Annotated in this window: 56 protein-coding genes and 3 riboswitches (2 of these 59 only partly in view); of the genes, 14 read left to right on the top strand and 42 right to left on the bottom strand. The window is 38.3% G+C overall.

Annotated elements, in window-relative coordinates; translation table 11 throughout:
* The 24 genes from C1726_RS15370 to C1726_RS15250 all read right to left on the bottom strand — a co-directional run.
* Window positions 1-709 carry the 5' portion of a Na+/H+ antiporter NhaC family protein gene (locus C1726_RS15370; RefSeq protein ID WP_102273972.1) on the bottom strand. The gene continues 872 nt to the left of window position 1, outside the view, so 709 of the gene's 1,581 nt are visible here — the first part of the coding sequence; it begins with the start codon at window positions 707-709; the stop codon falls past the left edge of the window.
* Between the two features lie 145 nt (window positions 710-854).
* Window positions 855-1,061: riboswitch (Lysine riboswitch) on the bottom strand.
* A 138-nt stretch (window positions 1,062-1,199) separates the two neighbouring features.
* Window positions 1,200-2,285: an HD-GYP domain-containing protein gene (locus tag C1726_RS15360; RefSeq protein WP_102273970.1), complete on the bottom strand. Its 1,086-nt coding sequence runs from the start codon at window positions 2,283-2,285 to the stop codon at window positions 1,200-1,202.
* Window positions 2,286-2,485: 200 nt separating this feature from the next.
* Window positions 2,486-2,788: a YunC family protein gene (locus C1726_RS15355; RefSeq protein WP_102273969.1), complete on the bottom strand. Its 303-nt coding sequence runs from the start codon at window positions 2,786-2,788 to the stop codon at window positions 2,486-2,488.
* 65 nt (window positions 2,789-2,853) lie between these two features.
* A complete protein-coding gene (locus C1726_RS15350; protein ID WP_102273968.1) occupies window positions 2,854-3,693 on the bottom strand; it encodes a DUF72 domain-containing protein in 840 nt (279 codons plus the stop codon).
* A 79-nt stretch (window positions 3,694-3,772) separates the two neighbouring features.
* Complete coding sequence (sufB, locus tag C1726_RS15345) at window positions 3,773-5,170, bottom strand: Fe-S cluster assembly protein SufB (RefSeq protein WP_102273967.1); 1,398 nt, start codon at window positions 5,168-5,170, stop codon at window positions 3,773-3,775.
* A gap of 95 nt (window positions 5,171-5,265) precedes the next feature.
* Window positions 5,266-5,697 (bottom strand): Fe-S cluster assembly sulfur transfer protein SufU, encoded by a 432-nt coding sequence (gene sufU, locus C1726_RS15340; protein ID WP_102273966.1) that lies wholly within the window; start codon window positions 5,695-5,697, stop codon window positions 5,266-5,268.
* Window positions 5,687-6,916 carry a cysteine desulfurase gene (locus tag C1726_RS15335; RefSeq protein WP_102273965.1) on the bottom strand — a complete coding sequence of 410 codons (1,230 nt, stop codon included), beginning with the start codon at window positions 6,914-6,916 and terminating at the stop codon, window positions 5,687-5,689. Before C1726_RS15335 ends, sufU begins: the two co-directional genes overlap by 11 nt.
* Entirely contained in the window at window positions 6,916-8,226 is a 1,311-nt protein-coding gene (gene sufD, locus C1726_RS15330; protein ID WP_102273964.1) for a Fe-S cluster assembly protein SufD, read from the bottom strand. The genes C1726_RS15335 and sufD overlap by 1 nt, the downstream gene beginning before the upstream one ends.
* 18 nt (window positions 8,227-8,244) lie before the next feature.
* On the bottom strand, window positions 8,245-9,030 hold the full coding sequence (gene sufC, locus C1726_RS15325; protein WP_102273963.1) for a Fe-S cluster assembly ATPase SufC: 786 nt from the start codon (window positions 9,028-9,030) through the stop codon (window positions 8,245-8,247).
* Between the two features lie 392 nt (window positions 9,031-9,422).
* A complete protein-coding gene (locus C1726_RS15320; RefSeq protein WP_057767812.1) occupies window positions 9,423-9,629 on the bottom strand; it encodes a hypothetical protein in 207 nt (68 codons plus the stop codon).
* A gap of 194 nt (window positions 9,630-9,823) precedes the next feature.
* Complete coding sequence (locus C1726_RS15315) at window positions 9,824-10,666, bottom strand: MetQ/NlpA family ABC transporter substrate-binding protein (RefSeq protein ID WP_102273962.1); 843 nt, start codon at window positions 10,664-10,666, stop codon at window positions 9,824-9,826.
* Between the two features lie 13 nt (window positions 10,667-10,679).
* Window positions 10,680-11,348: a methionine ABC transporter permease gene (locus C1726_RS15310; protein WP_102273961.1), complete on the bottom strand. Its 669-nt coding sequence runs from the start codon at window positions 11,346-11,348 to the stop codon at window positions 10,680-10,682.
* The gene (locus C1726_RS15305; protein ID WP_102275823.1) at window positions 11,341-12,366 is read right to left on the bottom strand and encodes a methionine ABC transporter ATP-binding protein; all 1,026 of its coding nucleotides are present in this window, start codon (window positions 12,364-12,366) and stop codon (window positions 11,341-11,343) included. Before C1726_RS15305 ends, C1726_RS15310 begins: the two co-directional genes overlap by 8 nt.
* A gap of 126 nt (window positions 12,367-12,492) precedes the next feature.
* Window positions 12,493-12,600, bottom strand: a riboswitch (SAM riboswitch).
* Window positions 12,601-12,750: 150 nt separating this feature from the next.
* Window positions 12,751-14,067 carry an O-acetylhomoserine aminocarboxypropyltransferase/cysteine synthase family protein gene (locus tag C1726_RS15300; protein WP_102273960.1) on the bottom strand — a complete coding sequence of 439 codons (1,317 nt, stop codon included), beginning with the start codon at window positions 14,065-14,067 and terminating at the stop codon, window positions 12,751-12,753.
* Window positions 14,068-14,208: 141 nt separating this feature from the next.
* Window positions 14,209-14,311: riboswitch (SAM riboswitch) on the bottom strand.
* A gap of 88 nt (window positions 14,312-14,399) precedes the next feature.
* Window positions 14,400-14,738 carry a hypothetical protein gene (locus tag C1726_RS15295; RefSeq protein WP_102273959.1) on the bottom strand — a complete coding sequence of 113 codons (339 nt, stop codon included), beginning with the start codon at window positions 14,736-14,738 and terminating at the stop codon, window positions 14,400-14,402.
* 150 nt (window positions 14,739-14,888) lie between these two features.
* A complete protein-coding gene (locus tag C1726_RS15290; RefSeq protein ID WP_102273958.1) occupies window positions 14,889-16,160 on the bottom strand; it encodes an MFS transporter in 1,272 nt (423 codons plus the stop codon).
* A gap of 128 nt (window positions 16,161-16,288) precedes the next feature.
* Window positions 16,289-16,600, bottom strand: coding sequence for a thioredoxin family protein (locus C1726_RS15285; RefSeq protein WP_102273957.1), 312 nt, complete (start codon window positions 16,598-16,600; stop codon window positions 16,289-16,291).
* A 6-nt stretch (window positions 16,601-16,606) separates the two neighbouring features.
* Window positions 16,607-16,963, bottom strand: a complete 357-nt coding sequence (locus C1726_RS15280) for a toprim domain-containing protein (RefSeq protein ID WP_102273956.1) — start codon at window positions 16,961-16,963, stop codon at window positions 16,607-16,609.
* 228 nt (window positions 16,964-17,191) lie between these two features.
* The gene (locus tag C1726_RS15275; protein WP_102273955.1) at window positions 17,192-17,440 is read right to left on the bottom strand and encodes a YusG family protein; all 249 of its coding nucleotides are present in this window, start codon (window positions 17,438-17,440) and stop codon (window positions 17,192-17,194) included.
* 95 nt (window positions 17,441-17,535) lie between these two features.
* Entirely contained in the window at window positions 17,536-17,919 is a 384-nt protein-coding gene (gene gcvH, locus C1726_RS15270) for a glycine cleavage system protein GcvH (protein ID WP_102273954.1), read from the bottom strand.
* Between the two features lie 69 nt (window positions 17,920-17,988).
* A complete protein-coding gene (locus C1726_RS15265) occupies window positions 17,989-18,348 on the bottom strand; it encodes an arsenate reductase family protein (protein WP_102273953.1) in 360 nt (119 codons plus the stop codon).
* Window positions 18,349-18,644: 296 nt separating this feature from the next.
* Window positions 18,645-20,429, bottom strand: coding sequence for an acyl-CoA dehydrogenase family protein (locus tag C1726_RS15260; RefSeq protein ID WP_102273952.1), 1,785 nt, complete (start codon window positions 20,427-20,429; stop codon window positions 18,645-18,647).
* 175 nt (window positions 20,430-20,604) lie between these two features.
* Window positions 20,605-21,780 carry an acetyl-CoA C-acetyltransferase gene (locus C1726_RS15255; protein ID WP_102273951.1) on the bottom strand — a complete coding sequence of 392 codons (1,176 nt, stop codon included), beginning with the start codon at window positions 21,778-21,780 and terminating at the stop codon, window positions 20,605-20,607.
* Window positions 21,781-21,836: 56 nt separating this feature from the next.
* Complete coding sequence (locus C1726_RS15250; protein ID WP_102275822.1) at window positions 21,837-24,218, bottom strand: 3-hydroxyacyl-CoA dehydrogenase/enoyl-CoA hydratase family protein; 2,382 nt, start codon at window positions 24,216-24,218, stop codon at window positions 21,837-21,839.
* 215 nt (window positions 24,219-24,433) lie between these two features.
* Here C1726_RS15250 and C1726_RS15245 point away from each other — a divergent pair, with 215 nt between their 5' ends.
* On the top strand, window positions 24,434-24,568 hold the full coding sequence (locus C1726_RS15245) for a YuzL family protein (protein WP_102273950.1): 135 nt from the start codon (window positions 24,434-24,436) through the stop codon (window positions 24,566-24,568).
* Window positions 24,569-24,630: 62 nt separating this feature from the next.
* On the opposite strand, the gene C1726_RS15240 is transcribed toward C1726_RS15245, so the two are convergent.
* From C1726_RS15240 to C1726_RS15220, 5 genes are all read right to left on the bottom strand, one after another.
* Window positions 24,631-24,876: a YusU family protein gene (locus C1726_RS15240; RefSeq protein WP_102273949.1), complete on the bottom strand. Its 246-nt coding sequence runs from the start codon at window positions 24,874-24,876 to the stop codon at window positions 24,631-24,633.
* Complete coding sequence (locus C1726_RS15235) at window positions 24,869-25,675, bottom strand: IucA/IucC family C-terminal-domain containing protein (protein ID WP_102273948.1); 807 nt, start codon at window positions 25,673-25,675, stop codon at window positions 24,869-24,871. The genes C1726_RS15240 and C1726_RS15235 overlap by 8 nt, the downstream gene beginning before the upstream one ends.
* Window positions 25,668-26,498, bottom strand: coding sequence for an ABC transporter ATP-binding protein (locus C1726_RS15230; protein ID WP_102273947.1), 831 nt, complete (start codon window positions 26,496-26,498; stop codon window positions 25,668-25,670). The genes C1726_RS15235 and C1726_RS15230 overlap by 8 nt, the downstream gene beginning before the upstream one ends.
* 75 nt (window positions 26,499-26,573) lie before the next feature.
* Window positions 26,574-27,629, bottom strand: a complete 1,056-nt coding sequence (locus C1726_RS15225; protein WP_102273946.1) for a FecCD family ABC transporter permease — start codon at window positions 27,627-27,629, stop codon at window positions 26,574-26,576.
* Entirely contained in the window at window positions 27,629-28,630 is a 1,002-nt protein-coding gene (locus tag C1726_RS15220) for a FecCD family ABC transporter permease (protein ID WP_102273945.1), read from the bottom strand. Before C1726_RS15220 ends, C1726_RS15225 begins: the two co-directional genes overlap by 1 nt.
* 187 nt (window positions 28,631-28,817) lie before the next feature.
* Between C1726_RS15220 and C1726_RS15215 the strand changes: the two genes are divergently transcribed.
* The 4 genes from C1726_RS15215 to C1726_RS15200 all read left to right on the top strand — a co-directional run bounded on the left by C1726_RS15215 (window position 28,818) and on the right by C1726_RS15200 (window position 33,569).
* Entirely contained in the window at window positions 28,818-29,783 is a 966-nt protein-coding gene (locus C1726_RS15215; RefSeq protein ID WP_102273944.1) for an ABC transporter substrate-binding protein, read from the top strand.
* A 127-nt stretch (window positions 29,784-29,910) separates the two neighbouring features.
* Window positions 29,911-31,404 carry a spore germination protein gene (locus tag C1726_RS15210; protein ID WP_102273943.1) on the top strand — a complete coding sequence of 498 codons (1,494 nt, stop codon included), beginning with the start codon at window positions 29,911-29,913 and terminating at the stop codon, window positions 31,402-31,404.
* Window positions 31,405-31,419: 15 nt separating this feature from the next.
* Window positions 31,420-32,508 carry a GerAB/ArcD/ProY family transporter gene (locus C1726_RS15205; RefSeq protein ID WP_235822785.1) on the top strand — a complete coding sequence of 363 codons (1,089 nt, stop codon included), beginning with the start codon at window positions 31,420-31,422 and terminating at the stop codon, window positions 32,506-32,508.
* Window positions 32,509-32,534: 26 nt separating this feature from the next.
* A complete protein-coding gene (locus tag C1726_RS15200; RefSeq protein ID WP_180968213.1) occupies window positions 32,535-33,569 on the top strand; it encodes a Ger(x)C family spore germination protein in 1,035 nt (344 codons plus the stop codon).
* A gap of 104 nt (window positions 33,570-33,673) precedes the next feature.
* On the opposite strand, the gene C1726_RS15195 is transcribed toward C1726_RS15200, so the two are convergent.
* The 3 genes from C1726_RS15195 to C1726_RS15185 all read right to left on the bottom strand — a co-directional run bounded on the left by C1726_RS15195 (window position 33,674) and on the right by C1726_RS15185 (window position 36,721).
* Window positions 33,674-34,849, bottom strand: a complete 1,176-nt coding sequence (locus tag C1726_RS15195; RefSeq protein ID WP_102273940.1) for an FtsW/RodA/SpoVE family cell cycle protein — start codon at window positions 34,847-34,849, stop codon at window positions 33,674-33,676.
* A gap of 240 nt (window positions 34,850-35,089) precedes the next feature.
* Window positions 35,090-35,854 carry a DUF4931 domain-containing protein gene (locus C1726_RS15190; RefSeq protein ID WP_102273939.1) on the bottom strand — a complete coding sequence of 255 codons (765 nt, stop codon included), beginning with the start codon at window positions 35,852-35,854 and terminating at the stop codon, window positions 35,090-35,092.
* A 117-nt stretch (window positions 35,855-35,971) separates the two neighbouring features.
* Entirely contained in the window at window positions 35,972-36,721 is a 750-nt protein-coding gene (locus C1726_RS15185; protein WP_102273938.1) for a FixH family protein, read from the bottom strand.
* Between the two features lie 220 nt (window positions 36,722-36,941).
* Here C1726_RS15185 and C1726_RS15180 point away from each other — a divergent pair, with 220 nt between their 5' ends.
* From C1726_RS15180 to C1726_RS15160, 5 genes are all read left to right on the top strand, one after another.
* Window positions 36,942-37,877, top strand: coding sequence for a helix-turn-helix transcriptional regulator (locus C1726_RS15180; RefSeq protein WP_235822864.1), 936 nt, complete (start codon window positions 36,942-36,944; stop codon window positions 37,875-37,877).
* A complete protein-coding gene (locus tag C1726_RS15175) occupies window positions 37,874-38,740 on the top strand; it encodes a substrate-binding domain-containing protein (RefSeq protein ID WP_102273937.1) in 867 nt (288 codons plus the stop codon). Before C1726_RS15180 ends, C1726_RS15175 begins: the two co-directional genes overlap by 4 nt.
* A gap of 79 nt (window positions 38,741-38,819) precedes the next feature.
* Window positions 38,820-39,518: an ABC transporter permease gene (locus C1726_RS15170; protein ID WP_102273936.1), complete on the top strand. Its 699-nt coding sequence runs from the start codon at window positions 38,820-38,822 to the stop codon at window positions 39,516-39,518.
* Window positions 39,515-40,249 (top strand): ABC transporter ATP-binding protein, encoded by a 735-nt coding sequence (locus C1726_RS15165; RefSeq protein ID WP_102273935.1) that lies wholly within the window; start codon window positions 39,515-39,517, stop codon window positions 40,247-40,249. The genes C1726_RS15170 and C1726_RS15165 overlap by 4 nt, the downstream gene beginning before the upstream one ends.
* Window positions 40,250-40,307: 58 nt before the next feature.
* Window positions 40,308-40,511 (top strand): hypothetical protein, encoded by a 204-nt coding sequence (locus C1726_RS15160; protein ID WP_102273934.1) that lies wholly within the window; start codon window positions 40,308-40,310, stop codon window positions 40,509-40,511.
* Window positions 40,512-40,550: 39 nt separating this feature from the next.
* Here the strand turns inward: C1726_RS15160 and C1726_RS15155 are convergent, their stop codons facing one another.
* From C1726_RS15155 to C1726_RS15145, 3 genes are all read right to left on the bottom strand, one after another.
* Window positions 40,551-41,285 (bottom strand): amino acid ABC transporter ATP-binding protein, encoded by a 735-nt coding sequence (locus C1726_RS15155; RefSeq protein ID WP_102273933.1) that lies wholly within the window; start codon window positions 41,283-41,285, stop codon window positions 40,551-40,553.
* 203 nt (window positions 41,286-41,488) lie between these two features.
* Window positions 41,489-42,187 carry an amino acid ABC transporter permease gene (locus tag C1726_RS15150; protein WP_102273932.1) on the bottom strand — a complete coding sequence of 233 codons (699 nt, stop codon included), beginning with the start codon at window positions 42,185-42,187 and terminating at the stop codon, window positions 41,489-41,491.
* Entirely contained in the window at window positions 42,174-43,001 is an 828-nt protein-coding gene (locus tag C1726_RS15145; RefSeq protein ID WP_102273931.1) for an amino acid ABC transporter substrate-binding protein, read from the bottom strand. Before C1726_RS15145 ends, C1726_RS15150 begins: the two co-directional genes overlap by 14 nt.
* Window positions 43,002-43,189: 188 nt before the next feature.
* Between C1726_RS15145 and C1726_RS26775 the strand changes: the two genes are divergently transcribed.
* The gene (locus C1726_RS26775) at window positions 43,190-43,321 is read left to right on the top strand and encodes a hypothetical protein (protein ID WP_268877026.1); all 132 of its coding nucleotides are present in this window, start codon (window positions 43,190-43,192) and stop codon (window positions 43,319-43,321) included.
* A 34-nt stretch (window positions 43,322-43,355) separates the two neighbouring features.
* On the opposite strand, the gene C1726_RS15140 is transcribed toward C1726_RS26775, so the two are convergent.
* The gene (locus C1726_RS15140; protein ID WP_180968212.1) at window positions 43,356-44,678 is read right to left on the bottom strand and encodes a DUF4179 domain-containing protein; all 1,323 of its coding nucleotides are present in this window, start codon (window positions 44,676-44,678) and stop codon (window positions 43,356-43,358) included.
* The gene (locus C1726_RS15135) at window positions 44,671-45,192 is read right to left on the bottom strand and encodes a sigma-70 family RNA polymerase sigma factor (protein WP_102273929.1); all 522 of its coding nucleotides are present in this window, start codon (window positions 45,190-45,192) and stop codon (window positions 44,671-44,673) included. Before C1726_RS15135 ends, C1726_RS15140 begins: the two co-directional genes overlap by 8 nt.
* A gap of 250 nt (window positions 45,193-45,442) precedes the next feature.
* On the opposite strand from C1726_RS15135, the gene liaG reads away from it, so the two are divergent.
* On the top strand, window positions 45,443-46,288 hold the full coding sequence (liaG, locus tag C1726_RS15130) for a LiaG family protein (protein WP_102273928.1): 846 nt from the start codon (window positions 45,443-45,445) through the stop codon (window positions 46,286-46,288).
* 45 nt (window positions 46,289-46,333) lie between these two features.
* Here the strand turns inward: liaG and C1726_RS15125 are convergent, their stop codons facing one another.
* The 4 genes from C1726_RS15125 to C1726_RS15110 form a co-directional block, all read right to left on the bottom strand.
* A complete protein-coding gene (locus tag C1726_RS15125) occupies window positions 46,334-49,471 on the bottom strand; it encodes an MMPL family transporter (RefSeq protein WP_102273927.1) in 3,138 nt (1,045 codons plus the stop codon).
* A gap of 2 nt (window positions 49,472-49,473) precedes the next feature.
* On the bottom strand, window positions 49,474-49,932 hold the full coding sequence (locus tag C1726_RS15120) for a MarR family winged helix-turn-helix transcriptional regulator (protein ID WP_102273926.1): 459 nt from the start codon (window positions 49,930-49,932) through the stop codon (window positions 49,474-49,476).
* A gap of 361 nt (window positions 49,933-50,293) precedes the next feature.
* Complete coding sequence (locus tag C1726_RS15115; protein WP_102273925.1) at window positions 50,294-51,805, bottom strand: glycine betaine uptake BCCT transporter; 1,512 nt, start codon at window positions 51,803-51,805, stop codon at window positions 50,294-50,296.
* Between the two features lie 113 nt (window positions 51,806-51,918).
* Window positions 51,919-52,644, bottom strand: coding sequence for a LytR/AlgR family response regulator transcription factor (locus C1726_RS15110; RefSeq protein ID WP_102273924.1), 726 nt, complete (start codon window positions 52,642-52,644; stop codon window positions 51,919-51,921).
* Window positions 52,645-52,982: 338 nt separating this feature from the next.
* Between C1726_RS15110 and C1726_RS15105 the strand changes: the two genes are divergently transcribed.
* Window positions 52,983-53,702: an EAL domain-containing protein gene (locus C1726_RS15105; protein WP_102273923.1), complete on the top strand. Its 720-nt coding sequence runs from the start codon at window positions 52,983-52,985 to the stop codon at window positions 53,700-53,702.
* Between the two features lie 16 nt (window positions 53,703-53,718).
* Window positions 53,719-54,321: a DNA-binding protein gene (locus C1726_RS15100; protein WP_102273922.1), complete on the top strand. Its 603-nt coding sequence runs from the start codon at window positions 53,719-53,721 to the stop codon at window positions 54,319-54,321.
* Window positions 54,322-54,384: 63 nt separating this feature from the next.
* Here the strand turns inward: C1726_RS15100 and C1726_RS15095 are convergent, their stop codons facing one another.
* Window positions 54,385-57,671: the 3' portion of an MHYT domain-containing protein gene (locus C1726_RS15095; RefSeq protein WP_102273921.1), read on the bottom strand. The gene runs 121 nt beyond the window's last position; only the last 3,287 of its 3,408 coding nucleotides appear in the window; the start codon falls outside the window, past its right edge; it ends in the stop codon at window positions 54,385-54,387.

Raw genomic sequence — 57,671 nt, 5'->3', positions numbered from 1 at the left:
AGCCTTCCTTTACAGCTCGCCGCTCGTGCACTCTCATTGGTCCAATTTCTACCCCTTTGAAAGCGACTATGAATACCATTGCTAAAGTGGCCCAGACATATAGGTTCATCGGAATGATTTGCATAAATGCAGAGAAAGCAGAGTACTCTGTTATATTATGAGATGCGAGAATTGTACCGATTAGTGCAATAATAGAAGCACCCCAGCTTGATACAGGTGAAACAACACATATTGGAGCAGAAGTTGAATCAATTAAATAGGCTAGCTTCGCCCTTGACACCTTTTGTCGATCAGTGATCGGCTTGGAAATTTGTCCAACTGCAAGCGCGTTAAAATAGTCATCAATAAAAATGATCATACCTAATACAACAGTAACAATTTGTGCTCCTACACGGGACTTTACCCGCTTGATTGCCCATTCACCGAACGCATGGCTTCCGCCAGAGATAGAAATAAATGAAGTAATGATTCCTAATATAATTAAGAATAAAAGAATATAAATATTGGATGTATTCATTTCACCATCTGCAATAAATAGCCCTTTTATTGCCCCAAAAATGATATTGAACATTTCTGATATACTGAATTCAGCAAGCAAAATAGCTGCTGATACGATTCCCACACCTAAAGATAGCAAGACTCTTCTCGTCAAAACCACCATGACGATTGCTAACAAAGGGGGGATTAGCGAAAAAATGGTATTTTCCATTTTTATTCCTCCTCTTTTTATTATGGGATTCGGATTAAACGATTATCCCTTTCCTTAGAGGGAATTCGATAATGATAGAAAAATAAAAAAGAGTAACGATAGAGATGATCTATCATTACTCTTATAAGTAATAAGATTCTCCATCACGACCTGTAGCTCCCCAATATGAAGGATTAGTAAAACAGATTTTCTGCTTGCCCTTCATAATGACAGTGTTACCCTTATTCAAAGTAACCCCAGCAAATGATTGCTGACACAAATTCATTTGCTTCGGCAGAATTCCCTTTAGGCTGTGATCATTGTTGTCATCCTCACACAGCTTACTCTTAAATTCTGCACCTCTACCCCATCGGATATGATAAGGTTTATTCAATTTTTTATTACTATACCAGAATAATAGATAAGTGACAAGTTCTATAATAAAAATGAAGGGTTCCTTTGTGTTTTATTGAACAAATGGGAACCTCATGAAGAAAAACATTCAAATGATTTAAAAGGCTGTGTCACATTCTGTTATGACCACATTCAGTTCTACTTTCAAATCTAATTCATATGGAGGAACTTGTTCCCCGTTATGCTCCATAATTCTTATAATCGGACGGTCCCCTAAACCAATATTTTGACCGGTAACAATTCCTTTACGTCCATCATTTAGCTCCACCGTTATCCCGACTGGATAGATGGCAACTGCTAATCGAAAAGCTTCTACAATTTGCTGTTCAAATAAGGTTCCAGAACCTGCATAAAGAATTTCTAAACCTTCATGCGGAAGCATAGCTTTTCGATAGACACGATTCGAAGTAACCGCATCAAATACATCTGCAACAGCAATAATTTTTCCAAAAAAGTGAATATCCTTTCCTGTTAATCCTCTTGGATAACCCGAACCATTGATACGCTCATGATGCTGATAGGCACAATGTGCCACTAATAGAGGAATGGTTTGTACCTTTCTTAAAATTTGAAAGCCTGTTTCAGCATGTTCTTTTATGGCAATGTATTCCTCTTCCGTCAATTTCCCTGGCTTAAGCAAGACATCCAATGGAACCTTTAGTTTCCCAATATCATGGAAAATAGCCCCTAAACCTAAAGTTTCCAATTCCTTTGGCGTAAGTTTCAGCTCAAGCCCAAGCGCTAACGAATATAACGTAACATTTAACGAATGGGTGAAGATATAGTTATCGTATGAATAAGCATCTGAAAGTAAGTTTAAAAGATCTTTATTATCCCCTAGCTCGGTCATTAAAAAACGAATCAATTCAGATAGACGTCTCGAAGCCTTCTCAACTACAAAAGAATTGGATATGCTTGAATCCTTTTGGATCTCCAAAAAAGTCGAATTTATTGTTTGAATCGCTTTTCTGCGAACTGGATCAGTCAGTGTTCCTTTGTATTCAATATCCTCCGTTTGAATATCCTTAATAAAAATATAACTAATTCCTAAAGAATTCAGGCGCTGAATCATGCTTTCCTTCAGCTCAACACCTTCACTAAGCAAGATTTGTCCTGTTTCATTGTATATGGTCTTTGCAAGTATCGTACCAGCTTCTACGGATGAAGTTGTCACTAATCGCATAAATTACTCCTATAACCATTTCGAAGTTTTTCCATTGTCGTTCTCATTCATTATCACCTTTAACTATAATAACCTTTTTCGCTAAAAAGTGACAGACAAGACTCTAATTTTGTCGAAAAATATTGAAATAAAAAATAAAAAGGCATGCCAAATGGAGTCTAATCCACAAATTTTTGTGAACATCTCCAATTGGCGTACCTTTATACCATTTTAAGTAAAGCCTCTTTTCCTATCATTCCCCGGTGAATGCCTAACGACTCTGCTTCATATGTGACAGATTCTAACGGTGCATCAAGAAGTTGTTCAATCGTTTTTACCCCCACTGCCCTGCCTGCGATTACTTTTCGATCCTTTAATTTCTCATTTAGCAATGCGACATCAAGTGCCCCACACATAATGTATCCTTTATCATTTGTCACAACAAGTAAATTTGTCTTCGGCAATTCCACGGAAACACAGAGGAATGTATGTCCCTTTATATCAATCGGTTTTAAGTCAATCACGAATCAAACACTCCTTTCCCTCGCTATCAAAATATGCGAGTTGATGGAAAATCGTGTAATGATTTTTAAAACAGCTCCAATTGCCTTGGGGCAAGATCATTATATTCAATATTTAACATTTGTATAAATTGCTTCGCATTATCAGCGGCGTCTCCGCCTGAATTATTGTTAAAAACAGCATAAACTGTTTTGCACTTTTTTTCTAGTTCCTTTATCCAGCCTGCCCATTGTGCAAGTTCAAGCTCGCTATACCGATATAAATATCTCACCTCTCGCCAATTTTCTGCATTTTTCTTTTGCCAGCCGTGAATATTCCGCCCGTGAAACCTCACTAAAACTTTATCTTCATTAGTTGGTTCAAGAATAATCGGAATAGAGCCTGTTCCCGCCTGAGGCTCATCACAAATACTATGAATCCACCCTTCCTCTTTCATGAACTGGATGGTTTTATCCTTGAATGCTGGATGGAACCATGATTGGTGCCGGAACTCTAGTGCACATGGAATATCCCCCATTTTTGCTTTGCACCAACGCAAATAATCTACATTTTTCCTTTTGCAATCAAACCATGGCGGAAATTGAAAAAGCACCATTGCAAGCTTATTTCTATATGGCTCTAACGAATCCTTAAAAGCAGCAAACATTTCATCCTTATCCTGAAAAGGAATCTCTCCCCTTTCATGCCCAGTCATTCCTTGATACGCTTTCACGATAAATTGAAAAGGATCAGGAGTGTCTTTCATCCATTTTTCTGCATTCCGTTTTGGCTGAACAGCGTAAAAAGAAGCATCTACTTCAACCGTTGGAAAGTGACTCGCATACGCCCTTAACTTTTCACCTGGTGAAGTCGGATTTGTATATAGCGTATCGTGATCTCCCCATCCTGTTACTCCGATTAGAATCAAGCAGCACACCTCCATCCGATAAGATAAGTGTAAAAAAACCACTCACCAATTGGCGAGCGGTTTTTAATTTTATGATTGATTAACCGATTGAACCTTCCATTTCGAACTTAATCAAACGGTTCATCTCTACCGCATATTCCATCGGAAGCTCTTTCGTAAATGGTTCAATGAAGCCCATTACGATCATTTCAGTTGCTTCTTGTTCAGAGATTCCGCGGCTCATCAGATAGAATAATTGCTCTTCTGATACTTTAGAAACCTTTGCTTCATGCTCTAATGAGATGTTGTCGTTCATGATTTCGTTGTATGGAATCGTATCTGATGTCGATTGATTATCCATAATTAGTGTATCACACTCAATATTTGCACGTGCACCATCTGCTTTACGGCCAAATTGGACGATTCCGCGGTAGGTTACTTTCCCGCCATGCTTAGAAATCGATTTAGATACGATAGTAGAAGACGTATTTGGTGCAAGGTGAATCATTTTTGCTCCAGCATCCTGGTGCTGACCTTTACCTGCAATCGCAATTGAAAGTGTCATTCCACGAGCGCCTTCTCCTTTTAAAATAACCGCTGGATACTTCATCGTTAATTTTGATCCGATGTTGCCGTCGATCCATTCCATTGTTGCATTTTCTTCACAAACCGCACGCTTAGTAACAAGGTTATACACGTTGTTTGCCCAGTTTTGGATCGTTGTATAGCGACAGTACGCATCCTTTTTAATGATGATTTCAACAACTGCACTATGAAGAGAGTTTGTTGTGTAGACAGGAGCTGTACATCCCTCTACATAATGTACATGAGCACCTTCGTCAACAATGATTAATGTACGCTCGAATTGCCCCATATTCTCAGAGTTGATGCGGAAGTATGCTTGTAATGGTGTTTCTACTTTAATTCCTTTTGGAACATAGATGAAAGATCCGCCTGACCAAACAGCAGAGTTTAGTGCGGCAAATTTATTATCTGTTGGCGGAATCACTTTCGCCCAATGCTCACGGAAAAGTTCTTCGTTCTCACGTAGAGCGGAATCTGTATCCTTAAATACGATTCCTTGTGCTTCAAGATCTTCCTGCATGTTATGATAAACAACCTCTGATTCGTATTGAGCGGATACACCAGCTAAATACTTTTGCTCAGCTTCTGGAATCCCAAGCTTATCAAATGTTTGTTTAATTTCCTCAGGCACTTCATCCCATGATTTCTCTGTCTTTTCAGATGGTTTTACATAATATGTGATTTCATCAAAGTTTAATGACGCTAAATCTCCGCCCCATTGCGGCATAGGCATGTTGTAGAAATGCTCCAATGATTTTAAACGGAAGTCAAGCATCCATTGTGGCTCTTGCTTCATTTTTGAAATCTCTTCAACAATCTCTTTTGTTAAACCGCGTTTTGATCGGAAAATGGAAACGTCCTTATCGGCAAAACCATATTTATAATCGCCAATTTCCGGCATTTTTTTTGCCATCGTCGTATTCCTCCATTCATTTGAAATGCATAAGCTGCATGCTATACATTTCTAAAATTTCAATCATTTCATAACCAAAAATCAAAGGAGAAAACTTACTCTTCCTTTAATCCCTTCTCCATAGCCTTCCATGCTAACGTTGCACATTTAATTCTAGCCGGGAATTTTGCAACACCTTGTAATGCTTCAATATCACCAAGATCAATATCGTCTTCATAGTCTTTTCCCTGCATAATAAGTGAAAAAACCTCTGAAAGCTTTAAAGCATCTTCTATATTTCTTCCTTTTATTGCTTGAGTCATCATAGATGCAGAGGACATCGAAATCGAGCAGCCTTCTCCTTCAAATTTCGCATCTACAACCTTGTCACCTTCCAGCTTTAACGTTAATTGAATACGGTCTCCGCAAGTGGGGTTATTCATATTGATTGTTAAGCTGTCGTCTGCAAGCACCCCTTTATTGCGGGGATTTTTATAATGATCCATAATCACTTGCCGATAGAGAGTATCTAAATTGTTAGAAGACATCGCTGAAATACTCCTTTGTTTTGAGAAGCCCACTAACAAGCTTATCAATATCTTCTTCTGTATTGTACAGATAGAAGCTAGCCCGTGCAGTGGCTGATTGCTTTAACCATTTCATTAGCGGCTGTGCACAATGATGACCCGCACGAACAGCGATTCCCTCAGCGTCCAATACAGTTGCTACATCATGAGGATGGACATCATCAAGATTAAACGTGACTAATCCTGCACGTTTAGAAGCTTCTTTCGGTCCAAAAATTGTTAATCCCTCAACAGCTGACATTTTTTCTATCGCATATGCAGCTAGTCTATGTTCGTGAGCTTCAATTTGATCTAAGCCAACTTCTTCTAAGAAATCGATCGCAGCACCTAAGCCAATAGCACCAGCAATGATCGGTGTGCCCCCCTCAAACTTCCAAGGAAGCTCCTTCCAAGTAGATTCGTATAAACCTACAAAGTCAATCATTTCTCCGCCAAATTCGATCGGCTCCATATTTTCAAGAAGCTGTTTCCTACCATATAATACGCCAATGCCAGTCGGCCCGCACATCTTATGGCCCGAAAAGGCAAAGAAATCACAATCTAAATCTTGAACATCTACTTTCAAATGAGGTGTACTTTGCGCACCATCAACAACCATAATTGCTCCATTTTCATGGGCAATTTTTGCAATCTCTTTAATAGGGTTTACTACACCTAGTACGTTTGATACTTGCATAATTGAAACAATTTTCGTATTAGAAGTTACTGTTTCTCTTACGTCTTCGAGAGAAATTGTTCCGTCTTCCTGAAGAGGCAAATATTTTAACACAGCGCCTGTTTGCTTCGCTACTTGCTGCCAAGGAATAATATTGCTGTGATGTTCCATATAGGAAATGACGATTTCATCTCCTTCATGGAGGTTTGCCTTTGCGTAGCTAGCCGCAACCGTATTTAAAGCAGTTGTTGTTCCTCTTGTAAAAATGATTTCTTCTGTTGATTTAGCATTAATAAATTTACGGACCTTTTCTCTCGCACCTTCATATCCATCTGTAGCCCTTGTGCCAAGTGTATGAACACCGCGATGAACATTGGAATTCATTTCACGATAATACGTATTGATTGCCTCAATAACCTGAACAGGCTTTTGGGATGTTGCAGCACTGTCTAGGTATACGAGCGGCTTTCCATTGACTTCCTGATGTAGGATTGGAAACAGTTGACGAATATCATGGATATCCATTACTTTACTTTCCTTTCAATAACGGACGTAAGCTGTTTCTTAACTCCTTCAATAGGAAGTGCATTCACAACGGGAGCAAGGAAACCATGAATAACAAGTCGCTCTGCTTCCGTCTTTGGAATCCCGCGGCTCATTAAGTAGTACAATTGCAGCGGATCTACACGTCCGACAGAGGCAGCATGACCTGCTGTTACATCATCCTCATCAATTAAAAGAATTGGGTTTGCGTCTCCACGTGCCTTTTCACTTAGCATAAGAACACGGGATTCTTGTTCAGCATTGGATTTTGAAGCCCCATGCTCAATTTTGCCAATTCCGTTAAAGATGGATGTAGCTGCGTCTTTCATAACTCCGTGCTTGAGAATATATCCTTCTGTATTCTTTCCGAAGTGAACAATGCTTGTTGTAAAGTTTTGTGTTTGTTCTCCACGTCCAACAACAACTGTTTTTGTGTCCCCGAAAGAGCCATCGCCATTTAAGTTTGTTACATTTTCATAAATGGTATTGCTGTCATTCATTAAGCCAAGTGCCCATTCAATGCGTGCATCTCTTGCAGCTATACCGCGGCGGTTTACATAGCCTGTCAGTCCTTTTGCAAGGGTATCAACCGCTCCGTATTGTACTTTCGCATTTGCTTTCGCAAGCACTTCAGTCACAATATTAAATACACCGCTGGCAGCGTCCATTGTTGAAACATAGTTTTCAACATAAGTAACCGAACTATTGTCTTCTGCAACAACAATCACATGATTAAAAAGGGCAGCCTCTTCGTTGTCATGAATAAATACAGCTTGAATTGGTTCTGCTACTTCAACGTTCTTTGGAACATATAAGAAAATTCCGCCGTTCACTAGCGCAGCATGAAGAGCCGTTAAACGATGCTCATCAACCTTCACGCCTTCTTGCATGAAATATTTTTGAAGAAGATCCCCATGCTCTCTTGCCGCAGTAAAGATATCAGTGAAAATAACACCCTTGGACTGAATATCTTTTGATACAGATAAGTAAGATGGTCTGTTATTGCGCTGGATATATAAATTTTGCTCAGCAGCATCCAAGTCAATCAATGTCTTCACTTCTTCAGGAAGCTCATTTAATGAAGAGAAATCTTCGCTGCTTACAATATGCTTATCGAACTGTGTAAAGTTCCATTTATCAATTTTTGTTTTATCAGGCTTTGGCATTGGCAGATTTTCAGCATTTGCTAGCGCATTTAAACGAAGCTCTGTTAGCCAAGCCGGCTCGCCCATTTCTTTTGAAAAGGAACTTACATATTCCTTATCAAACGGTAACTTTGTTTCTGTTGACATAATGATCCTCCTAACAAATTACGCTTCTTGGCCAACTGTTTCGTCTTCAATACCTAGCTCTTTCTTAATCCAGTCATATCCTTCTGACTCTAGGCGCTGTGCAAGTTCAGGACCGCCAGATTTCACAATGCGTCCTTGCATCATTACGTGTACATAGTCAGGAGTAATGTAATTTAATAAACGTTGATAATGAGTAATGATTAGACATCCGAACTCTTCTCCACGCATTTCGTTGATTCCTTTTGAAACAACCTTTAACGCATCAATATCAAGTCCTGAATCAATTTCATCAAGAATTGCAATCTTTGGTTCGATCATCATTAGCTGAAGAATTTCATTGCGTTTTTTCTCTCCGCCTGAGAAGCCTTCATTTAAATAGCGTTGAGCCATATCTTGATCCATCTCAAGGAATTCCATTTTGCTGTCCATTTTGCGGATAAATTTCATTAATGAAATTTCATTTCCTTCCTCAAGACGGCTATTGATTGCTGAACGCAAGAAATCCGCATTCGTTACACCAGTAATTTCACTTGGGTATTGCATAGCAAGAAATAGACCAGCACGCGCACGCTCATCAACTTCCATTTCTAATACGTCTTCCTCATCTAAAGTAACACTTCCGCTTGTTACTTCGTATTTAGGATGACCCATGATAGCAGATGAAAGGGTTGATTTCCCTGTTCCATTTGGTCCCATGATCGCATGGATTTCTCCGCCTTTAATTTCAAGATTGACACCTTTTAATATTTCTTTGTCTTCAATAGAAACATGAAGATCTTTAATTGTTAATTTAGAACCTGCCATTACTATACCTCCATCAATAAAAGAAGATTTATATTACGGCAATGCCGCAACCTTCTATTCTCATTTTATTCTCATTACAATCTTATAACAAATGAAATCTGTTAGCAACTCTTTCAGCCCATTCGGACCATTTTTATACGGAAATAATAAAGGGCTTTAAACCTTGTGTCTTTACTATCTCATACCCAAAAAAATAATCCTGATCATTTACCTATTTATTCTAACCATACAGTATTTTTTCATGTAATAAAATGAATTAATTGAGAATCATCCTTTAGATACATGAATTTTCAGTATAATAATACCATAAAAACTTTTATGCAAAAAACAAAAAAGAAATCAGCAATATGTATACTGATTTCCCTTTTTCTTCATTATTATATAGTGCAGCTTTAGGAATGAACTTTCTTCTCTAAATTAGCAATCATTTGCTGACATTTAATATGTTCTTCCTGTCGTCTTTTTTCAACCTTCATTCGAACCTCATGCTTTCTGCTGTAAGTTTCATACCCTACACCATGGGCTCCATGCATTGCCTTTTCCATATCGCTTGTGTAATTTAACTGTAGCTGGTTAATAAAAACCAATCCTTTCGTCATTGCGATTTAATTTACGTTCGTATTTTAACATCTACACTATATGCAAGACAATGACGAAATTAGCTGAAATTAATTGCAGAAAATTGAATTATTACGTTTAAAACGCTTACATTTATATCATGCTTACAATATGTGCAAAATCCTTTAAATATAAAAACAGGCATGAGTGTAACATGCCTGCTTTCTTATATTCGTTATTCAGATACAGGGATCACTGCACCTTTATATTTTTCAACGATGAAATCTTGGATTTCTTTTGAATGTAAGACTTCAACAAGAGTTTTAATTGATTCCTTTGTTTCATCTCCCTTGCGCACAGTAATGATGTTTGCATATGGGGATTCGTTTGCTTCAATCGCAATAGAATCTTCAACAGGATTAAGTCCTGCATCAATGGCATAATTCGAGTTGATTACTACAACATCGCCTTCATTATTATTGAAAATTTGTGTAAGCAGCTTCGGCTCGTAATTTGCATCAAATTCTACATTTTTGGGATTCTCAACTACATCTTCTAGTGTTGCTTTCGATTTCTCTACGCCATCCTTAAGTTTAATTAAGCCTTCTTTTTCAAGGATTGATAGAATTCTTCCATGTTCAGCGACTGAGTTGCTAAGAATAATATGTGCTCCTTCAGGCAGGTCAGCAATAGACTTATATTTCTTAGAATATACAGCCATTGGTTCAATATGAATTCCGCCTGCATTAACAAAGTCATATCCATTCTCTTCAATTTGAAGTTCTAAATATGGAATGTGCTGGAAGTAGTTAGCATCCAGTTCTTTTGTTTCTAACGCTTTATTAGGGAGGATATAATCCTGGAACGTAACAATTTCTAAATCAATTCCCTTTTCTTTAAGAATTGGCTTTGCTTCCTCAAGAATCTCAGCATGTGGAACGTTAGAAGCTCCTACTGTAAGTTTAGATGTTTCTTCACCAGCTCCACCATTTTCACTGCCCTTTTCCTCTGAAGATCCGCATGCAGCAAGGAATAAAGCAACTGCTAGTGCGAAAATAAATGGTAACCATTTTTTCATTTTTGACCTCTCCTTATCGTTTATCTAATTTGGATGTTATAAAGTCACCAATAAATTGGATGATAAATACAATTATAAGAATAATGATTGTCGCTGCTAACGTAACATCAGGTCTAGTTCTTTGGAACCCTTCTAGATAAGCAAGATTTCCTAGTCCCCCTGCACCGATTGCACCGGCCATTGCTGTATAGCCTACTAAAGCAATTGCTGTTACGGTAATCCCCGATACGAGTGCTGGCATTGATTCTGGCAAAAGAACTTTCCAGATGATCGTGCTTGTTTTTGCACCCATTGATTTAGCTGCTTCAATTACCCCTTTATCAATTTCTCTCAGCCCGATTTCAACCATTCGAGCATAAAAGGGAGCTGCACCAATGATTAATGCTGGCAGAGCCGCATTTTCCCCAATCATTGTACCTACTAAAAATGTGGTAAATGGAATTAATAGAACGATTAATATAATGAAAGGAATCGATCTAAATATATTAACAAATGCGGCTATTATTTTATTAATCACCGAATTTTCCCATATATTGCTTTTAGATGTTAAAAAGAGCAATAAGCCCAATATAGCACCTATAATAAATGTGGCTATTACCGAAATGCTTGTCATGTAAAGAGTCTCTATTGTGGCCTCCCACATCGTCTCCCATTTTACATTTGGAAACCATTCATTAAGCATTCGAAATCACCTCCACTCCAACTTGCTGAGAATGGATATATTCGATCGCTCTTGCTAATTCCTCTTTATCCCCATCAATATGAATGAACAGAGTACCATACGATCCGTTTTGAGTTTGTGAAATTTTCCCTTGAAGAATATTAACTGTCACCTGAAAATTCCGAATAAGATTCGTAATAAGCGGCTGCTCTGCTGACTCTCCTACAAATCCGAGCTGTACAACTCGCCCGTGCGGATATAGATCTAGTAAATGATCAATCGTCTCTTTTGTTTCCTCCGGTTCAGTCACCTGCTGAACAAAACGCTTTGTAATTTCTTCCTGCGGGTTTTTAAAAACATCCAGTACCGGTCCAATTTCAACAGTTTTTCCGTCTTCCATAACTGCTACTCTATGACAGATCTTGCGGATAACATGCATTTCGTGGGTGATTAAAACAATTGTTAACCCCAGACGGCTATTAATATCCACGAGTAAATCAAGAATCGCATCTGTTGTTTGCGGGTCTAGTGCGGAGGTAGCCTCATCACATAATAATACTTTCGGATTATTTGCAAGTGCTCTTGCAATTCCGACTCTTTGCTTTTGTCCTCCACTCAATTGTGATGGATACGCATCCTCTCTTCCTTCAAGACCAACAAGCTTTATTAGTTCGTCGACACGTTTTGCTCTATCTTTCTTGGATACACCTGCGATTTCAAGCGGAAAAGAAATGTTCTGTCTAACTGTCCTTGACCATAGCAGATTGAAATGCTGAAAGATCATGCTGATTTCCTGACGCGCCTTTCTTAACTTGCTGCCCTTAATTTTAGATACTTCATTATTCGCAACAACTACAGTTCCTTCGGTTGGTAGTTCAAGCCCATTTAACATTCGAATTAACGTACTTTTCCCCGCTCCGCTATAGCCAATAACCCCGAAGATCTCTCCCTCGCTAATCTCAAGATTAACGTTATCTACAGCCTTTACCTGACCTTTTTGGGAAGGGTATATTTTTTGTACTTGTTTGATTGAAATCATTGTCATGCTGCACACCCTCTTTTAATCCAATTTTGCTTATTACTTTTCTTTAAGTATTTTTCTTTTATAAAAGAAAAATGCCTTTCTGACATATGAGCAGAAAGGCATAAATAAAAATCGTCCTTTCTCTCATCTTCCAAAGCAAACATTGCTTTGTGTGAATTGGCACCATTTCATTTTCATGACGGTTGCCGGGCTTCATCGGGCACTTCCCTCCACCTCTCTTGATAAGAGCGTAACATCTATATTCAATTAACACTTTAAATTAGTTCAGCAATTACATTTACGAAAATTATCGTATCATGGATTTATTGAGGGTGTCAACGATTTAAATTATAATTTAGTATTTTTTAAAGATAGTATTTTTATCCAACTTTCAAAAAACTACGCTTTAGCTGTTAAGGATGTAATTCCTGTTGCAGCATAAATCGCTTGCTCTAAGTCATCAATTAAATCCTCTGCATTTTCAATTCCAACTGAAATACGGATTAAATCCTCTGGTACACCTGCAGCCTTTAACCCCTGTTCATCTAATTGCTGATGTGTTGTGCTTGCTGGATGAATGATCAAACTCTTAGCATCTCCTACATTTGCTACATGAGCCCATAGCTCCAGATTATTAATTAAGCTCGCTCCAGCTTTACGTCCTCCTGTTATTCCAAATACTACAACAGAACCTGCGCCTTTTGGCAAATACTTATCTGCCAGCGGCTTATCAGGGTGATTTTCATTTCCAGGATAGAGAATCCAATTAATAGCAGGATGTGTCTCTAAATATGCTATAATTCTTTTCGTATTTGCTATATGCTCTTTCATCCGCACATGAAGTGTCTCTAAACCAAGTGTAAATTGGAATGCATTCTGTGGACTCAAAGCAGGTCCTAAATCTCTCAGCAACTGAACCCTAGCTTTAGTAATGTAAGCAACCGGTCCAAGCGCCTCGCTATATACAAGATCATGATAACTTCCGTCAGGCTCTGTAAACCCAGGGAATTTAGGCGAATTCCAATCAAACTTTCCGCCATCTACGATAATTCCTCCCAATGTCGTCCCATTGCCAAGCAGCCACTTTGTAGCTGAGTGAATGACAATGTCTGCTCCATGTTCAATGGGTCTGCAAAGATATGGAGTGGCGAAAGTATTGTCAATTAGAAGAGGAATTCCATTCTCATGAGCAATCTCAGCTACCTTTTCAATATCCAGCACTTTTAGACTTGGATTGCCGATCGTTTCTGCGAATACCGCCTTTGTTTTTTCTGTTATCGCTTCTCTAAAATTTTCAGGATTCTCTGGATCAACTAGCTTTACTTGAATGCCGTACTTTGGAAGAGTTACAGCAAATAGATTATAAGTTCCGCCATATAGGTTTGAGGCAGCAACAATCTCATCGCCAGCTTGAGCAAGATTAAGTATAGCCAATGTTATTGCCGCCATGCCGCTTGAAACAGCTAGAGCACCTACCCCGCCTTCTAACAATGCGACTCTCTCTTCAAAAACGGTTACCGTGGGATTATGAATCCTTGTGTAAATATATCCGGATTCCTTTAACCCAAAAAGATTCGCAGCATGCTCCGTATCTTTAAATTGGTAGGCATTGTTCTGATAAATCGGCACAGCTCTCGCACCTGTTACTGGATCAGGCTGCAACCCGCCATGTACGCCAATCGTTTCCAAACGATAGTTTTTTTGTTTTCCACTCATTTTTTCATCTCTCCTTTTTTTATATGCATGCAGGTCAGGCTCAATCATTTGTTGTGTATCACACGAAATAAAAAGACAGCAACCCATTTAAAAGAAGAGCTGAAAAAACCCTCTTCACAAGAAGAGGGTTGATATCATCTCTTCTTATCTTCCAGAGCAAATATGCTCTGCTGGAATTAGCACCGTGTAAATTACCGGTTGCCGGGCTTCGTCGGGCCAGTCCCTCCGCCTCTCTTGATAAGAATATTCAGTTTTTTTAGTCAGATAATTAATTTTGATATTAACATATGGCCATTTAAAAGGTCAAGTGGAAATTAGAATTTTTTTATAATTCAGCTTACACGCTGTTTAGAAAGAAGAAATAATGACTCTAGAAAGAGAAGTCTTCTAAAAGTAGAATCTACTAGTATATTTTTTGCTCGTATCGAACTTCTTAATTTCTCATTTCCCATTAATATCGAGGAAATCCTATCCTTAGAGCCAGCAATAAGAACATCATATGTATGATTCTGGTCAGGCGGACAAATTTCTACATCTCCATTTTGAAATTGTATATATAAAATGTCATCCTTTGTACGAATACATAAAATGAATGACATTCCCTTTAACAAAACGGCTAAATGTCCTTTCGATTTTACCTCATGAATAAATGCAGCTGTCACTTCCTTCATGCCCTCACCTCAGTTTAAACTGATAGACAATAAGCTTTTCTTCTATTTGTCTTACTATATTCTTTCTTCACTGCACTACACATTCCTTCATCATTCGCTCGACATTAACTTTGGAACATTTCCTGAGAAATATGTCATATGATTATATTTTCAGACTGTTTTTGCCGTTTTAACAGCTGAGTTTGTCTTATTATAGCTTCGAAAAACAATAAAGAAGTATACAGAACCTATTAAATATAAAAAGGCAGTGATAGTAAATACGGCCGCATAGCCCCAATACGCTCCATATTTCATGACAATACCCGTTGATATGGGTCCCATAATGGCCCATCCTAAATTAAATACCATCTGATTAACTGAGTTCGCCAGTCCCTTCATCGAATCTCCAACCTTCGACATCATAAGTGACATTTGAATAGGATTTCCAGCATTCATAAGAGCTTGCCGGAATAAAAAGCCGATTGCTGCAAGCCAAAGACTTTCCGTATATGCTGTCATTAGCAGAAACGGCAAGGAGGATAGTTGAAGAATAACAACCGCCTTAACTTCACCAACCTTCCTGACAACCATTGGTCCAATAATCATTGCAATAGCCGTTGCTGCCTGACCCATTGAAATGATAAAGCCGATTGCTGAATTAGATGCTGAAAAACGATCAGCAAAATATAAATTCAAATATGGAATGACTAAACCAGCACCAACACCAATTAACAATTGAGCAAATGCGAATAGCAGAATAATTTTCACATTATCATTTTTACTTAAAATGGTTCTGACCGAAATGGTCTTCTTTTCCTTTATGTTTTTTCGCGCAACACGCTGTTCATTAAATTTTATAACTGGAATAATGCCCATAAGAAAAATAATACTTCCAATCAGCAGGGTAAAACGAATACTATTCAATTCTGATGTAAAAATGGAAAAGAAATCAGTTAATATGCCGCCGCCAAGGTTTCCAATCACATTTGCCCCAGTCATTACAGCAAAGTGAATACTAAATAAATGAACCCTTTGCTCAGTCTTAGAATTTTCTGCTAGCCAAGGAATCCCCGAAACCTGAAATAAAGCTGTCGCCAAGCCGGTTGCAAAAGCTGCCAGTACTAATAATGACTGAGTTTCGATCACACTTCTAGATAATAAGATCATTCCGGTTGCCGCAGCCCCATATATCATCGCTTTTTTTCGTCCGATTCTATCACTAAAAACTCCTGCTGGAACAAGTGCGATAGCAGTCGCAAGCGCGGTCATAGATACCACTTGCCCGTTGACCTGCTCATTATAGCCTAGCTCCCTGATATAGAAATTATAAATAACCATAAAAATACCGAATCCAATTTGCGTAAAGATATTTGCCATAAACGCAAGCCGAATATTGCGATTATACCCTTTAATTTGGCTGGCCCATTCTTGGTAAAATGCCATTTTCACACCTGCTCCACTAATATTTCGCATCCCTAAATATAATAATCCCTTAAGGAAGGTTTTGTAAATATTTTAGTTAGATAATTCAAAAAAATAAAAAAGGAGCCTGGTGTAAACACCTAACTCCTTTATATAAAGCTCTTTATTTTATTAAATAAATATGGAACTGATTGAAAAGCATATACTTTTTCTTCAAGCCTTCCTCTTTTAAAAATAAGCAGACATGGAACGCTTTCGACCTCCCACTTTTCGGCTAAGTCTGGCATATAATTTAAATCTGATTTTCCAATTGGCAGATTGGGCAAAATCTCCTCTATTACTGCCAGCATTTTCCCAGCTACCTGGCAGGTTCCACATAAAGGGGTATATAAGTAAATCAAGCTTACCTGATTATCTCCTGCCAATGCCCTATTTATCATTTCCTGAGACCATTCCTGCAATACAAATCATCCTCTATCTAAAAACTCCATATTCACATCAATATTGGCACCTAATAACACGGTAGCTAAATGGTGTTCAGGTGCGGTTGCTACTTCCCGATACATCCGGTCAATATACAGATGCTCCGCTTCCGGAAATTCTCTTTTAAATTGTTTTCGAAGCTTTTCACCTGCATCATCTGCATCAACCAGAATAAATACATCCTTATCAAGCAGCATTTCAATTAACTCATCAAGCTTTGTCAGGCTGATTGTTCCATTTGTACAAATAATCTCGACAGGCTCACTTACGATTGCTTTCACCTTTCTTTTATCCGAAGTACCCTCTACAATAATGACCTTCTCTGGAATTGTTTCATTCATATTCATCACCTGAACTTGAGTTGGGTTTTGGGATAACCCTAATATGTTAGAAAGGAAAATCCAATTGATATTTATCACTTTATCATACCATATTCAATATTCGAGATAATGGTGTTGAACTCCTGCCAATTAAAAATACTATAGTAAATAAGCTTGCTTGTATTCAGTATATCCATTTATCTCATCTGCTTAAAATAAATAAAACAGCGGAAATTCCCGCTGTTTAAACTAACACCAGCCACCCTCGTCACAATCTGTATAACGTGCTTGCGGACTTTCTGTTGTTGTTACATGCTGGTATATCTTTTGCATATCTGTTTCAAAATGATGGTCCATCTGAATGGAAGGATCTTTAGGCAGACGAATGCTCCCAATTCTTTCATTCTCTAAATAAAGTTCAATTTCTCCATCCTTCAACTTTCCAACAACACGATCAGTAATATCAATTTTATTATTCTTTAATCCCACAATAACCATCCTTTCTCGTTCTAATGATTATAGTGTTTCCCTTTCTAAAGAAATAAAAAAACCAAATAAAGGGAGGTGCCGCCTATGCAGCACCTCCCATTTCATTAGTCTTCTTTAACCATTTCTTCGTATTGTTCAGCAGTCATTAAGTTATCAATTTCACCTGCATCAGATGGTTCAACAACAATCATCCATGCTTTCTCATATGGAGACTCATTAACAAATTCAGGGCTGTCGCTTAAATCCTCATTAATAGCCACAACTTTTCCGCTGATAGGCGCATAAAGCTCAGATACCGTTTTAACGGATTCTACACTTCCAAAAGGCTCATCTGCAGTCACTTCATCTCCTACCTCTGGAAGCTCAACGAAAACGATGTCTCCAAGCTCAGATTGAGCAAAGTCAGTAATCCCAATACGAACCTGCTCACCTTCTGTTTTTACCCACTCATGCTCTTCTGAATAACGCAATTCCTTTGGTGTATTCATTCCTAATCCCTCCATTTTTTTATTTCAATCTATGATCGTAGTATCGATCTCTTTTCCATCATGGCCATCTTAAGCAAGCCATGTTTTTTCATAATCCTCTTCTTTAAAGCCAACCGTCACATTATTCCCATCCGTTACTATCGGACGTTTAATAAGCATGCCATCGGTTGCCAAAAGATCAAGAAGCTCATCGTTTGACAATGACTTCACTTTATCCTTTAAACCGAGTTCCCGGTATTTCTGACCGCTTGTATTAAAGAACTTCTTAATATCTAAGCCGCTCTTTTCATACAAACTTTTTAGGTCACTCGCAGAAGGCGGATTATCTGCAATATGTATCGCCTCGTAAGCCAAATTATGGTCATCAAGCCATTTCTTCGCTTTTCGGCATGTCCCGCATTTCGGGTACCAATAAAAGGTTAGACTCATTGTTTCACCACCTAGATTATCATGTCCCATTTTAAAAAGAAAGTAACAGTTATCAAAATAAATACTATCATAATTATAGTATATTTCATAAAGAATGGCTCTAGATGATAATTCGACAAAATTCTCTTTTATCCTTCTATTTTAAAAAGATATTCAGAAAAAATACTGGGATTCTAATTCTATCGAGTAACTCTTTGCATTTATCTAGCAGCTAAACAATGTTATCTAGCATTTCAAATATATCGCATTCAAAAGCTCCCTCCATTAATGAAGGGAGCCGAACTTTTATAAATTAATTATAGAACAAATTTCTCTGCATCAATTAATTTTTCAGATGCTTCACGCTTCTTCGCAATGACGTTGATTGGTGTATGGCGCGTAAATTTGCGTAAAGATGAAAGCATCATGCGCAATGTATCGCCAGTTTCAACAGCAACAAGAGTTTCTTTCGCATCTTGTTCAATTTTATTGAACGCTTCTTGACAGAAAATTTGTGTATAAAGAAGCTTTTGCTTGCTCTTTTCTAGGCCGTCTTTTTCGATTGCTTTTTCAGTGCGAAGTACTGCTGATTCCATTGCATATGCATTTGAAACGATATCTGCAATGTTCACTAATACTTCCTGCTCCTGATCTAATGCTTTGCCATATTTTTGAGCAGCTAATCCTGCAGCAAGCAAGCCGATTTTCTTAGCGTTCTTCACTAAATATTTTTCTTGAGCTAATGGTGCATCACCTGGCTCTTCTGGCATCATCATCATGAGCTCTTCTTGCAATGCCATTGCTTTTTCGAATAATGGAAGCTCACCCTTGAATGCTTTACGCATGAAAGTACCAGGTACTAATAAACGGTTAATTTCATTTGTTCCTTCGAAAATACGGTTAATACGGGAATCACGGTAAGCACGTGCAATTTCGTATTCTTCCATGAAGCCGTAGCCGCCATGTAATTGAACACCTTCATCCACAACATAGTCAAGAACTTCCGTATTGAAGAATTTACCTAAAGAACATTCGATTGCATACTCAGCAATTGATTGAGCAACTGCTTTACCAGTTTTCGCCTCTTCATCAGATAGCTTGCTCATACGATCTTCAAACAATCCTACAGTTCGATAAATAGAACTCTCAGCTGCGTATACTTTAGAAGCCATTGTACCTAGCTTCTCTTTTGTTAAGTTAAAAGAAGAGATTGGTGTTTTAAATTGCTGGCGTTGGTTTGTGTATGGAATTGTAATTTCCAATGCACGTTTGGAAGCACCAAGTGCACCAACCCCTAATTTGTAACGGCCAATATTTAAGATGTTAAATGCAATGATATGCCCGCGGCCGATTTCTCCAAGCAGGTTCTCAGCTGGAACTTCTGCATCTTGAAGGATTAATGTACGAGTAGATGAGCTCTTGATCCCCATTTTTTCTTCTTCCGCACCCGTTGAAACGCCAGGGAATTCCTTTTCTACGATGAATGCAGAGAATTTATCGCCATCAATCTTCGCATACACAACGAATACATCAGCAAAACCTGCGTTTGTAATCCATTGTTTTTCTCCATTTAATACATAGTGTGTTCCAGCTGCATTTAATTTTGCGACTGTTTTTGCTCCTAGTGCATCTGATCCAGAGCTAGGCTCTGTTAATGCATAGGCAGCAATTTTTTCACCTGTCGCTAAGGCAGGAAGATATTTTTGCTTTTGTTCTTCATTTCCGAAGAGGACAATTGGAAGAGAGCCGATCCCAACATGTGCGCCATGTGTAATTGAGAATCCGCCGGCAATAGACATTTTTTCAGCGATTAATGCTGAACTTACTTTATCTAAGCCAAGACCGCCATATTCTTCTGGTACATCAACGCCTAATAATCCAAGCTCACCAGCTTGATGCAATAATTTTACTGAGCGTTCGAATTCATGCTTTTCTAAATATGGAACTTGCGGCAATACTTCATTTATTACATAGTCTTCTGTTGTTTTCGCAATCATTTTATGTTCATCTGTATAATCCTCTGGAGTAAATACTTGGTCATATGTTACATCTTCAATTAAAAAGCTTCCGCCTTTGATCATTTTATCTGTTTGGTTAGTCATTTTTCTTCCTCCATTCTCATATGAAGGGAACCTTAATTGGCCCCTTTTTTAGTCAGTTTTCACAAACATAGTTGGGTAGAGGTTGACTTCCGCTTCAGGATGCTCGCTTTCCGCTCCAGTCAACCAAACTTTTTTCGAATAAAGTTAATTAATACATAGATCAGAAGCAAACCTCTTATAACAATTCAAATACTCCAGCAGCACCCATTCCGCCGCCGATACACATTGTTACTACGCCAAACTGTTGATTTCTGCGTTTCATTTCGTGAATGAGAGATAGGGTCAGTTTTGCTCCTGTGCATCCTAGCGGGTGACCAAGTGCGATCGCCCCACCGTTCACATTTACCTTTTCTTCATCAAGTCCAAGCTCACGAATGATCTGGATCGATTGAGAGGCAAACGCTTCATTTAGCTCAAATAGGCCAATGTCTGAAAGCTCTAAGCCTGCAAGCTTAAGTGCTTTAGGAATGGCCACAATCGGTCCGATCCCCATTACTTCAGGCGGCACACCGCCAACTGCAAAGGATCTGAACTTTGCCATCGGCTTCAAGCCTGTGCTTTCCGCTTTTTCACGGTCCATAACCATAACAGCAGCAGCCCCATCGCTTGTTTGTGAGGAGTTTCCTGCTGTAACTGATCCTGTCACTGAGAATGCTGGGCGGAGCTTCGCAAGCGCTTCTACAGTTGAGTTCGCACGAACCCCTTCATCCTGGCTGAATTGAATCATCTTTTCTACTAATTTATTGTCTTTACCCACCGATCTTAAAGTTACATCTACCGGAACAATTTCATCGGCAAACTTTCCTTCTGCAATTGCCTTAGCCGCTTTTTGATGGCTTCTTACTGCAAAGGCATCTTGATCCTCACGTGAGATTCCATACTTTTTTGCTACTTCCTCTGCTGTATGCCCCATTCCCATATAATATTCCGGAGCTGTTTCAGCCAGCTTCGCATTTGGACGAGTCACATGTCCCATCATGGGCACAAGGCTCATTGATTCTGCTCCGCCTGCAATGATTGTATCTGCGTGGCCGATCATAATTTTTTCAGCAGCATAGGCAATGGCATTTAGACCTGATGAACAATAACGATTAATCGTAATAGCTGGAACCGTGTATGGCAGACCAGCCAAAGCCCCAATATTACGGGCCATATTTAACCCTTGCTCTGCTTCTGGCATGGCACAGCCAATAATTAAATCATCGATATTGCCTTCATAATTCCCTGCACGCTTTAACGTTTCTTGAACGACAAGTGCACCTAAATCATCCGGCCTTACATTTGCTAATGTGCCTTTCTTTGCTTTTCCAACCGGAGTACGGGCACCCGCAACGATTACCGCTTCTCTCATTTCATTCCCTCTCTTTCCTGCTACAATAAAATAAATCCTCTGACTCTATTAATCTATTAGTTACGCAATGGTTTTCCTTTTATTAGCATATGCTGCATGCGCTGCTGCGATTTTGGATCGGCAACTAGGCTTAAGAACGCTTCCCTCTCTAAATCCAACAAATATTGTTCATCCACTTCCGTGCCATACGGTACTTTTCCTCCTGCTATCACGTAGGCAAGCTTCTTCGCAATTTTCAAATCGTGTTCAGAAATATAACCAGAATACATCATGGCTTGTGCACCTAATAGCAAAGTTGCATAGCCTGTTTCTCCGACAACAGGTACTTTCTTATGAACCGGAGGCTTATAGCCCTTTTCATAGAGAGTTAGAACTGCTTGCTTCGCATCATAAAGCTGATGATCCCCATTAACACTAATGCCGTCAGCAAAATTTAAGAAATTATTATCACGCGCTTCTTCTCCAGAAGTAGAGACCTTCGCCATCGCAATGGATTCAAACACTTTATTCGCTACCTTTTGTAGGTCAAATTCTACACCGCTCGGCATGGAGTTAAGATGCTTTATATAAAGCTCCTTGTTCCCTCCGCCGCCAGGGATCAGACCTACACCTACTTCTACTAGACCCATATATGTTTCACTAGCTGCCTGAATATGTGCAGTCGGCAGACACACCTCTGAACCCCCGCCAAGTGTCATTCCAAATGGTGCAGCAACGACTGGTTTTGAACTGTATTTAATTTTCATCATTCCTTGCTGGAAGTGACGAACAACCATATCAAGCTCGTAAATATTATCATCCTGTGCTTCCATCAAAATCATCGCAAGGTTTGCCCCAACGCTGAAGTTCTTTCCTTGGTTGCCGATGACAAGTCCCTTAAAATTTTTCTCCACTTCATCAACAGCAAAGTTAATCATTTGAATGATATCTAAGCCTAACGCATTGCTCTTAGAGTGGAATTCAAGAAGTGCTACTCCATCACCAAGATCAATCAGGCTAGCACCGCTATTCTTCTTTATCACGCCATTTTTCTTTTTCAGACGCTTTAAGTTAATTACCTTTGCATTCTCTTTAATTTGCTTATATTCACCGTTTTCATAGAAGAATAAGTCTCCATCTTCTTCTTTATAGAAAGAAGTAAAGCCATTTTCAAGCATTTCCTTGATCCAAACTGGAACTTCAAATCCTGCTTCTTCCATTTTCTTAACGGATTTATCTAGGCCGATTGCATCCCATGATTCAAACGGGCCAAGCTCCCAGCCAAATCCCCATTTCATCGCACGATCGATTGCGACGACATCATCGGCAATATCGCCAAGCAATTGTGCCGAATAAATAAGCACTGGGCTTAATATATTCCATAGTAAATGGCCAGCACGATCATCAGCATAAACAAGCGCTTTCATTTTATTGGCTGTGCCTTTTTCCTGCTTGCTTAATTCAGTAGCAGCAGTTTTCAGCTTTTTGCGCGGACCATATTCTAAGCTTTTCGGATCAAGCTCCAATATTTCTTTCCCTTGTTTTAAAAAGAAGCCTTGCCCTGACTTACTTCCTAGCCAGCCTTTGTCAAGCATCGCTTTCATGAATGGCGGAACTTCAAAGACTTCCTTTTCCTTGCCTTCAACCTGTTCATATACGTTATTCGCTACATGAGCAAAAGTATCGAGACCAACAACATCAAGTGTTCTGAAGGTCGCACTTTTCGGACGGCCAATCATCGGACCTGTAATCGAATCTACTTCCCCAACACTATACCCGCCTTTTAGCATTTCCTGAACAGTAACTAGAAGTCCATATGTTCCAATACGGTTAGCGATGAAGTTTGGCGTATCCTTTGCTTCAACAACACCTTTTCCAAGAACATCTTCTCCAAATTCTTTTATGAAAGCCAGTACAGCTGGATCTGTATGTTTCGTAGGAATTACTTCTAATAACTTTAAATAACGCGGAGGATTGAAGAAATGTGTTCCAAGAAAATGCTTCTGGAAATCTTCAGATCGTCCTTCCGCCATCGCTTCTACCGAAATCCCTGAAGTGTTAGAACTAATAATGCTGCCCTTCTTACGGTATTGGTCTACCTTTTCAAAAACTTGTTTTTTAATATTGAGATTTTCAACAACGACCTCAATAACCCAATCGACATCCTTAAGACGCTCCATATCATCATCGAAATTTCCTGCTTCGATTAATGCAATGTTCTTTTTAGAAGTAAGCGGTGCTGGCTTTTGCTTTAATAATTTTTGTTTACCTGATTCGCTGATGCGATTGCGGACTGCTTTATCTTCAAGGGTTAACCCCTTTGCTTTTTCTGCATCCGTTAATTCCCGAGGTACAATATCCAATAATAAAGTTGGAATTCCAATGTTTGCTAAATGGGCGGCAATACCTGAGCCCATAACACCAGATCCTAAAACTGCCGCTTTCTTAATTTGTTGGATCAACTTCTTTTCCCCCTTTTGTCATTTTGAATGAATACTCATTCATTTTTCTGTCAAAAAAAATTGCTCGAATGAGTTCTGTTATCTATAACTATAAAATATTTGAAAAATTTACGCAATCTTTTCCTAACTGAAATTAGGAAATTTTTAAAAAATTATTATTGTAAATTTGTTTCTTTAATTTTGGATAGGCTAAAAGTGGAGGTGAAGAGCAAATGGCACGAAGAAAGAAGAACCCTTCCAAAGCAGGGGTTAGCGCAGCTAGTGTAAAAGGAGATGCTGGACCAACAGTAGAGGCAGATGGCGGCGGGAAAGTGAACAGCCAAAATAATCAATATAAAAAGCAATAAAGGAACTTGTCATAAAAGCCGTTCCTGTGATTTAGGAAACGGCTTTTTTGATTGCAATATTATTACTTTTTATTTCTATATTGTTCATTCCGGACTTTAATATCTGCAATCATCTTTCTCATATCTTCCTTCGCATCAGGATATGCACTGTTCCAATGCTGTACGAGCGGTGGCATCGATTTAGCAATGTGAGAATAGAGAACCCATCCTTGCACTTGCTCCTTCAGCTCCGGACTCGTTTCGCCAAACAGCAGCTCTGTATACTTTTCTAACAGTCCATCCACTTGTGCCTTCAATTCCTCATTCATTCGATTGTTCTTCCCTTCTTTGCATCTCACTAACAAATGCAAGTGCTGTACAAACCTGCGGGCATGATGTACAGCGTTTCTTCGATCTTGTTAAGTAAGAATAACAGCAAGTTTTTCTCGGTCTAACCGCTTTTTCATATTCTTCCATATATATATGCTCATTATAATATTTCTTTAGCGGATTTTCGTTATAGCCGCCAAATAATGAACCAGGAGCCTGAAAAAGAAGATATTGAAAATCTTCCTTTGAACGGAGTATAACTTCCTCAGTCAATTCTTCCTTTTGTAAAATGGTTTCATATAACCAAACAATATATATGGAGATATTTTCCCATAGAATTAATTTAGATACTTTCGTTACTCTTGAAAGGCAATCGAACAGTGGGTATAAGTGGTTATTGAATAAAGTATAGATGCATGTTTCTCGCCATGTTTCTCGATTTCCTATCAATGTTTCAATATGAAAGTCATTCAAGTAAAAATTAGGCAGCCATAATTCGTCTTTTTCATCTGTTTCAAGCGAGACATTCTCGAATGAAATATTAAGCTTCGCATTTTTCAATGTCATTGTATATAAATAGGCAACCGCTAGAAAGGCATATCGTTTTATAAATATGGATGCAGTTACTTTGTCATTGGCAGCTCCGATATGCTTGCCAAGCTGTGCTAGATATCGTCTCATTGATTGTTCGTCAAGGAGCTTGTCTATTTGCACAGAAAGGGCTGATGAAGTTCTATTCGTTGTTACACGAAACTGCTTAAGTTCAATTCTCTGATAGTCAGAAAGTATGTTATCCATTCCTAGAAAGCCTTTTCTGCTTTAAAATACAGCGTCCCTTTCCATAAGGAATACATAAAGGTGTCCCAAATAGAGGATCCACCGTGACCTCACATTCCATTTCGAATACATTCTTCACTAAACTGCAATTAATAACAACCTCTGGTTTCCCCTGAGCATAGATTTTTTGATCTTTAATCGCAACAACATTATGTGCATAGCGGCATGCAAGGTTTAAATCATGTAATACCATTACAATCGTTCTTTGTTCTTTTTCATTAAGCTCAAACAATAAATCGAGAATTTCAATTTGATGGGTCATATCCAAATAGGTTGTCGGTTCATCAAGAAGGATTGTATCTGTATCTTGAGCAAGCGTCATTGCAATCCAAGCTCGCTGCCGCTGTCCGCCTGAAAGCGAATCCACGGCTCTATCTTTTAATTTCACTAGGCCCGTTGCTTCTAATGCATTATTCACCTTTTCTTCATCTTCGGATGTCCATTGTTTCAGCCATGTTTGATAGGGATATCTTCCCTGTTTTACTAGTTGAAGAACGGTCAATCCTTCTGGCGCAGCTGGTGATTGCGGAAGGATCGCCATTTTTCTCGCTACATCTTTCGTCGATAACCTGGCAATAGCTTCCCCATCCAATAACACTGCCCCTGATTTAGGCTTAAGGAGACGAGCAATAGAGCGAAGTAAAGTTGATTTCCCACAGCCATTTCCACCGATAAAAACAGTGATTTCCCCTTTAGGAATTTCCAAATCAAGCTCATTTATGATAATGGTGTCCCCATATGACAGTGTTAGTTGTTTTGTTGAAATCGCTTGGTTTGTATTCATCGTCTGCCCTCTCCTTTTTGCAGTTTCATATGTTTAGGAATAACATATTTACTTATTTTGCAGCAATATTATTTTTTATCCATTTCTTGTTTTAAAAAGCAAGTAAATAAAGTATGGTGCACCTATGCTTGCTGTAAAGACTCCAGCAGGAATCTCGAGCGGAGAAAATAATGTTCGCCCAATCAAATCTGCAATCATAACAAGAATACCACCGATTAATGCTGAGGCGGGAAGCAATGCTCCGAAAGAGGAACCTACCAGCCTTCTTGCCATATGGGGTGCCATTAAGCCAACAAAGCCAATTCCCCCAGCAAATGCAACTGAACCACCAATTAAAGCGGTGCTGACCATGAGAAGGAGAAATCTATATCTTTGAACATTGCTTCCTACTCCAGTGGCAATATCGTCACCAAGTTCCTGGATATTTATATTTCTAGCTAATATGAATGCCACAACACACAATATTAAAATCCACGGAACTAATATAGCTACATTACTCCAGTTCGATCCGTACACCGTTCCTGTAATCCAAATATTTGCTTGACTCGCTTGATAAATTGGACCTAGAAGCATCATCAGTGTAGTCAATGCTTTCATTAAGCTGTAAAGGCCGATTCCGATCAAAACTAATCGAATCGGTGAAACGCCATCCTTCCATGATAGGAAGTAAACAAGAAAAGCAATGATAGTTGCTCCCGCAAAAGCCGCGACCGGAAGCCATTGGATACTCACAGTTAAAGAATTGCTTTCATCACTAAAAATGGCTAAAAAGCCAACTACTGCTACGGATGCCCCGCCTGTAATCCCTAAAATATCCGGAGAAGCGAGCGGATTGCGTATAATTCCTTGAAGTATTCCGCCTGCTACCGCGAGCCCGATTCCTACCATTAATGACACGATAATTCTTGGTAAACGGAAAGACTGGACAACAAGCTGTTCCATATCTGTGCCGCCCCCAAAGAAGACTTTCACTACATTTATCGGGCTAATCTTCATCTCACCAGTCCCCGTACTAAAGATGAATACACCAGCCATAACGAATAATAACAAGACAACAACTGCTAACGCCTTTCGATCAATTAAAAACGAAATTTTCTCTTTAAACACACGAAAACTTTGATACTTTCTCATTATTTATTGAACCCCTTTCTTGCGATATATACAAAAAAGGGCGTTCCGATAACCGCCGTCATTACACCAACTGGCACTTCCTGCGGCATAATAATAAACCGAGAAGCCGTGTCAGCTATTAGAAGCAGTATTCCGCCAAAGATAGCTGAAAAAGGAATCACCCAGCGGTGGTCAATTCCTACAACAGCACGTGTGATATGCGGGATGACAATTCCTATAAACGCAATTGGACCTGCTACTGCTACTGCTCCTCCAGATAATAGGACGATAATCACGCCGGACCATATCTTTATCATGCCAGTCTTTAATCCCAGACCTTTTGCAATATCTTCACCCATTGATAGGATATTAAGCTTATTGGAGATAAGCAAAGCTAATCCCCAGCCAACTATTAAATATGGAAGAACAGAAAGAAGCGTTTCCAGTTTTCGGCCAGCTACAGAACCAGCAAGCCAGAAAAGAACCTGTTCGAGTGCCGTTTCGTTAATAACAAGAAAGCCCTGTGTCATTGATGCAAACATAGCACTCATTGCCGCCCCAGCCAAGGTTAGCTTCATCGGGGTTAATCCATCCCTGCCAATGGACCCAATAATATAAACAAGAATAAAAGACACTGCTGCACCAAGGAAAGAAATCCATGTGAAAATCTGAAGATTGCTCAAAGAAAAGAGTGTAACTGTCACGACAACCGCAAATCCAGCACCAGCATTAATTCCAAAAATCTCTGGTGCTGCCAGAGGATTTTTTGTTATTGTTTGCAACAAAACACCTGCGATTGCAAGGCTTGCTCCAACTGAAGCAGCAATAAGCGCTCGAGGCAGCCTTACTGATTGGATGATGAGATGTTCATTAGACCCATCAAAGGCTGTAAATGCATCAATCGCCATCTTCCAGGTTGTATCTGTATACCCATATACAATACTTACACACATTAATAATAATAAGAGGATCACAGCAAACAATAACCCGATCCATTTTTGCACATTTGATTTTAATAACATAGCGGAACCGTTCCTATCTAAAAATAAATGTATTCCCTTTTTCAAGTCTATTAGAAGGAAAACTACCTGTCAATGAGTTTGAAAATCATTTTCAATTAAATGATTGACATATTTGCGAATGGAAATTATGATAAATTAGTAATTGAAAATCATTATCATTGGTATAACAAATTAGGAGGTTCCACCATTGAAAAACATTAAATTTTTAATAGCTGTTATTTCCATTATACCCCTGCTCCTTTTAGCAGCATGTGGAAATAATAATGATGAAAAAGCAGAAACGAACAACGATAAAAATACTGCTGGAGATGCAGGCTACAAAGTTGAGCATGCGATGGGCTCAACCACAATTAAAGAAACACCAAAGAAAGTGGTTATTTTAACAAATGAAGGTACAGAAGCACTTCTAGCTCTTGGAGTGAAACCAGTCGGAGCCGTTCAATCTTGGACAGGTGACCCATGGTATCCGCATATCGCTGATGAGTTAACAGATGTTCAGGTTGTTGGTACTGAGAGTGAAGTAAATGTCGAGGCAATTGCAGGACTTCAACCAGATTTAATCATCGGAAACAAAATGCGTCAGGAAAAGATTTATGAACAGCTAAGTAAAATTGCCCCTACTGTATTCGCCGAAACACTTCGAGGAAACTGGCAAGAGAATTTCGACTTATATGCAAAAGCATTAAATAAGGAAGAAGAAGGAAAAAAGGTCATTGATGACTATAATCAGCGTATTGCAGATTTAAAAGAGAAACTGGGAGATAAAGTCAATCAAGAAATATCTATGGTCCGCTTTATGGCTGGAGATGTCCGAATCTACCATAAAGATACTTTTTCTGGTGTAATTCTAGACCAGATCGGCTTTGCGCGCCCTGAAAGTCAAAACGTAGATGACTTCGCAGAAAAAAATGCTACGAAAGAAAGAATTCCTGCAATGGATGGAGATGTCCTTTTCTACTTTACTTATGAAACAGGGGACGGCGAAGCAAGCACCCTTGAAAAAGAGTGGATTAATGATCCATTATTCCAAAATTTAAATGTGGTTAAAGAAGGCAACATTCAAAAAGTAGATGACGTTATCTGGAATACTGCTGGCGGTGTGAAAGCTGCTAACTTAATGCTGGATGATATCGAGAAATTCTTTTTAGAATAATTAATGATCGGCCCGCAGATAATGCGGGTTTTTTTATTTCCTTTCATCATTCTTTTTTGGGTATGATTCATAAGATTTCCAATTACGGTAACAATAAATGTAATGCCAAAACTGACGGTGATTATGGATGAAAAGATGGATGAATAAAAAACAGAATGAATCAAATCAAAATAAAGAGCCTTGGGAAAAAACACTAGAGAAATCAAATGATTTTACAAAATCTAATTATATTAATCAGAAAAGCAATATTCCCTTTTGCCTAACCTTCATGGCTACGTTAGTAGATGAGCAGATTATCCAACAAGGCGTCCTTCCTTTTTTATTAGAGGAAGAACTGAAAATACTCGAGGATATTAAGAAGACTGTGCCATCTGCCGATATAGAAATTTCCAATGACCATTCAGTGATTGAAAAAAAACTGCTTAATGGATATATCATGCTGACATTGGATTCTGAACCAGAACGGTTTGCATTTATAGCCACTCAAAAAGAGATTGTCCGCAGCGTGAGTCCTCCTGAAATTGAGTTCTCCGTCATTGGACCGAAAGAAGCATTTGTTGAATCTCTTGGGCAAAATTTGAACTTAATCAGGAAGCGGCTTCCAGTTAAAGAACTTATTGTCGAGGAATACACTTTAGGCAGCCTGTCCAAGACAAGGATTGCTGTCTTATATATGGAAGGAATTACAAATGAAGCAAATATAAACACAGTGAAGCAGAGGATTAATGAAGTAGAATTTGACGCCATCACAGACAGTTCCTATATTGTTCAACTTATATGTGATAATTCGAATTCACCTTTTCCACAATTATTGGATACAGAAAGACCTGACCGGGTCGCAGGCATCCTAGCTGAGGGGAAAATTGCTATTGTAGTTGATGGGTCGCCACATGTACTAATTGCTCCAACTACTTTAATCGAATTCTTTGGTTCATTTGAGGATTACTTCTTAAATTGGATCCTCTCTACTTTTTTCAGGTTAGTCCGAGTAGGTGCTGTATTGTTCTCTCTGTTGATTACACCTATTTATGTGGCCGTACTTTCTTACCACTATGAATTAATTCCGAGGGATTTACTTGGGACACTCGTTACCTCAAGAAGGGTCATTCCACTCCCTCCTATCCTAGAAGCGTTATTTCTAGAATTAACCATTGAACTCTTAAGAGAGGCGGGAGCAAGATTGCCTACAAAGGTTGGCCAGACGATCGGTATCGTAGGAGGAATTGTAATTGGGACCGCATCTGTTGAAGCAGGTTTAACAAGTAATGTTCTATTAATTATTGTTGCCTTGGCCGCACTTGCTTCCTTTACGACACCAGTATATAAAATGGGCAACACCATTCGACTGCTGCGCTTTCCATTCTTGCTTTTCGCAGAGCTTTGGGGGTTACTTGGCATTGTCTTTGCCTTCTGTATTTTATTAACTCATTTAATACGTCTAACTTCACTTGGAAGGCCATTTTTAGCACCTATTTATCCTCTTAGAGTAACTGACTTAAAGGATTCATTTATTAGACTTCCATTTAAAAAACAGTCCTTACGTCCAAGTTTTTTAAGAACACAAAATCGTGTTCGTTTTAGTAAAGAAAAGGCAAACATCAAAAAAGATATTGATGAGTGAGAGGGGGAGAAAATAATGCAGGAAATCATACCGAACAGAGTTAAAATTTCTCCCTTTCTCGTTTTTTACTTGGTCGTATCTATGCAAGTAGGAATCGGTGTACTCGGCTACCAGCGGATTATTGCTAAATATGCCGGCCAAGATTCCTGGATTTCTGTATTAATTGCTGGACTTTTTCTGCATATTATTACTTGGATGATGTATAAGATTGCAGAAACAGTTGATGGGGATATTGTTTCTGCCCACCAATATATTATTGGAAATATTGGTGGCAGGCTGTTAAGTTCCATTTTTATTCCTTATTATTTTATCTTTTCTCTAACTGTCCTGCTAACCTACCTTGAGATTATTCATGTTTGGATGTTTCCAAGCTTAAGCACTTTTTGGTTTACATTCGCCCTTATGCTGATTTGTATTTACATCGTCTATGGAGGATTTCGAACAGTTGTTGGCATTGCTTTTTTCGGGATAACACTGCCGTTCTATCTATTTCTTACTTTTGGTGATACGCTAAAATATGCCCAAATTGAAAATATTCTCCCGATTTGGAGTCACTCTATTAAAGACTTGCTTTTAGGAGCCTATCAAATGTCCCTAACCTTTATCGGTTTTGAGACTATTCTGTTTTTCTATCCATTTATTAAAAACCCGAAAAAGTCGAAGAAATGGGCTCATTTAGGTCTATTATTTACAACTTTACTCTATACAGGATTTATGTTAATAACCATCTTCTATTACTCATATGATGAACTTCAAAAATCAGTATGGGCGACACTGACAATGTGGAAAATTGTTGAATTTCCTTTTGTTGAACGATTTGAATATATTGGCATTGCCTCCTGGTATCTCGTCATCCTCCCTAATATTTGTATTCCAATATGGATCTCTTCAAGATTATTAAAAAGGATTGTTAATTTGAGACAGAAAAAGGGAGTGCTGCTAATTGCCATTTCCATATTGATTGCCGTTTTATTATTTGATACACGAGATAGAATAAACGTTCTTAATAATTTCACCGCAAAAATGGGATTTACTTTTATTGCTCTTTATATTCCAGTCTTATTCATTTGTGTCATGATTAAAAAGAAGGTGAAAAAGCAATGAGGAAATGTACCTTAGTCCTTTTCATAGTGGCACTTTTAACTGGTTGTGTCCAAAAATCGATTATTGATGATATAAATATTCAAGTTGGAGCAGGATTTGACGAGTCAGGAGAAGATGAATTCGTTGGTGCGATTCTCGTTCAGGACTATCTTCCTGATAAATCGATAGTAAATAAAATTTTTACAACAAAGGGGAAGTTGCGAAAAGATTTAAGAATGAACACCCAAAAAAAATCTGATCGTGATATAGCAGCAGGAGGACTGTTGTTTGTTATTTTTGGAGATGAACTTGCTGATAAAGGGATCATAAACTTTATAGATAATTTCAAACGCGATCCTAGTATCGGTGCAAGAGTATATTTATCTACGGCTAATACAAGTGCCGTAGAAATTATCAAGGGGGAATATGGACCACAGGGTACATCCAATTATTTATATACGTTACTTGAGCATAATATTGAGGAAAGAGATGTACCAAAAACAAATTTGCATATATTTTTCCGCGATTATCACCAAAAAGGAACAGACGCCTATCTTCCAGAGTTGAAACAATTAAGCCCAACAGAAGTTGAAATAAGCGGATTGAGTATTTTTAAAAAGGATAAAGAGGTAGATGTTATTCCTCCAGAGAAAATGTTCTTTTTTAAGCTGATGGTGGATCGGTATAGCAGGGGATCAATTAGTGTTAAATTAGATAATGGGGAATGGGCAACACTCAGGAGCATTAAGTCTAAACATAAATACAAAATAATAAAAACAAATCCTTCTCAAGTTTCCCTTGATCTTAAGATACAGGGAAGCCTTGTTGAATACACAGGTGAGAGATTAACACCCAAGCTCATAAAAGAAATAGATAAAGCTTTTGAAGATAAAGTCAAAAAAGAGTGTCTGGCTCTCATTAAACGATTTCAGGAGAAAAACGTCGACCCCCTTGGTTTCGGTAAACTTCACAGAAAGCAAGTCCGTGGATTTGATTTTAAGAAATGGGAAGATGATTATCAAAAACTACAGGTAAAGATTAAAGCAGATGTTAAGATTGTCGAATCAGGAGTAATTGAGTAGGAGGGGATTCTCCCCGACTTTTCACACACTTCAAGACTTTTACCTCCTATAAGCTTGCACCCATGCGGGTGCGTAATTAAAGAGCGGGCCTTTTGGCTCCGCTCTTAATCATTGTTTGAGAACATATATTTTTTATGGTGATAGCTAATCGAAAAAATCAAACTCATTGCAAGCATATTCCCCATCAAGGAACTGCCGCCGTAGCTTATAAATGGCAGCGGAATTCCTGTAATCGGGAGCAGCCCGATTGTCATTCCAATATTTTGAAAAACGTGGAATGTAATCATACTAATAACACCTATACAGATGTATGTATAGAAATTATTTTTCGTCTCCATCCCTACTCGTGTTATATGATAAATAAGTAAGAAAAACAAACTGACTAATATACTTGCTCCGATAAATCCAAACTCTTCTCCCACAATACTGAAAATAAAATCTGTATGACTTTCAGGCAAATAGACTTCCCTTGTCCCATAGCCTTTTCCCGTTGTTTCTCCTGAACCAATTGCAAGAAGTGATCTTGTTAATTGAAACCCTGTCGAGCTCTGATAATTATAAGGATCAATCCAAGAGTAAATTCGGGCAAATTGATATTCCTTTACACCTAAGTATTTCTCTAATACCTCAGGCTGCCAAAGAACAAAATAAAAAATAACAGAAATCAAGGTAATGCCTGTTCCAAAAATTGGTGCCAGCAGCTTCCATGTAATGCCGGAAATAAAAATCATTCCGAGCATAATCGAAATGAAAACTAGCCCTGTTCCAAGATCCGGCTGCTGCATGACAAGTAAAAGCGGCAGCATCGTAATAAGTCCAATTTTGCAGAGCAGCCAAAGGTCCGTCTGTATCGTTTTCATCCGATTCTTTTGATGATGATCATCTATGACCTTTGCAAGCGCTAAAATGATAAAGACTTTAACTAGCTCAGATGGCTGGAGCGAACCCATGCCAGGGACTCTGAACCATGCTTTCGCCCCATTAATGACAGGTGCGATGCTGCTTGGAGCAACAATTAAAAAACCGAGCAGGAACACCCCAAAGCCATACGCATACCAGGATATCTTTTTTAATTGATCGGAATCCAATGTGATGACTGCTGCGATGATCCCTGTGCCTACCATATACCAAACCATTTGCTTTAAGAGAAAATTTTCCTTATATTGTCCTGTCGTCTGGGCACTGTATATCGAAATACAGCTGACCAAAAATAATAGAAATAAAATTAATATTAACCCAAAATCAAGCCTAGGGGGTGATGTCGTTTTATTTGAAGTCATATCGTTCTCCCGTTAGTCAAAATCCTTAAAGACAAGCCAAGTTAAGAACACTCCTTTGTCCAAAGTTCAATTATATTTTTTACAGGAGCAAATCTCAACTATGAAGAGGCGAATGGTGATAATTTCTATATCCCGTTTTTTTATAACAGTAAATTATCGGTCGATGTCCTAAACAAGCCTTTATGACGTAAGGAATAACCAGCGCAGAGAAGGGCGTCGGCCGATATTTGCAAGCTTGTTCTATTTATTAAAGTATTTCTCCTGGATATCATTTTTCATCCATTCTATATTATTTGGAACTTGCGGGATAAAATACCCTATGAATAACGGAGTCGTAATAAATCTTGGAACAATTTTTGCATAAATTTGCCCATTCCATTCGTAGAAAAATAAATTATAGCTGCTGCAGCTAAAAGGAAAGGCATTCAAAATATAATGTGCAGCTGTCTGAATGTAAGCAGCAAACGGTCCAATGTCCTGAATATCGCCAAGCTTCACATTAAACTCATAAAAGCCCAATCTTGGAGAGGTAGAAATAGAAAAAAACGTCCCGTTCCTCTCAGCGATTGTTATGCCCTCAAAATCACTAGCCTGAACTTTTTCTTTATAATTTAGATTGCTTAATCCGATAATTTGCATATGAGGATGTGCGATCGTTCCTCCGGATAATGGACCATGGTTTTTAAAGAAAATGACCGATTGATATTCACCAGATTGTGCCATTTCAAGCCAATGTGTTAAACCAAAGCGTATCAGCTTCATTAAATGTTCCTCTGGATACATAGATAATTCTCCATCACATTGATCCGTCTCAATTAAAACCGTTTGATACGTATCTTCTAAAACAGGAAATTTATTTTTCAATAAAATGATTGGACCGTCAACCGCTAATAGATCTGTCAGCTGATCTCTAGCGCAAAAAGGGCAGCTTTGCTCTTTATTGCGGATACTATTTGGCTTCTGTCTGCCAATCCCAGTATTAAAGTGTAAATGTGTATTCGTCATTTTCCCCACCTGCTTTTCTATCTGTCTAGCTTTATTTTAATTCTATGCAGTGGAATTGGCGAGAAGAAAGCTTTTATATCTAAGAAAAGCGCACCAAAAGATGCGCTTTTCATTTGTTTATTCAACTGTCACTTCAATCTCTGTATGTTCATGAAGTCCTGCATCATTTTGAACATGAATCGTTACTGCATATGTTCCGCTGGAAGGGAATGTATAATTTCCTGTATATTCTCCTTCAGCTGCTTCCTTCATATCCACCCAGGCAGGATTCGAGCCTTGCTTCGTAATTTCTAATCGAACCCTTGCATCACTAAGAGGGCTTTCTTCTTTTTCCAAAAGGACAGTTAAGGGGGTTTGTCCTTTTGCCTTGATTACTTCCGGCTTTTCTAATTGGATCCCAACTTCTCCATGATGGTGATGCCCCTCTTCAGCAGCTTCATCGCTATGCTCAATCTGAGCTTCCTCAACTTTGCCAATCTGGATAGACTCCGTTGGCATTGTATGCATATCTCTTGCAGTTACATGGGATTGAACATGATAGAGTCCATCTTCTAAAAATGTATAAGCAATCGTATACTTGCCATTCTCTGAATGCTTAGCTTCTACCTTTTCACTTGCCTCCTTTTTGCCTTCCTTCCATATTTCAAATTTCACTTCATTTGCATCTTCAACGGGCTTTTTTCCCTGTGAAACTGTTACTGTAATGGCGACTTCTTCATTCGGCTCCCCTTTTTCGGGCAGTTCGATAACCGCATCTATCGGAGCAGGAGCCTCTTCCTGCTTCTCGCTTGTATGATCTTCACTTGTCTGCCCGCATCCTGCTAAAACTATAAAGGCCATAAAAATGGCAAAGATTGATTTTTTCAAGTTTACTCCTTCTTTCTTTAGGATTACTCTCTTCACTTACGTTACTATACATGGGAGTTGTGTTAAAAGAATGAAATAGACTCCATTTGTCCTTTAAACATTTTGAACAAATTGTGACAGCATCATACAAAAGTCAACAAAACTTAATAAAACATAACAAAAGTCACAGTAGGTTATCCATATTTTCTGTATTTTAAAAAAGGAGTAAGGGAAGGTGATTATGATACACGAAAAGACTTATACCCCAGATGAAATTGCGAAAATGTTTAAAATTTCCAAAAACACGGTATATGAGCTGATTAAACGCGGAGAGCTACATGCTTTTAAAGTTGGGAACAAGATGAGGATAGTGGAAAGTGAGATTACTAGATTTAAAGAAGCCGGCAGACCATCTCCAGCTCCACAATCAGCAATCATTCCCTATCGGGATCAGTTATTGCATATTGCAGGCAGCCATGATTTCATAATTGAACAGCTCATCAAGTATATTACGAACCATTCACCTGCAATCACAATCCAGCCAACCTATATCGGAAGTCTTGAAGGGTTAATGATGCTCTATAAAGGAAGCTGTGACATCGCAGCCATCCATTTACTAGACCCTACATCAAAGGAATATAATCTTCCTTTTATTAAACAGCTCTTCATCCATGAAAGAATTACTGTATTGCGGCTAGCAGGAAGGGAGCAAGGCTTAATTACTGCAAAGGGGAACCCGAAAGCCATTCATAGCATTAAAGACCTTACAAGGAAAAATATTCGTTTTGTGAATCGTCAAAAGGGTGCGGGCACCCGCTTCCTATTTGACTCATTGTTAGCAGATGAAAGCATGAATCCTTTTGATATTGTCGGCTATGAGCTTGAGGAGTGGAACCATTTAGCAACTGCTTCCTATATTAGCGGTGGAATAGCCGACGCAACTTTCGGCATTCGTTCAGCTGCAAATAAGCTGGATTTACACTTTATTCCGATCGCAAAGGAAAAATTTGATCTCGTACTTAGATGGACGAATGAAAATGAGAAAGCCATGGAGCACTTGATTGATATTCTACAGCTAACCAATTTTAAAGAAAGCATCAGCAGTATGGACGGCTATGACGCTTCAGAGCTAGGACAAATCATATATGAAACAAAAGTTTGGAGGAAAACAAAATGAAGTTAAAACAATTATTCTCATTCAGTTTGATCGCCATGCTGATCTTTATGATGACAGCATGCTCAAACTCTACAGATGAGACCAGCAGCAAACAAGAACAGCCAAAAGCAGCTGAAGAGGTGAAGGATTTAATTTTAGCAACAACAACAAGCACACAGGATAGCGGCTTGCTTGATGTATTAATTCCAATGTTTGAAGAAGAAAATAATATAAATGTACAGCCGATAGCAGTTGGTACGGGGCAAGCTCTAGAAATGGGAATAAAGGGAGAGGCTGATGTACTCCTTGTTCACGCACCCGATTCAGAGCAAGAGCTTGTTGACAGTGGAGATGCCATCAATCGAAAACGTGTTATGTACAATGATTTCATTCTTGTTGGTCCGGCTAATGATCCATCAGGTGTAAAAGGAATGGAAGTAGGAGAAGCATTTCAAAAGCTATTTAATAATGGAGCGATCTTCATTTCTAGAGGCGATGATTCCGGCACACATAAAAAAGAATTAGATATTTGGAAGTCACTTGAACTTACTCCTGGGGACAATGCTGGCTATGCAGAAACTGGACAAGGAATGGGAAATACTCTTCAAATTGCTGCTGAAAAACAAGGATATGTCATTACAGATCGTGCAACATACTTAGCACAAAAAGAAAGTTTAGATTTAGAAATTCTTGTTGAAGGCGATGAAGACTTATTAAATATTTATCATGTGATGCAGGTAAACCCTGAGAAGCATGACAAAGTATTTAGTGAAGGCGCAGAAAAATTTGTTGAATTCATGATTAATGAAGATACACAAAAGGTTATCGAAGAATTCGGTCAAGATGATTATGGCGAGCCTTTATTCTTTCCTTATACAGAATAAGGACCAAACACCTTGTGGACAAAACTGCTCGTTTTGTCCACAAGGTATTGTCACACTATGTTAGAAAGCTGGAATGATTATGGATCTTTTAATAGAGGGATTGAAAAAGGCAATTGAGATGCTAATTTCAGGTGATCCTGAAATCTTTGAGATTACTTGGCTGACCTTAAGAGTATCCTTAACAGCCGTCTTAATCAGCACGTTCATTGGCATACCCGCTGGTGTCATCTTAGGGCTGACATCTTTTCCAGGAAGACGGTTTGTTCTTATATTAATTAATATCGGTATGGGGCTTCCCCCTGTTGTGGCGGGATTATGGATTACGATGTTATTATGGCGTTCAGGTCCTTTAGGGTCATTCTCTCTATTATATAGTCCATTTGCCATTATCATGGCACAAATTCTCGTTTCACTTCCCATCATCATTGGACTTACCTGCAGTGCCTTTCAGCAAATTGATGAAAAGATGCTGCTGCAAATTAAAGCTTTAGGTGCCACACGGCTTCAAACCGTTCGTTTATTAATTAGAGAAGCAAAAATTGCAATCCTTGCTGCAGTGATAGCTGGATTTGGGCGTGTAATAGCTGAAGTGGGAGCGGCAATGATGGTTGGAGGAAATATTCGCGGAGAAACACGAATATTGACCACGTCCATTGTCATGGAGGTGTCTAAAGGAAACTTCGATGTCGCATTAGCTCTTTCTTTCCTATTAATGAGCTTAGCATTTATAATCACCTTCCTCTTAACAAATTTACAGCAAAGGAACAGAGTGCGATGAATCCAATGATCCGTCTAGAAAATATTCAATATGCAAAAAAGGATCGAACGATTCTCTCTGTCCCATCCCTTTCCATTCGGCAAGGAGAGATTCTTGGAATGATGGGACCAAATGGCGCAGGAAAAAGTACGCTAATTAAAATCTTATCCTGTCTGGAGGCACCAACTGAAGGGAAGCTGTATTATAAAAATGAAGAATTACCCGTTAGCAGAATCCCATTAGAGCAAAGAAGAAAATGGGCAGTCGTTCTGCAGCAAACCTTAATTTTTGATACAACTGTATTCCAAAATGTTGCCGCTGGTTTAAAAATCAGAAAGGTTTCTAAAACGCTGATTAAAGAGAAGGTTCATTTCTGGCTTGATCAATTCGGCATCGCACACCTTGCAAAAAAAAATGCTCATCAGCTATCAGGTGGCGAGGCACAAAGAGTCAATTTAGCAAGGGCATTAATTCTTGACCCTGAAGTACTTTATTTAGATGAACCATTTTCAGCTCTTGATTACCCGACTAAAGTGAAGCTGTTGAAGGATTTCAAAGCAATCATTAAACAAACAGAAACAACTACTATTTTTGTCAGCCATGATGTCACAGAGATTCAATTTATGTCTGACCGATTGGCGATCTTAATGGATGGTAACATCGTACAGATTGGCTCAACCGCTGATGTATTGAATAACCCGAACCAATATGCCGCTCCATTCATTCATGATATGAGCCTGCATATTGAATAAAGAAACAGCATAGATTCAACTAGGCTGTTTCTTTATTTGATTGGAGGCAAGAATTAGGATGGGTATTCCTCTTAAAGCTCCCCTTACCGGTTTTCTCTTGACGATTATTTCAACGCTTATTGTGTACATTGTTCTCGGGCTGTCCAGTTTAACGGTTGTTTGCTTCATAATCGGCATCCTATTAACCGTTGTCCATTTTATTAAAGATGAATATGACTTCTACAATCAAGCTTCTAGTGATTCCTCAAAGGCTAACAGTTGAAAAAAAAATCCTCGCTGTGACACCAGCGAGGATTTTCTGTTATTGAATTAATCTCAAAAACTGTTTCGTTCTTTCTTCTTTTGGAGAAGTAAATATATCGTCTGGCTTTCCTCTTTCAACAATAAATCCGCCATCCATAAAAATAACTTCATCTGCTGCCTCTCTTGCAAAACGCATTTCATGAGTGACAACAATCATCGTCATTCCTTCATTTGCAAGGTCCTTCATTACTTTTAGCACTTCCCCTACAAGCTCTGGATCAAGGGCGGATGTTGGTTCATCGAAGAGCATCACTTTAGGCTCCATCGCAAGCGCTCTGGCAATACCAACACGCTGCTGCTGCCCGCCCGATAATTGGAATGGGTAATAATCGAGTTTATCTCCTAAACCAACTTTAGTTAAGAGCTGTTCTGCTTTTTTCCTAACAGCTTCCTTGGATTCTTTCTTAACTGTAATGGGACCTTCCATTACATTTTCAAGAGCCGTCATGTGAGGAAACAGATTATAGCTTTGAAATACCATTCCCGTCAGGCGGCGAAATGGAGGAATAGCTTTTTTAGATACTGAGCTGGAAAAGTCTAAAGTTTGATCTTCAATTCCAATTGATCCGGAGGTTGGCGTTTCTAATACATTCAGACATCTAAGCAGCGTCGTCTTTCCTGATCCTGAAGGACCAATCACGACAACAACCTTCCCCTTTTCTACTTCTAAATCAATTCCTTTTAAGACTTCAAGCTGATCAAATCTCTTGTGTAACCCTTTAATACGTATCATTTAAATACTCCTTTATCGAAAAGCGCAAGCGCCTTGGTCATCGCCGTACGAACGCAGAGGGACTCTTCCTTTCGATAAAGGAAACACGGTGAGCGTAAGCGAACCGATGTTGACGCAATCGTTACGGAGAAGACCCGAAGTTTGTTAGGCGATAGGCACTGGAGCTAGACAATTCTCAGACTCTAAACTTATATATTTTGATATTATGAAACAAACCGATCCATTCTCTTTTCCAATCTGCCTTGAACAATAGATAGAATAAAGCAAATAACCCAGTAAATGAGGGCAACTTCTAAATAGAGAAGCAGGAACTCATAATTGGTTGCCGCAATTTCTTGTGCTCTTCTAAACATTTCTGTTACTAAAATCATAGCTGCTAATGACGTATCCTTTACTAGACTGATAAAGGTATTCGACAGAGGCGGCAATGAAACCCTTGAAGCTTGAGGAAGAATAATGCGCTTCAGCGTTTGTGGATAGGACATGCCGATTGAATATCCTGCTTCCCATTGTCCTTTAGATATGGATAAAATGGCTGCACGAATAATTTCAGATGCATACGCACCTACATTTAATGAAAAGCCGATCACTGCAGAAGGAAATGGATCGATCACAACACCGATCGTAGGCAGCCCATAAAAAATAATAAATAATTGCACTAGTAACGGGGTTCCTCTGATCGCTGATACATAAACCCTCGCGATGATTTGCAGCGGCTTGACTGACGATATACGCGCAAGCGCCGTTAAAACAGCTAAAATAAGTCCACAAACAAACGTAATGAGCGTTAAGGGAATCGTATATAAAATGGCTCCCTTCAGCAAAGGCTGAAGGGAACTTTGAGCAATATCAATGAGCCGTGAAACACGCTCTGGATCAGCAATTATACTATTTAAGAACATCTTCACCAAACCATTTCTCTGAGATTTCTAAATATGTTCCGTCCTCGATCATTTCTTTCAACGCTTTATTTACTTCATCAACAAGCATCTCACTTCCCTTTCTGAACATTAAGCCGCTTTGGGAAGCATCATCTAATGTAGCAGCAATTTCAACTGGAGCATCAGGCTTATGCTTTTTAAAATCTAGAAAAGAAAGATTATCATTAATCGTAACATCTGCTCGCTTGGAGTTAATTAACTCAATCGCTTGGTTAAAGCCTTCAACCCCTACGATTTCAGCGCCATAAGATTTTGCGATATCTGCATAATTGCTTGTCATTGATTGTGCTGCCTTTAATCCTTCAATATTTTCAAAGCTTGTAACAGCTTCATTATCCACATGCTTAACTAATACACCTGCTGATGTAATATACGGATCGGAAAAATCATATTTCTCTTGACGGTCTGGACGAATCCCCACCTGGTTCGCAACGAGATCAAAACGCTTTGAATCTAAGCCGGCAAACATCGCATCCCATTGTGTTTCCATAAATACCGGCTCAACTCCTAGGCGCTTTGCCACCTCTTTTACAATTTCTACATCGAATCCAGTTAATTCCCCTTTATCATCATGAAACGTAAATGGAGGGTATGTGCCTTCTGTTCCCACCAGCAGTTTCCCTTCATCTTTTACTTTTGCTAACAGATCTTCCGTTTGTGTATCTTGTTTTTCTGCATTATTGCTTTCCGATTCCGGATTTGCTTTATTTGTACCGCAAGCGGAAATGACTAATACAAGACTAAAAAATAGTGCTAATAATGAAAACTTTCTCACTTTTAACCCCTCAATTCCTATAAGTTTTATTGGTATTAATAATATTAGTGTATGGGCACGATTCTGTCAAAAGAAATATTCTTTCCTCTTTATCTTTTCCAATCCTGTTCTTATTACTACTTCATCCATACATAAAATCCATCAAGCAGAAGAAGAATAACTATGAAAAAATGGAAGGGGGAGCAACGATGACAAAAAAGTATAATAAAGGGAGCCACAATCAAAATTCTCCAAGAGGAAATCAATCTGAAGTTAGTGGAGATAATAGCAAAGGAAATAAGAGAAATAAAGACCAGCATGCAAAAACGAATGACGAATAAAGACCCGGCTTTCATCATGAAAGCCGGGCTTTGTTTATTTCACTTTTATTTTCACATCTCCTTCAATCCAAGCAGGAAAAGCTGACAGCTTAAGCTCTAGTGGGCTTTTATACGAGCCAGTCGGGAACTCTACTCCAATCTCTCTTTCCCCTTGATTATCTCCTGTCCAATAGAAGGAACTGCGATCAATTTCTTTTCCGTCTGCATCTTTCATTGAAATAAATAGGGAATGATTAAATGCCTCTTCCGTATTCAATATAAAAGAAATTCTTCCATTATCGACCTTCAAATTAGTAAGCTTATTCCCTTTTGGCTGATTAATAATTCTCTCATTTTCCATATCAACCTTCACATAAGCATCTTCTTGATCAACAGCCTGCAGCTTGTTCATCACAAGATATAACTCTTTAGGCTCTTTAAAATAATTGCTTTGCAAATAAAGAATATGCTCATTGTCACTTAGTTGACTAGCAGTAAACCCATTTGCGATTTTCGTCCATGCTTCTCCATTTTCATCCACCAAGCGGATATCCTCAAACGTAAAAATCTTCTTGCTGTTTTTCGGATCCATCACAACATGCACTGCCACACGTAAAGGATAGATCTTAATATTTTTGATGGTTATTTTCTGTCCTTCAATTGTAACCGTTTTATTCATTTCAAATGTCTTTGTTGCTTTTAAAGGCTTCTCCAATGTAAACAGAAAACGGAAATCTTCTTCATAATCATTTGTTTCGACTGTGAAAGTAACAGTAAATTCCTTTGTTTTCAATGGTTCTTCAAAAAAGAAATCCATTGTTGCCATTTCCTTTTTCCTCAATTCTCCATGTGGCTGATGGGTACCATAGCTATAGCTTCCTAAATGGAGTTCCGTCCCATCCGCTGATTCAAGCTTTAAATCATTTACGTAAAATTTTTCTTGCTGCTCTTTCGCTTCGATCGTCTGAAAAATCACCATTCCTTTTTCATCGGCAATGACCGAATCAAAGGTCACCTTTAATCCATTCTTTTCTTGAGTGGCATTGATTTCTTGTACATATTCATTCTCAACTGCCAGCATTAAACCTTTATTATCACTAATTAGCTCAACCAATTTCTCCATGCCGGGAATACTTGAAACATAGCTTGCAAAAACAGGAGAAACTCGAATACTTGTGAGAAAGCCTATGATAAGAACAGCTGCTGCTATTCCAGACAAGAACCACTTTTTTCGGCGAGGCTTATATTTTACCGTAGGCTCATTCATTGCTTTTTCAAAGCCTGAAAGGATTGCCTCATCAATTTTACTTTCAGGAAATGGCAGGTCCTCATACATTTTTTTCAATTGGGAAAGACCCTTTTCTTCCTTTTCAAACATGAGAGATTCCTCCCTTTTCATCCAGCTTTTCGCGTAAGGATTTTAATGCCTTAAACAGCCATGTTTTGACCGTACCCTCTGGACAATCAAGCGTCAGGGCAATATCTTTTATCTTTAAATCATGAAAATATTTCAATGTAATAATTTCGCGGGAGCGTTCGTCCAATCTTTGCATTGCATCTTCAATCTCTAGCAGGGAATGATTTTCTGTCTCTCCTTCAGCAAGCAAAAGTTCTTCATTCAAAATGATTCTTCTCTGCTTCTTTAATGTATCATTGCAATAATTAATCATAATGCGAATGATCCAAGTTTTAAAATAGCCTGGCTCTTTAAGGCCTTTCATCCCCTTATAGGCACGGTAGGTTACTTCTTGTATCGCTTCCAATGCATCCTCTTCATTCCGCAAATAGGCTAAAGCAGTTTTATACAAATCTATTTTCACCGTTTGGATGGCTGCAAGAAAGGACTGGTCATCCCCACGAATGGCCTTCTGCACAACTTCTTCAAAGCTCACATCATGCCCTCCCCAAGTTCGTTCTATGTATTAGACTTTGTTCTATGCAAAAAGTTTTATTAATTTTTTAATAATTTCCTTTACAATAGAAGTGATACAGGGGCAGCTCCGGAGACAAGGGACCTGTCCACCTGTCCTAAATAAGCCTCTAGTCTTAGAGGCAATTCGTACTGCGGCTCAATGTTTTCATCATTTCTATGTCATACAATAAGTGTAACAAAAACGATTGCAAAGGAAAGTTGGGATATCATTGAAAAGAATTTTGCTCATTTTTATTATTTTGATCGGCGTCTATGTATTGCTCACTTCAAATATTAGAAGCTGGCTGCCATTTGCGAAAGGAGAAGCAACTTCAGCAGCGGCAGAAAATATTAAGATGGTTGATATTAACCTATCCGCTGTAAAGGCGACAATTATTCCTGAAAAAAGAAATGATGTTAAAGCAGACCTTGATGGCAAAGGCGAGGTCACTGTAAAGAAAAATGGGGACAGCATTAAGATCGAATATAGCCGCAAATGGTTTGATGGCTTTAAGATTTTCAATCACACGCCAGAGCTATACATTTACATTCCTGAAGATTATAACCGCAAAATGGCGATCGACGTTGGATCTGGCTATTTAAATTTTGAGGGTTCATCAGTCGAACTAGAGGAGCTAAAAATAGATATGAGCTCTGGAAAGGTTGATCTAACAAACGTAACAGCGAAAGATTTTATCCATAAAGGGTCATCCGGCATGATTGACATTGATACACTCATTACTAACTCAGGTACGATTGATATGAGCTCTGGGAAAGTAAAAATCGAGAATTATCAAGGAGAGCTTGAAGCTGAAGTTTCATCTGGGCAGCTTGACGTTCAATTGAATAAACTTGTAGATGATATTCATTTAAGAGCAAGCTCAGGACAAATCAAGCTTGATCTTCCTGAAGACGCCGACTTCAAGTTAAATGGAAAATCTAGCAGCGGCTATATTGACTGTGATCTTCCGCTAACTGACAAAGTCGTTGAAAAAAGCAAAATTGAAGGGGTCATGGGATCTGGAAAGCATAGTATAGATGTTGATATTACAAGCGGAATGGTTAAGATTTATTAAATAGTAGTAAAAAAACCGGATGAAGATACCTCATCCGGTTTTCCTTTATTCATTTGTACTTCTTTTAAACGGCCACCAGTTGGCTGCTCCGAAGTTTTTAACCATTACTGGAATAAACAGCGGAAGCATAATAAATGCATATAGGAATAACCCAACAATGACGATGGAAGCAATTTGCAGCAGTGATAGCATGCCAGATGGCATCATCGCAGCAAATGTTCCTCCCAGAATGACCGCAGCTGAGATAATGACTGTGCCCATTTTTTTCATAGCAAGAAGCATAGCTTCAGCAACAGAAAAATCTTTGTATTCATTAAATCGATCCATTAAGAAGATGCTATAGTCGACCCCAAGGGCAACAAGAATAACAAATCCAAAGAAAGGAACTGCCCAGCTAATGCCTGTATAGTCTAATATATTGACAAAAATAGCTTCATTGATCGCCATTGATGTAAAGTATGTCAAAATTAACGAGCCAATGATATATGCTGGCATAATAATGGAACGGAATAAAAATACTAATATAATCGAAATTCCGATTAGCATGAGGACGACTGTACGGGAGTAATCTTGATCAGACATCTTGCTTAAATCTGCATTTGTGCTCGTGATCCCGCCTACTGCAATTATTGCATTCTCAAGCTTCGTATCCTTTGTCGCTCTTTCCACTGCAGCTTCCATTTCCTCAACTTGGCTGATCGCCTCATTAGAATACGGATTCGCGTCTAAAATCACATCTATTGTCATCACTTTACGATCTTCGGACATATACACGTCGTATACTTGGGCAAACTCTTCACTTTCCAATACTTCTGCCGGCAAGTAAAAACCATCCATATTCTCAGATTTTGACAATCCTGATAGGTAATCCTGTGCAGATTCTAATCCTTCAGAAACTTTATCCAAGCCTTCAGCACTTTGATCCAGACCATCTGTTAACTGGCCAATTTGACCGCCAAGATCGCCAAAACCTGCTAGAAGCTGTTTCTGCCCATCATTCACACTATTTAACCCATTGGTTACCTTTGGCATATTTTTAATGATTTGTCCTTGCCCATTAGCTAGCTGATTGAATCCTGCTTGCTGTGCTTCGATGCCATTAATTAATTGCTCTAATCCTGCTGCAAGGCCGCCTTGACCGCCCATTGCCTTTTCAAATCCAGCATTAGCTCCAGCCATTCCTTCAGTTACTTTTCCAAGTCCTGCATTTAATTCACTGATATTAGCAGATAAGCCGCTAAGCTGTCTAAGCAAGCCCTGCTCACCTGAAATGGTTTGCTTCATCGATTGATACTGAGTATCCGCCGTTAAATCTGTATATTTATTTTCCAAATACCCATACATACCATCATTTGCCTGTGCAAGCCCACTAGATAATGCAGTTAAACCCTGGCCAACCTTTTCATAATTGGCTGTTATTGTTTGCAAGCTTCCATGCAAGTTTTGGTATCCGCCGAGGAGCTCCTGATAACCTGCAAGTAAATCCTCCGCTCCTTTTTTAGATTGGGCTAAACCTGCTTTAATATCATCTGAGCCTTTTGTTCCTTGGCGAATGCCATTTTCTATCTTAGCTAGATTCGTTTGAATCTCCTTTAAGCCTGACTGTAGTTCGCCCGTACCTGAAATTAAGTCATTAATGCCATTTGTAGCTTTCTTTAATTCCGGCTCTGATTTAGCTAATTCACTGCCAGCCTCATTTAAACCTTCGCTTATTTTATCAAGACCTTCTTTTCCTTCTCCTAAGCCCTCTTCAAGCGTTTCCGCCTGCTTCGCAACAAAGAAGTCCTCAATTGGTTCACCGGTTGGTCTTGTAACTGAACGTACCGTGTCTACCAGATCAACCTTTTCTAGCTCTTTACTAATCTTTTCAGCTAATCCAATATATTCAGCTGAATCCATTTCCTCATCATTTTTAATAACGACCTGTGTAGGCATGGATTCACCTGGTCCGAAGCTATCGGCAATCGCATTGAAAGCTTTAATGGAGTTAACATCCCCGCTAATTTCCTCTAATGAGTTATAAGACAGCTCCCCATCATAAGTAACTAGGAATGGTACACAAACTGCAGCAACAATCAGTAAAGCAATGAAAGGACGGGCCAATGAAAATCTTCCAACTACACCCCAAATCTTGCTTTCCCCATGCTCTGCTTTACTTTTCGATGGCCAGAAAAGCTTCTGCCCTAATACAGCCATGAAAAATGGAACTACTGTAAATAATGCAATAAGCAATAACGCTACACCTACCGCAACTGCAGCAGCTGATTGATAAAGAATAAATTGAGAAAATCCAATCGCTGCAAACCCGATCATAACTGCAACACCGCTAAAGAATACTGTGCGCCCCGCATTGCGGTATGTTGCAACAATTGCTTCAGATACACTTTCGCTCTGTGATAATTCTTCTTTAAAGCGGCTCAGCAATAAAATACAATAATCTGTTCCAATTCCAAAAAGAACAGCAACTAAGAAGATTTGCGTGTAATTGGATAGAGGAAAATCAAACCGATCAACTAAAAAAGATACGATTGATTGTGAAGCAAGATAAGATAAACCGACCGTCACTAATGGAATAATCGGTGCAATGACAGATCTGAATACGAGCAATAATACAGCTAGGATAAAGACAACAGTAATCCCTTCTGTTTTCTTTAACCCTTCCTCAGAGCTTGCCATCAAATCTTCATTTATTTGCCATTCACTTGTATAGTAATGATCAACCTTTATATCTTTAATCGCTTTATATAATGCATCATTTACCTCACTTGGCTCACGGTCATTCCAATTGAGCGTGATGGAAGTAAGAATCGACTTTCCATCTTTTGAAACAAGCTGATCCTTTAAAGATTTTTCATTAAAATGAGTTAGAATTTCAGTTATCCCTAAATCCTTGTCTTTTTCAAGGATTTGTATCGCTTTTTCCGCTTCCTTCATGTCTTCTGCTGTTAGCTTTTTTTCATTATGAAAAACGAGAGCTACTTGGGTTTCATCTCCGCCGCCCTCCTGCTCAGCAACATCATTCATAATTTCCCCAGCAATTGTTGACGAGTATTCATCAGGAACGGTAATCTGTCCCTTTTCACGGACAAGCTCCGCCATGTTAGGCGCTGCTATAAATAGACCAACAGCAATAACAATCCAGGCAATGATGACGATCCACTTATTTTTTATAATCTGATGCATCCCTATTCCTCCATCTTATCGTCTTTACTCTCTATTAAAATTTGGTTCAATTTTTCATACGTTTCAAGAAATTGCTTGATTTCCTTCGGATCAAACTGTTTGATAAATGATTCTACAAGTTTGTAAATCCTTTCCTCACAATTTACATATAACTGATTGCCTTTATCTGTTAATGTAAGATAAACTACGCGGCGATCCTTTTCATCACGTGTTCGCTGAATCAGCCCCTTTTCCCACATTCGGTTGATTATGGCTGTTATTGCACTCTTTTTTACATCGAATTCTTCAGCTAATTCCGATGACGTGCATGATTTTACTTGACTGATGTACCTCAATATATAATGCTGGTCATTTGTAAGATCACTTCCGATTTGATCCCTAATAAGCGATTCGCCTTTTCGATGAACAGAAAATGACAAATCGATATATTGATCAATTAGCTCCTGTATATTCTCTAACAACGTTACCCTTCACCTCTAGTCAAAAATTGATTCTCTTGTTTAATTGTTCAACCCATTAACTATTAACAGATTTAACTTTACTAAATAGATGCTTTTTTTGTCAATAAGAAAAGCGGAAGCGCCTTGGTCATCGCCGTACAAACTGGAAGAGCCGCGACCGAGATAAAGGAAACACGGTGAGTGGGAGCGAACCGATGTTGACTTATCGTAGGGAGGGAATCTGAAGTTTGATAGGCGATAGGCGCTGGAGCTAGACAATTCTCTAACTCCAAAGTAATAAATTCTGATACAATAAAAAAACGAACGATCCTAGGGTTTCGGAAAGTTCGTTTTCAGTTGCCAGGTCGGTTATTTAATTTTGTTATTTATTCCGCGGTTTTGGTTTGTGAAATAACCCGAGCTCCCTTTTCTCCTTTGATAAAGAACGATATAGAGAAATCATCATGAGAAGCATGATAAACGAAAATGGAAATGCAGCGGCAATTAACGCATTTTGAAGCGCTTGCAGCCCTCCGCTATACAGAAGAATTAAGGCAACGGTTGATTGTGCAATCCCCCAAGTTAATTTCACATGATTTGGCGGTGTAAGGGAACCATAGGTCGTTTGCATGCCTAGAACAAATGTTGCTGAATCGGCAGACGTAATAAAAAATGTACTAACAAGAATAATAGCTACGATTGATAAAACCATTGACCACGGGAATTGGCTAAAGACAGCAAATAAGACTTCTTCTGTCGCAAATTTCGTTAAATCAACCTTTCCCGCATGTTGTACCTCAATAGATGAAGTTCCAAATACAGCAAACCAGAAAAAACTAACAAGAGCAGGGAGCAATAACACCCCGATGATAAATTCACGAATGGTTCTTCCTCTTGAAACTCGCGCAATAAATATCCCAACGAACGGGGACCATGAAATCCACCAGGCCCAATAGAAAATCGTCCAATTATTAATCCATGTGCGATGCTCATCATTAAGAGGGGCTATACGGAAGCTCATTTGAATTATATTTTGAATATAACCCCCAATCGAATCAGTAAACATATCAAGAATTAACAGTGTCGGTCCGATGATAAACATTAATACTAATAAAGCAACAGCTAACAGCATATTGGCATTGCTTAAATATTTGATTCCTTTTCCCAGTCCTGACCAAGCAGAAATCATAAATAGAACGGTTACTGCCGCAATAATAAGAAATTGAACGAAAAAATTACTTGGAACCCCAAATAAATAAGATAATCCCCCATTGATTTGTGCCGCTCCAAAGCCTAAGGTTGTTGCCACCCCAACTACTGTTGCAAAAACAGCCAGAACATCAACAATTGTACCTAGGACCCCTTCCATGCTTTTCCCTAAAACTGGCTTTATTGTAGCAGAAATAAGTCCAGGCTCGCCTTTGCGAAATTGGAAGTAAGCTAATGCGAGAGCAACTAACCCATAGATCGCCCATGCATGAATCCCCCAGTGAAAAAAAGTATATCTCATTGCTTCTTTATTTGCAGCTGCGGTTTCGCCTTCGGCTAAGGGAGGATCAATGAAATGGGACAATGGTTCTGCCGCACCCCAGAATACAAGTCCGATCCCCATCCCGGCACTAAATAACATCGCAAACCAAGAAATCTTTGAAAACTCCGGCTTTTCATCAGGTTTCCCTAATTTAATGGCACCTACAGGGCTAAAAATGAGGAATAGACAGAACACCACAATGATTGTTACTAAAATTAAATAATACCAGCCAAACGCGGTTGTGAGAAATGCCTGCAGATTGCCTGTGGCTTCTTCAAAGGTTTCCGGTGCGGTCGCTCCGAAAATAACAGCCGCGAGAATAATGGCTACTGAAATCCAAAAAACATTTGATACCCTCTTCATTAGAATTTCCTTTCTGTCTCTAAACTTTTCTCTTAGTATGCTTACAATCCCTTATATTTAGTATTGAAATAAATGAAAAAAGGCATGCTCTCCTATTAGGATTGCAGTGCCCTTTAAGTTCCCATTGATTTATGAACATCATTTATTTTCAACTTAGAAATATAAGCAATTTTTTCAGTACCATTGAAAAAGACCTGATATGTTTCACCGGAGGATACAATTTTTGTTATCTTTTTTAAGTTAACTAAAAAAGATCGATGTGTTTTGTAGAAATGGCTTGGCAGTTTCCCTTCAAGCTCTTGCAGTGACTCTGATGTTTCAAAATGGCTATTTATCGTATGAAGAATTGTTTTTCTTCCTTCTTTTTCTGCATAAAGAATGTCATCAACTGAAAGATATAAAAATGTATTATTCGATTTAATTGCCAGCTTGTTTGCCTTTTTCTGCAAATGATTTGAGCCGTTATTAAATTGAATAAGTTTTTTTGCCTTTTCCAAAGCCATAAATAATCTTGTCCGTTCGATTGGCTTAACAATATAATCCGCTGCCGAAATATTAAATGCTTCAACGGCAAATTCATCATAGCCAGTTGTGAAAATAACCTGTAAAGACGGATATCTTTCTTTGCAAATCTTAACAGCTTCCATTCCGTTTAAACCAGGCATATTTATATCAACTAGCACAATTTCTGGCTCTTCCCTCATTACTAACTGAATGAATTCTTCCCCATTCGACGCTTCCTGAACAATTTCGTATTCCGGAAGAATCTGGATAAAATGCATCAATATCATTCTTGAAGGGTGATCATCATCTGCGATTATTACTTTATATTTCTCCATTGTCATCCCCTATAAAGACCTGCATGTATAATTTATCGTTTTCAAATATAAAAAATAATATTCCTGTACATCTTTATACATCCACATAGAATATCAGGCATGCCGGAAATTGTCCAACCTCTTAATTTATCATCTTAATTAACTAGGTATTTTTAACCACCATTAAAGTATTTTGTCGTGAAATGTCTTAAAATCGTTTTAATCTGCCTTAAAAATAGTCCAAACGACCCTATAAACGACACTTCATGCCTTTAAAGCGTTCGACAGAATTCGGGATAAAAGTTACATTAATTATATTATTTAACAATAAGAAGAGCATTGGAAATAGAGGGATATAAATGAGTATCGATAGGTTAACACGAATAGAAGATCAGATCATTGAAATTGTATATCAGCCAATGTGGAACTTAAATAACTGGAAGGTATTTGCTTATGAAGCACTTCTAAGATTTCCAAATGGAGTTTTCAGCGGGAATATCGAAAAAGCATTTGAATTAGCAAGAGAAAACGGCTGTTTATATGAATTAGACACTAAGGCGATTATACATGCAATAGAGAGCTTCCCTATCGATCGCTTTCAAGAAGAACTGTTGTTTATTAATATCTATCCCTCGACAATTCTTCACGAAAACTTTGAACACTTTATTCAACTACTGCAAGAGAACTACCCCCAAATTGAAAAAAAGATCGTCTTTGAGCTAAGTGAAACAGATAAAGAAGAATCCATTTGGGAGCTTTCTCAATTTAAAGAGAAAATAGCAGTTTTTAAAGATTATGGCTTTCGTATTGCCATAGATGACATTGGAAAAGGCGGAGCATCTTTACGCAAAATTATTGAGTTTTCCCCTCATTTTATTAAGCTTGATCGTTACTTTGCAAGTAATCTGCATAAATCGAAGGAAAAGCAGCAAATGGTTACCCTGCTGCTTCAATATTCAAAGCAAAGAATGGAGCTGATTTTAGAAGGGGTGGAGAAAAATAAAGATTTAGCTCAGGCAATAGCCTTGAACATCTCTTTTGCTCAAGGCTATTTACTAGGAAAACCAGAAACTATCTAAATTAGGAGGCTATTACGTGCGAAAGGTTTGGTCAGATGATGAACTCCTTTTTCTAGAAGATAACATCGGAATGTATAAAGTATCAACCATTGCCCAAAAGCTAGAGCGTTCATATGAATCTGTTCGTGTAAAGATGACAAGGTTAAAATTATCCAATACGAGACAGCATACAGGTCTTGTTACAATAGGGGAATTAGCGGCAATATTAAAAGAAGATCGGGCTATTGTAAGAGGGTGGACAAAAAAACACGGTTTGCCTTTTTCCCAGAAGATTACAAGGCAATCCAGAAAGTTTTGTTTTATTGACCCCACTGATTTTTGGAATTGGGCTGCCCTTCATAAAGAGAAAGTACAATTTTCAAATATAGAGCCACAAACTCTTCTGCCTGAACCTGACTGGGTGGCAGAAGAACGAACAAAGGATAAATGCATAACGAAGAGAAGAACGTATCAAACATGGACAACTAAAGAAGATCACAGACTTTTAGAATTACGGTCTCAAGGGTATAAATACAAAGAAATCGGAATGTTAATGAATCGAAGTGCAATAAGTATTGAGCGAAGATACAAAAGAATTCACGCTCGACAAGCTAGCCATGCAGAGAGTGTAAATCCATAAATTAAAACGCTAGGTACACATTAGTATTTATGTGCACCTAGCGTTTTTATATTATTTGTCCACTTATAAATATTTTGAAATCGTCTCAAGAAATGTAGACACTTGAATAGGCTTTGTTATATACTCCTTAGCTCCTTTATCCATTGCTTTACGAATATCATTTAGCATCGCATTTGAACTTAAAGCTATAACTGGAATGTGATTTGTATTAGGATTTGCCATTAGCTTGTCCAACACATCAAGTCCATTCATATCAGGGAGATGAATGTCCAATAGGATTAAATCTAACTCATTTTTATAAGCAAATTCCAGTCCCTTTTTGCCCGTTTCAGCTGTGAATAAAGTAATTCCTTGTTCGTTCAATAGAATTTCAGATACAAGCTCCCGATTAGAGGAATTATCTTCAATATATAGAATTTGATAGTTTTCATCTTTTTTTAGGGATTTGTATTGAAAATCAGAGCCAATCTTTAATTCAATCATGCCTGTTTTTTCAATTGGGAGGCTAAACCAAAAATCACTGCCTTCGCCCACTTGACTATGAACACCCATTTTTCCACCCATTAAATCAACAAGCTGTTTAACAAGCGCAAGACCGATACCCGCTCCTTCAATTGTATAATTATGGTCTAAGCGGTAAAAAGGCTCAAAGATTCGCTGCTGCTCCTCTTTCGGAATGCCAATCCCATTATCGATTACGTGAATAATTAGAAGTCCTTCATTATATTCACATGATATTGTAATTCTCCCATTTTCATTATTATATTTTATTGCATTTTCTAATAAGTTTAATAGGATCTGTCTAAAGCGAACTTCATCTATAAACACATATCTGCCATCACAATCATGAATTTTCCTGATTTTAATGCCTTTTTTATTGGCTGCTGGTACTAATAAATTTAGACAATCATCAATCAGCACAGTTAAATTGACTGTTTCATTTGTAATTTTAAATTTTCCTGCTTCGATTCTTGAAAGGTCTAATATTTCATTAATTAAATCTAATAGATGTCTTCCGCCCTTTAAAATTTCCTTAACAAACTTTTGCTGCTGTTCACCCAGCAGTTCGTCTATTTCCAATAATTTGGAAAACCCTAATATACCATTTAATGGTGTGCGTAGCTCATGACTCATTTTTGAAAGAAATTCAGATTTTGCTAAATTAGCCTTAATTGCTTCCTCCTTTGCCTTAATTAATCCTTGTTCCATTAATTTCCGTTCCGTAATATCTTCAAATGTCCATAAATGCCCCTTAATTTCTTCATCCATGATAAAAGGAAAATAACTTCTTTTAATCATTCGGTTATCGTTCACTTCAATTTCATCAATAACCGGTAGCCCATTAGATAACATATCATCAATATTCTCCTCATTATGCTTCACTTTTGAAAGGATATATTGATAGAAAGATGATTGGCTATTACCAATAATATTCTGTATTGGCTCCTCAATCTTAAATATTTGGCATAACGGCCGGTTCAGAGCTGCTATATTCCAATCATTATCAACCACTAAAACACCTATCGGCAAACTATCGATAAGAGTCTTTCGTAAAGCCTGAGACTCTCTTAATTTAATTTGCTGTTTTTTTAGTGCAGAGATATCTGACATCGTCATCAGAACCCTCGGAATATCCTTTCCATCTGCTGGGTTAATAAGTTTTGTATTGATGGAATACCAGTTTATTCGATTCTCTTTTTTGATCCCAATAATTTCTCCTGCAATTGTTTTGCCTGTTTCAAGTGTCATACGAATTGGAATCTCTTCATTAGCTAAAGGAGAGCCATCCTCCTTGACGAGGGAAAGAGTATGCTCGTAAATCGTTTGTTTTTGTAATTCCTCTTTTTGCATATTAAATATTTGATAAACACTATCATTTAAACCAATATGCCGATCGTCTGCCCCATAGACGACCACTGCCTCACTCATCATATTTAGTATATTTCGATACCATTTTTCATTGTCTCGCTGAATTTGCTCTGCCCTTTTTCGCTCTGTTATATCCATTCCAGAACCAATCACTTCGATTACTTCACCATCTCGAAATACAGGACTTAAATAAATATAATAGTCAATCCCATTTGTTTTTGTCTCAAACTTAGTAATTTCCCCATCCCAAGCTTTCTTATATGCCTGCAGACTTTTTTCAGCCTCTTTTACCGAAAGAAAATGATGCAGTTCCTTTCCAATCACCTTCTCTGGAGTTAACCCTACTCTATAAAGCAATTCCCCATCACATAATGTATGAATAAAACGATTTTCAAGTTTAACAAATTTAAAAGTCAATCCTTGCTGTTTCTTTATCGTGTCAACTAATTCCCTTTGAGCCTTCTTCATCTGTTCCTTGTATTCAATTAATTCTGTATTATCCCTTGCCACCACAAATATTCCGATGAGTTTTTTATCTACAATAATCGGAACAAAGGTTATAGCAATTGGAATCCATTTGCCTTTTCCATTTTTGATCAGTGCTTCAAAATCGTTTTGATTCTTATCCTGCAGTTGATAAAATTTATGCTCTACCTTCTCTCTATCATTATCATTAAAATAGGAAAATAGATTTCTAAATAAAATTTGCTCTTTGCTTTCCTCAAGCATCTCTATCCCTTTTGCATTTACATTCGTAATAACACCATTTACATCCACACTAAACACCAAATTCGGATTGTGTTCAACAAGTGATTTATAGTGAGCATTTGAAAGCTTATGCAGTCTTTCCGCTTTATTTTTATCCAGAAAAGCTAAAGAAATGACCGCAATGATAATTACGATGACAGCAATAGCTAGCCCATAGCCTAAAGCTTCTGTTGAAATTTGATAGGGTGCTTGATCAAAATGTGTCATATTCTCGTCTTTATATGATAATGAGGTCCCGTTTAGCGTGATAGCCTGCATCGCCGTGTAATGAGTACCTACTATCCCGCTTCCTAATATAAAAGAACTAGCTGAAAGCTTTAACACCTTATGATTGTTCATTTTTTTATGAAAGAATAAAAATAAGGCAGCCCCTGATGCTACTAAAGCGATAAGCATGGATAAAATAATAAATAAAGACTTATAGCTTATATCTACATTCGTATGCATGGATTTCATGCCGATATAGTGTATAACAATGATTCCAATTCCAAGGATTAATGTACTAATGAAAAGAGAAGAAAATTTCCTTTCTGAATGTATAGCAATATAAAAACAAATGAGAGAAACAGCCATTCCTAAAAGCAATGTGAATGCATTCAGCTTTAAATGGTAAGTAACTGGCGCATGCATGTCATAGCTAAGCATCCCAATAAAGTGGGTTGTCCATATTCCCAAACCCAGTATATAAGAACCCGTCAATAACCAAAATACCT

The organism is Cytobacillus massiliigabonensis, assembly GCF_900199725.1.
GTDB lineage: Bacteria > Bacillota > Bacilli > Bacillales > Cytobacillaceae > Cytobacillus > Cytobacillus massiliigabonensis.
The sequence above is the reverse complement of the archived record's forward strand: the minus strand, read 5'-3'. Positions and strand labels throughout refer to the sequence as shown.

Bases quoted from the DNA above. Each gene is read 5' to 3' on its own strand.
- C1726_RS15360 (WP_102273970.1), bottom strand. From the start codon at position 2,285: ATGCGATTAGTGACAACTTCATCCGTAGAAGCTGGTACGATACTTGCA.
- sufB (WP_102273967.1), bottom strand. From the start codon at position 5,170: ATGGCAAAAAAAATGCCGGAAATTGGCGATTATAAATATGGTTTTGCC.
- sufU (WP_102273966.1), bottom strand. From the start codon at position 5,697: ATGTCTTCTAACAATTTAGATACTCTCTATCGGCAAGTGATTATGGAT.
- C1726_RS15335 (WP_102273965.1), bottom strand. From the start codon at position 6,916: ATGGATATCCATGATATTCGTCAACTGTTTCCAATCCTACATCAGGAA.
- sufD (WP_102273964.1), bottom strand. From the start codon at position 8,226: ATGTCAACAGAAACAAAGTTACCGTTTGATAAGGAATATGTAAGTTCC.
- sufC (WP_102273963.1), bottom strand. From the start codon at position 9,030: ATGGCAGGTTCTAAATTAACAATTAAAGATCTTCATGTTTCTATTGAA.
- C1726_RS15320 (WP_057767812.1), bottom strand. From the start codon at position 9,629: ATGACGAAAGGATTGGTTTTTATTAACCAGCTACAGTTAAATTACACA.
- C1726_RS15315 (WP_102273962.1), bottom strand. From the start codon at position 10,666: ATGAAAAAATGGTTACCATTTATTTTCGCACTAGCAGTTGCTTTATTC.
- C1726_RS15310 (WP_102273961.1), bottom strand. From the start codon at position 11,348: ATGCTTAATGAATGGTTTCCAAATGTAAAATGGGAGACGATGTGGGAG.
- C1726_RS15305 (WP_102275823.1), bottom strand. From the start codon at position 12,366: ATGATTTCAATCAAACAAGTACAAAAAATATACCCTTCCCAAAAAGGT.
- C1726_RS15300 (WP_102273960.1), bottom strand. From the start codon at position 14,067: ATGAGTGGAAAACAAAAAAACTATCGTTTGGAAACGATTGGCGTACAT.
- C1726_RS15295 (WP_102273959.1), bottom strand. From the start codon at position 14,738: ATGAAGGAAGTGACAGCTGCATTTATTCATGAGGTAAAATCGAAAGGA.
- C1726_RS15290 (WP_102273958.1), bottom strand. From the start codon at position 16,160: ATGGCATTTTACCAAGAATGGGCCAGCCAAATTAAAGGGTATAATCGC.
- C1726_RS15280 (WP_102273956.1), bottom strand. From the start codon at position 16,963: ATGAATGAAACAATTCCAGAGAAGGTCATTATTGTAGAGGGTACTTCG.
- C1726_RS15275 (WP_102273955.1), bottom strand. From the start codon at position 17,440: ATGGTTATTGTGGGATTAAAGAATAATAAAATTGATATTACTGATCGT.
- gcvH (WP_102273954.1), bottom strand. From the start codon at position 17,919: ATGAATACACCAAAGGAATTGCGTTATTCAGAAGAGCATGAGTGGGTA.
- C1726_RS15265 (WP_102273953.1), bottom strand. From the start codon at position 18,348: ATGAGTCTAACCTTTTATTGGTACCCGAAATGCGGGACATGCCGAAAA.
- C1726_RS15260 (WP_102273952.1), bottom strand. From the start codon at position 20,429: ATGACTAACCAAACAGATAAAATGATCAAAGGCGGAAGCTTTTTAATT.
- C1726_RS15255 (WP_102273951.1), bottom strand. From the start codon at position 21,780: ATGAGAGAAGCGGTAATCGTTGCGGGTGCCCGTACTCCGGTTGGAAAA.
- C1726_RS15245 (WP_102273950.1), top strand. From the start codon at position 24,434: ATGGCACGAAGAAAGAAGAACCCTTCCAAAGCAGGGGTTAGCGCAGCT.
- C1726_RS15240 (WP_102273949.1), bottom strand. From the start codon at position 24,876: ATGAATGAGGAATTGAAGGCACAAGTGGATGGACTGTTAGAAAAGTAT.
- C1726_RS15235 (WP_102273948.1), bottom strand. From the start codon at position 25,675: ATGGATAACATACTTTCTGACTATCAGAGAATTGAACTTAAGCAGTTT.
- C1726_RS15230 (WP_102273947.1), bottom strand. From the start codon at position 26,498: ATGAATACAAACCAAGCGATTTCAACAAAACAACTAACACTGTCATAT.
- C1726_RS15225 (WP_102273946.1), bottom strand. From the start codon at position 27,629: ATGAGAAAGTATCAAAGTTTTCGTGTGTTTAAAGAGAAAATTTCGTTT.
- C1726_RS15220 (WP_102273945.1), bottom strand. From the start codon at position 28,630: ATGTTATTAAAATCAAATGTGCAAAAATGGATCGGGTTATTGTTTGCT.
- C1726_RS15210 (WP_102273943.1), top strand. From the start codon at position 29,911: ATGAAAAGATGGATGAATAAAAAACAGAATGAATCAAATCAAAATAAA.
- C1726_RS15205 (WP_235822785.1), top strand. From the start codon at position 31,420: ATGCAGGAAATCATACCGAACAGAGTTAAAATTTCTCCCTTTCTCGTT.
- C1726_RS15195 (WP_102273940.1), bottom strand. From the start codon at position 34,849: ATGACTTCAAATAAAACGACATCACCCCCTAGGCTTGATTTTGGGTTA.
- C1726_RS15190 (WP_102273939.1), bottom strand. From the start codon at position 35,854: ATGACGAATACACATTTACACTTTAATACTGGGATTGGCAGACAGAAG.
- C1726_RS15180 (WP_235822864.1), top strand. From the start codon at position 36,942: ATGATACACGAAAAGACTTATACCCCAGATGAAATTGCGAAAATGTTT.
- C1726_RS15175 (WP_102273937.1), top strand. From the start codon at position 37,874: ATGAAGTTAAAACAATTATTCTCATTCAGTTTGATCGCCATGCTGATC.
- C1726_RS15170 (WP_102273936.1), top strand. From the start codon at position 38,820: ATGGATCTTTTAATAGAGGGATTGAAAAAGGCAATTGAGATGCTAATT.
- C1726_RS15165 (WP_102273935.1), top strand. From the start codon at position 39,515: ATGAATCCAATGATCCGTCTAGAAAATATTCAATATGCAAAAAAGGAT.
- C1726_RS15160 (WP_102273934.1), top strand. From the start codon at position 40,308: ATGGGTATTCCTCTTAAAGCTCCCCTTACCGGTTTTCTCTTGACGATT.
- C1726_RS15155 (WP_102273933.1), bottom strand. From the start codon at position 41,285: ATGATACGTATTAAAGGGTTACACAAGAGATTTGATCAGCTTGAAGTC.
- C1726_RS15150 (WP_102273932.1), bottom strand. From the start codon at position 42,187: ATGTTCTTAAATAGTATAATTGCTGATCCAGAGCGTGTTTCACGGCTC.
- C1726_RS26775 (WP_268877026.1), top strand. From the start codon at position 43,190: ATGACAAAAAAGTATAATAAAGGGAGCCACAATCAAAATTCTCCAAGA.
- C1726_RS15140 (WP_180968212.1), bottom strand. From the start codon at position 44,678: ATGTTTGAAAAGGAAGAAAAGGGTCTTTCCCAATTGAAAAAAATGTAT.
- C1726_RS15125 (WP_102273927.1), bottom strand. From the start codon at position 49,471: ATGCATCAGATTATAAAAAATAAGTGGATCGTCATCATTGCCTGGATT.
- C1726_RS15115 (WP_102273925.1), bottom strand. From the start codon at position 51,805: ATGAAGAGGGTATCAAATGTTTTTTGGATTTCAGTAGCCATTATTCTC.
- C1726_RS15110 (WP_102273924.1), bottom strand. From the start codon at position 52,644: ATGGAGAAATATAAAGTAATAATCGCAGATGATGATCACCCTTCAAGA.
- C1726_RS15105 (WP_102273923.1), top strand. From the start codon at position 52,983: ATGAGTATCGATAGGTTAACACGAATAGAAGATCAGATCATTGAAATT.